The sequence below is a fragment of the Neoluteolibacter marinus genome (assembly GCF_014904755.1).
Lineage (GTDB): Bacteria > Verrucomicrobiota > Verrucomicrobiia > Verrucomicrobiales > Akkermansiaceae > Haloferula > Haloferula marina.
Window position 1 is genome coordinate 1 of sequence record NZ_JACZFQ010000123.1, and the last position, 54,695, is coordinate 54,695.

General features: G+C 66.0%; 64 protein-coding genes (1 of these 64 running past the window's edge). 24 read left to right on the forward strand and 40 right to left on the reverse strand.

From position 1 onward, the window contains the following. Both IG178_RS22840 and IG178_RS22845 read right to left on the reverse strand, forming a co-directional pair. Positions 1-1,038, reverse strand: a 1,038-nt coding sequence (locus tag IG178_RS22840; protein ID WP_193214910.1) for a sensor histidine kinase, incomplete at its 3' end; no start/stop codon positions are given. After that, positions 1,035-1,718 carry a response regulator transcription factor gene (locus IG178_RS22845; RefSeq protein WP_193214911.1) on the reverse strand — a complete coding sequence of 228 codons (684 nt, stop codon included), beginning with the start codon at positions 1,716-1,718 and terminating at the stop codon, positions 1,035-1,037. The genes IG178_RS22845 and IG178_RS22840, both read right to left, overlap by 4 nt. Positions 1,719-1,953: 235 nt before the next feature. On the opposite strand from IG178_RS22845, the gene IG178_RS22850 reads away from it, so the two are divergent. Next, positions 1,954-3,540, forward strand: coding sequence for a peptide chain release factor 3 (locus IG178_RS22850; protein ID WP_193214912.1), 1,587 nt, complete (start codon positions 1,954-1,956; stop codon positions 3,538-3,540). Positions 3,541-3,750: 210 nt separating this feature from the next. Here IG178_RS22850 and gmk read toward each other — a convergent pair whose 3' ends face one another. Both gmk and IG178_RS22860 read right to left on the reverse strand, forming a co-directional pair. Continuing rightward, entirely contained in the window at positions 3,751-4,347 is a 597-nt protein-coding gene (gmk, locus tag IG178_RS22855; RefSeq protein ID WP_193214913.1) for a guanylate kinase, read from the reverse strand. 17 nt (positions 4,348-4,364) lie between these two features. After that, complete coding sequence (locus tag IG178_RS22860; protein ID WP_193214914.1) at positions 4,365-6,482, reverse strand: M3 family metallopeptidase; 2,118 nt, start codon at positions 6,480-6,482, stop codon at positions 4,365-4,367. A gap of 151 nt (positions 6,483-6,633) precedes the next feature. On the opposite strand from IG178_RS22860, the gene IG178_RS22865 reads away from it, so the two are divergent. From IG178_RS22865 to IG178_RS22875, 3 genes are read left to right on the forward strand one after another with little or no spacing between them, the layout of a single operon-like run. After that, positions 6,634-7,239, forward strand: a complete 606-nt coding sequence (locus tag IG178_RS22865; protein WP_343226034.1) for an NUDIX hydrolase — start codon at positions 6,634-6,636, stop codon at positions 7,237-7,239. A 51-nt stretch (positions 7,240-7,290) separates the two neighbouring features. After that, positions 7,291-8,988: a single-stranded-DNA-specific exonuclease RecJ gene (gene recJ, locus IG178_RS22870; RefSeq protein ID WP_193214916.1), complete on the forward strand. Its 1,698-nt coding sequence runs from the start codon at positions 7,291-7,293 to the stop codon at positions 8,986-8,988. Between the two features lie 13 nt (positions 8,989-9,001). Then, positions 9,002-9,985, forward strand: coding sequence for a hypothetical protein (locus IG178_RS22875; RefSeq protein ID WP_193214917.1), 984 nt, complete (start codon positions 9,002-9,004; stop codon positions 9,983-9,985). Positions 9,986-9,987: 2 nt separating this feature from the next. Here IG178_RS22875 and IG178_RS22880 read toward each other — a convergent pair whose 3' ends face one another. The 5 genes from IG178_RS22880 to leuA form a co-directional block, all read right to left on the reverse strand. Then, positions 9,988-10,635 carry an NAD(P)H-dependent oxidoreductase gene (locus tag IG178_RS22880; RefSeq protein ID WP_193214918.1) on the reverse strand — a complete coding sequence of 216 codons (648 nt, stop codon included), beginning with the start codon at positions 10,633-10,635 and terminating at the stop codon, positions 9,988-9,990. Between the two features lie 155 nt (positions 10,636-10,790). Continuing rightward, complete coding sequence (locus IG178_RS22885; protein ID WP_193214919.1) at positions 10,791-11,252, reverse strand: aminoacyl-tRNA deacylase; 462 nt, start codon at positions 11,250-11,252, stop codon at positions 10,791-10,793. 573 nt (positions 11,253-11,825) lie between these two features. Beyond that, positions 11,826-13,553 (reverse strand): DUF885 family protein, encoded by a 1,728-nt coding sequence (locus IG178_RS22890; RefSeq protein WP_226895701.1) that lies wholly within the window; start codon positions 13,551-13,553, stop codon positions 11,826-11,828. A gap of 112 nt (positions 13,554-13,665) precedes the next feature. Continuing rightward, the gene (locus IG178_RS22895) at positions 13,666-14,223 is read right to left on the reverse strand and encodes a hypothetical protein (protein WP_193214920.1); all 558 of its coding nucleotides are present in this window, start codon (positions 14,221-14,223) and stop codon (positions 13,666-13,668) included. 59 nt (positions 14,224-14,282) lie between these two features. Then, positions 14,283-15,971, reverse strand: coding sequence for a 2-isopropylmalate synthase (leuA, locus tag IG178_RS22900; RefSeq protein WP_193214921.1), 1,689 nt, complete (start codon positions 15,969-15,971; stop codon positions 14,283-14,285). A 281-nt stretch (positions 15,972-16,252) separates the two neighbouring features. Between leuA and IG178_RS22905 the strand changes: the two genes are divergently transcribed. Further along, positions 16,253-19,261, forward strand: a complete 3,009-nt coding sequence (locus tag IG178_RS22905; protein ID WP_193214922.1) for a PVC-type heme-binding CxxCH protein — start codon at positions 16,253-16,255, stop codon at positions 19,259-19,261. Positions 19,262-19,306: 45 nt separating this feature from the next. After that, positions 19,307-21,097, forward strand: coding sequence for a hypothetical protein (locus tag IG178_RS22910; protein ID WP_193214923.1), 1,791 nt, complete (start codon positions 19,307-19,309; stop codon positions 21,095-21,097). A 147-nt stretch (positions 21,098-21,244) separates the two neighbouring features. Here the strand turns inward: IG178_RS22910 and IG178_RS22915 are convergent, their stop codons facing one another. The 30 genes from IG178_RS22915 to IG178_RS23060 all read right to left on the reverse strand — a co-directional run bounded on the left by IG178_RS22915 (position 21,245) and on the right by IG178_RS23060 (position 44,805). Further along, positions 21,245-23,188: a hypothetical protein gene (locus tag IG178_RS22915; RefSeq protein WP_193214924.1), complete on the reverse strand. Its 1,944-nt coding sequence runs from the start codon at positions 23,186-23,188 to the stop codon at positions 21,245-21,247. Between the two features lie 6 nt (positions 23,189-23,194). After that, positions 23,195-24,676: a coiled-coil domain-containing protein gene (locus tag IG178_RS22920; RefSeq protein WP_193214925.1), complete on the reverse strand. Its 1,482-nt coding sequence runs from the start codon at positions 24,674-24,676 to the stop codon at positions 23,195-23,197. Between the two features lie 84 nt (positions 24,677-24,760). Next, entirely contained in the window at positions 24,761-26,554 is a 1,794-nt protein-coding gene (locus IG178_RS22925; RefSeq protein WP_193214926.1) for a hypothetical protein, read from the reverse strand. 3 nt (positions 26,555-26,557) lie between these two features. Then, positions 26,558-27,970: a hypothetical protein gene (locus IG178_RS22930; RefSeq protein ID WP_193214927.1), complete on the reverse strand. Its 1,413-nt coding sequence runs from the start codon at positions 27,968-27,970 to the stop codon at positions 26,558-26,560. A 21-nt stretch (positions 27,971-27,991) separates the two neighbouring features. Then, complete coding sequence (locus IG178_RS22935; RefSeq protein ID WP_193214928.1) at positions 27,992-28,249, reverse strand: hypothetical protein; 258 nt, start codon at positions 28,247-28,249, stop codon at positions 27,992-27,994. After that, on the reverse strand, positions 28,246-28,572 hold the full coding sequence (locus IG178_RS22940; protein ID WP_193214929.1) for a hypothetical protein: 327 nt from the start codon (positions 28,570-28,572) through the stop codon (positions 28,246-28,248). The genes IG178_RS22935 and IG178_RS22940 overlap by 4 nt, the downstream gene beginning before the upstream one ends. Positions 28,573-28,579: 7 nt before the next feature. After that, on the reverse strand, positions 28,580-29,158 hold the full coding sequence (locus IG178_RS22945; protein ID WP_193214930.1) for a hypothetical protein: 579 nt from the start codon (positions 29,156-29,158) through the stop codon (positions 28,580-28,582). A gap of 41 nt (positions 29,159-29,199) precedes the next feature. Then, the gene (locus IG178_RS22950) at positions 29,200-29,733 is read right to left on the reverse strand and encodes a hypothetical protein (RefSeq protein WP_193214931.1); all 534 of its coding nucleotides are present in this window, start codon (positions 29,731-29,733) and stop codon (positions 29,200-29,202) included. A 31-nt stretch (positions 29,734-29,764) separates the two neighbouring features. After that, the gene (locus IG178_RS22955) at positions 29,765-29,980 is read right to left on the reverse strand and encodes a hypothetical protein (protein ID WP_193214932.1); all 216 of its coding nucleotides are present in this window, start codon (positions 29,978-29,980) and stop codon (positions 29,765-29,767) included. 26 nt (positions 29,981-30,006) lie between these two features. Then, the gene (locus IG178_RS22960; RefSeq protein WP_193214933.1) at positions 30,007-30,513 is read right to left on the reverse strand and encodes a hypothetical protein; all 507 of its coding nucleotides are present in this window, start codon (positions 30,511-30,513) and stop codon (positions 30,007-30,009) included. A gap of 29 nt (positions 30,514-30,542) precedes the next feature. Next, positions 30,543-31,151 (reverse strand): HK97 gp10 family phage protein, encoded by a 609-nt coding sequence (locus tag IG178_RS22965; protein ID WP_193214934.1) that lies wholly within the window; start codon positions 31,149-31,151, stop codon positions 30,543-30,545. A gap of 9 nt (positions 31,152-31,160) precedes the next feature. Continuing rightward, positions 31,161-31,772, reverse strand: a complete 612-nt coding sequence (locus tag IG178_RS22970; protein WP_193214935.1) for a hypothetical protein — start codon at positions 31,770-31,772, stop codon at positions 31,161-31,163. Positions 31,773-31,802: 30 nt separating this feature from the next. Further along, on the reverse strand, positions 31,803-32,006 hold the full coding sequence (locus tag IG178_RS22975) for a hypothetical protein (protein ID WP_193214936.1): 204 nt from the start codon (positions 32,004-32,006) through the stop codon (positions 31,803-31,805). A gap of 100 nt (positions 32,007-32,106) precedes the next feature. Further along, positions 32,107-33,513 (reverse strand): phage major capsid protein, encoded by a 1,407-nt coding sequence (locus IG178_RS22980; protein ID WP_193214937.1) that lies wholly within the window; start codon positions 33,511-33,513, stop codon positions 32,107-32,109. A 38-nt stretch (positions 33,514-33,551) separates the two neighbouring features. Then, positions 33,552-34,355: an HK97 family phage prohead protease gene (locus IG178_RS22985; protein ID WP_193214938.1), complete on the reverse strand. Its 804-nt coding sequence runs from the start codon at positions 34,353-34,355 to the stop codon at positions 33,552-33,554. Between the two features lie 47 nt (positions 34,356-34,402). Beyond that, positions 34,403-34,636, reverse strand: coding sequence for a hypothetical protein (locus IG178_RS22990; protein WP_193214939.1), 234 nt, complete (start codon positions 34,634-34,636; stop codon positions 34,403-34,405). A gap of 4 nt (positions 34,637-34,640) precedes the next feature. Beyond that, positions 34,641-35,183, reverse strand: coding sequence for a hypothetical protein (locus IG178_RS22995; protein WP_193214940.1), 543 nt, complete (start codon positions 35,181-35,183; stop codon positions 34,641-34,643). Continuing rightward, positions 35,180-36,265, reverse strand: a complete 1,086-nt coding sequence (locus IG178_RS23000) for a hypothetical protein (RefSeq protein WP_193214941.1) — start codon at positions 36,263-36,265, stop codon at positions 35,180-35,182. Before IG178_RS23000 ends, IG178_RS22995 begins: the two co-directional genes overlap by 4 nt. After that, complete coding sequence (locus tag IG178_RS23005; RefSeq protein ID WP_193214942.1) at positions 36,265-36,591, reverse strand: hypothetical protein; 327 nt, start codon at positions 36,589-36,591, stop codon at positions 36,265-36,267. Before IG178_RS23005 ends, IG178_RS23000 begins: the two co-directional genes overlap by 1 nt. A 2-nt stretch (positions 36,592-36,593) precedes the next feature. Further along, on the reverse strand, positions 36,594-38,747 hold the full coding sequence (locus IG178_RS23010) for a phage portal protein (protein ID WP_193214943.1): 2,154 nt from the start codon (positions 38,745-38,747) through the stop codon (positions 36,594-36,596). A 201-nt stretch (positions 38,748-38,948) separates the two neighbouring features. Next, complete coding sequence (locus IG178_RS23015) at positions 38,949-40,304, reverse strand: phage terminase large subunit family protein (RefSeq protein WP_193214944.1); 1,356 nt, start codon at positions 40,302-40,304, stop codon at positions 38,949-38,951. Positions 40,305-40,309: 5 nt separating this feature from the next. Then, positions 40,310-40,891, reverse strand: coding sequence for a hypothetical protein (locus IG178_RS23020; RefSeq protein WP_193214945.1), 582 nt, complete (start codon positions 40,889-40,891; stop codon positions 40,310-40,312). Beyond that, on the reverse strand, positions 40,892-41,164 hold the full coding sequence (locus IG178_RS23025) for a hypothetical protein (RefSeq protein WP_193214946.1): 273 nt from the start codon (positions 41,162-41,164) through the stop codon (positions 40,892-40,894). Then, entirely contained in the window at positions 41,157-41,666 is a 510-nt protein-coding gene (locus IG178_RS23030) for a hypothetical protein (protein WP_193214947.1), read from the reverse strand. Before IG178_RS23030 ends, IG178_RS23025 begins: the two co-directional genes overlap by 8 nt. A gap of 10 nt (positions 41,667-41,676) precedes the next feature. Further along, complete coding sequence (locus tag IG178_RS23035; protein ID WP_193214948.1) at positions 41,677-41,880, reverse strand: hypothetical protein; 204 nt, start codon at positions 41,878-41,880, stop codon at positions 41,677-41,679. Further along, entirely contained in the window at positions 41,877-42,503 is a 627-nt protein-coding gene (locus tag IG178_RS23040; protein WP_193214949.1) for a M15 family metallopeptidase, read from the reverse strand. Before IG178_RS23040 ends, IG178_RS23035 begins: the two co-directional genes overlap by 4 nt. A 183-nt stretch (positions 42,504-42,686) precedes the next feature. Continuing rightward, positions 42,687-43,349 carry a hypothetical protein gene (locus IG178_RS23045; RefSeq protein WP_193214950.1) on the reverse strand — a complete coding sequence of 221 codons (663 nt, stop codon included), beginning with the start codon at positions 43,347-43,349 and terminating at the stop codon, positions 42,687-42,689. Positions 43,350-43,492: 143 nt separating this feature from the next. Next, positions 43,493-43,801, reverse strand: a complete 309-nt coding sequence (locus IG178_RS23050; RefSeq protein WP_193214951.1) for a hypothetical protein — start codon at positions 43,799-43,801, stop codon at positions 43,493-43,495. A gap of 92 nt (positions 43,802-43,893) precedes the next feature. Next, positions 43,894-44,223: a hypothetical protein gene (locus tag IG178_RS23055; RefSeq protein ID WP_193214952.1), complete on the reverse strand. Its 330-nt coding sequence runs from the start codon at positions 44,221-44,223 to the stop codon at positions 43,894-43,896. A gap of 261 nt (positions 44,224-44,484) precedes the next feature. Next, positions 44,485-44,805: a hypothetical protein gene (locus tag IG178_RS23060; RefSeq protein ID WP_193214953.1), complete on the reverse strand. Its 321-nt coding sequence runs from the start codon at positions 44,803-44,805 to the stop codon at positions 44,485-44,487. A gap of 122 nt (positions 44,806-44,927) precedes the next feature. Between IG178_RS23060 and IG178_RS23065 the strand changes: the two genes are divergently transcribed. Both IG178_RS23065 and IG178_RS23070 read left to right on the forward strand, forming a co-directional pair. Continuing rightward, positions 44,928-45,119, forward strand: coding sequence for a ribbon-helix-helix protein, CopG family (locus IG178_RS23065; RefSeq protein WP_193214954.1), 192 nt, complete (start codon positions 44,928-44,930; stop codon positions 45,117-45,119). Positions 45,120-45,340: 221 nt separating this feature from the next. Further along, the gene (locus IG178_RS23070; protein WP_193214955.1) at positions 45,341-45,616 is read left to right on the forward strand and encodes a hypothetical protein; all 276 of its coding nucleotides are present in this window, start codon (positions 45,341-45,343) and stop codon (positions 45,614-45,616) included. 21 nt (positions 45,617-45,637) lie between these two features. Here the strand turns inward: IG178_RS23070 and IG178_RS23075 are convergent, their stop codons facing one another. Continuing rightward, positions 45,638-46,000 carry a hypothetical protein gene (locus tag IG178_RS23075; RefSeq protein WP_193214956.1) on the reverse strand — a complete coding sequence of 121 codons (363 nt, stop codon included), beginning with the start codon at positions 45,998-46,000 and terminating at the stop codon, positions 45,638-45,640. Positions 46,001-46,091: 91 nt separating this feature from the next. Between IG178_RS23075 and IG178_RS23080 the strand changes: the two genes are divergently transcribed. From IG178_RS23080 to IG178_RS23155, 16 genes are all read left to right on the forward strand, one after another. Then, the gene (locus tag IG178_RS23080; RefSeq protein ID WP_193214957.1) at positions 46,092-46,349 is read left to right on the forward strand and encodes a hypothetical protein; all 258 of its coding nucleotides are present in this window, start codon (positions 46,092-46,094) and stop codon (positions 46,347-46,349) included. 13 nt (positions 46,350-46,362) lie between these two features. Next, positions 46,363-47,169 (forward strand): hypothetical protein, encoded by an 807-nt coding sequence (locus IG178_RS23085; RefSeq protein WP_193214958.1) that lies wholly within the window; start codon positions 46,363-46,365, stop codon positions 47,167-47,169. Between the two features lie 37 nt (positions 47,170-47,206). Continuing rightward, positions 47,207-47,392, forward strand: coding sequence for a hypothetical protein (locus IG178_RS23090; protein WP_193214959.1), 186 nt, complete (start codon positions 47,207-47,209; stop codon positions 47,390-47,392). Positions 47,393-47,417: 25 nt separating this feature from the next. Beyond that, positions 47,418-47,738: a hypothetical protein gene (locus IG178_RS23095; protein ID WP_193214960.1), complete on the forward strand. Its 321-nt coding sequence runs from the start codon at positions 47,418-47,420 to the stop codon at positions 47,736-47,738. Positions 47,739-47,743: 5 nt separating this feature from the next. After that, positions 47,744-47,896 (forward strand): hypothetical protein, encoded by a 153-nt coding sequence (locus IG178_RS23100; RefSeq protein WP_193214961.1) that lies wholly within the window; start codon positions 47,744-47,746, stop codon positions 47,894-47,896. A gap of 22 nt (positions 47,897-47,918) precedes the next feature. Continuing rightward, the gene (locus IG178_RS23105; protein ID WP_193214962.1) at positions 47,919-50,099 is read left to right on the forward strand and encodes a helix-turn-helix domain-containing protein; all 2,181 of its coding nucleotides are present in this window, start codon (positions 47,919-47,921) and stop codon (positions 50,097-50,099) included. A gap of 56 nt (positions 50,100-50,155) precedes the next feature. Continuing rightward, complete coding sequence (locus IG178_RS23110; RefSeq protein ID WP_193214963.1) at positions 50,156-51,217, forward strand: AAA family ATPase; 1,062 nt, start codon at positions 50,156-50,158, stop codon at positions 51,215-51,217. Then, positions 51,214-51,453, forward strand: a complete 240-nt coding sequence (locus IG178_RS23115; RefSeq protein WP_193214964.1) for a hypothetical protein — start codon at positions 51,214-51,216, stop codon at positions 51,451-51,453. Before IG178_RS23110 ends, IG178_RS23115 begins: the two co-directional genes overlap by 4 nt. 12 nt (positions 51,454-51,465) lie before the next feature. Beyond that, on the forward strand, positions 51,466-51,750 hold the full coding sequence (locus tag IG178_RS23120) for a hypothetical protein (protein WP_193214965.1): 285 nt from the start codon (positions 51,466-51,468) through the stop codon (positions 51,748-51,750). 3 nt (positions 51,751-51,753) lie between these two features. Continuing rightward, positions 51,754-51,945: a hypothetical protein gene (locus tag IG178_RS23125; RefSeq protein ID WP_193214966.1), complete on the forward strand. Its 192-nt coding sequence runs from the start codon at positions 51,754-51,756 to the stop codon at positions 51,943-51,945. 27 nt (positions 51,946-51,972) lie between these two features. After that, positions 51,973-52,503 carry a host-nuclease inhibitor Gam family protein gene (locus IG178_RS23130; RefSeq protein WP_193214967.1) on the forward strand — a complete coding sequence of 177 codons (531 nt, stop codon included), beginning with the start codon at positions 51,973-51,975 and terminating at the stop codon, positions 52,501-52,503. A gap of 92 nt (positions 52,504-52,595) precedes the next feature. After that, entirely contained in the window at positions 52,596-52,829 is a 234-nt protein-coding gene (locus IG178_RS23135; protein ID WP_193214968.1) for a hypothetical protein, read from the forward strand. Positions 52,830-53,026: 197 nt separating this feature from the next. Further along, positions 53,027-53,497, forward strand: a complete 471-nt coding sequence (locus tag IG178_RS23140; protein ID WP_193214969.1) for a hypothetical protein — start codon at positions 53,027-53,029, stop codon at positions 53,495-53,497. A 76-nt stretch (positions 53,498-53,573) separates the two neighbouring features. Next, entirely contained in the window at positions 53,574-54,197 is a 624-nt protein-coding gene (locus tag IG178_RS23145) for a DNA cytosine methyltransferase (RefSeq protein ID WP_343226035.1), read from the forward strand. After that, on the forward strand, positions 54,184-54,558 hold the full coding sequence (locus IG178_RS23150; protein ID WP_193214970.1) for a hypothetical protein: 375 nt from the start codon (positions 54,184-54,186) through the stop codon (positions 54,556-54,558). The genes IG178_RS23145 and IG178_RS23150 overlap by 14 nt, the downstream gene beginning before the upstream one ends. A gap of 35 nt (positions 54,559-54,593) precedes the next feature. Further along, a protein-coding gene (locus tag IG178_RS23155; protein ID WP_193214971.1) for a hypothetical protein crosses the window boundary here: on the forward strand, positions 54,594-54,695 show its 5' portion. The gene runs 429 nt beyond the window's last position; only the first 102 of its 531 coding nucleotides appear in the window; its start codon is at positions 54,594-54,596; the stop codon falls past the right edge of the window.

The following is a 54,695-nucleotide window of genomic DNA, read 5'->3' on the forward strand; positions in this document are numbered from 1 at the left end:
CATCGAGACCGCGCCGCGGTCGGCGGTCACGGGCAGCCGGTCGGGGAGCGTCTCCACCACGCGGAGATCCTTGTCGACGGCGAGTGTTCCCAGATCATCCGCGGCGGCCGAAATCAGCGGCACCAGGTCGAGGGGGACCGGGTGCAGGGCGAGCCGGCCGGCATCTGCCTGCGACAGCATCAGCAGGTCGTCGGTCAAGGCGGTGAGCCGGCGGGTTTGCTGGAGCAGCACCGAGATCTCCTCCTGTTGGGCCGTCGTGATGCCGGGCTCGCGGGAAAGATGATCGAGCCCGGCGCGGAGCACGGCGATCGGGGTCTTGAGCTGGTGGGAGGCATCTGCGGAGAAGCGCGTCGCCGCCTGGTAAGACGCCTGCAGCCGGTCGAAGCTGCGGTTCAACACGCGGGCCAGGCGGCCGATCTCGTCGTCGTGCAGCGGCTGCGGCAGTCGCTCGCCGGGGGCATGGACGCTGATCCTTTCCGCCGCTTCGCCCAGTGCGGCCACCGGCGCGACGGCCTTTCGCGCCGTCAACAGCCCGCCGGTGAAGGCGATCAAGCCGGCCGCCGGCAGGGCGATGAGGAGGCCCTTGACGAGCACCTGCTGGTAATCGGTGACCGGGGCCAGATCCGTGCCCAGTTTCACGAAGTAGGGCCCTTGCTGCCAGGCGCCGACGCGGTAGGACTGGCCGTCGTGGTGGATGTCGCGCGTTTCCCCGGCGGCAAGGTCATCGGGGAGATGGAGCGAGCCGCCCGACCGGTAGACGATTTGGGAATCGGTACCCTGGACCTCGACCGACATGCGCTGCAGCGCCAGCGGGAGATTGCGCGGTTCCAGGTCGTGGCTGGGATCCACCGGGGCGTCGCGGAAATTGACCAGATCCCAGATCAACTCGTCCGCGCCGTCTTTCATCATCCGGTCGACCTGCAGCACCTGGTGATGGCGGACGCTGGGGATCAGGATCGCCGCCACCGCCACCAGGCAAACGATGGTCACCAGGCCGGAATAGAGGCCGACCCGGAGATGCAGCGAGTTCCACTTCATTCGGCGCGGTGCAGCACATAGCCGACCCCCCGCACCGTGCCAATCACCGACTCGGTGCCCGGCTGGTCGAGCTTCTTGCGCAGGCGCATGATGAAGATCTCCACGGTGCGGGTGTCGTACTCGTGCTCGCGCGCCCAGATCCGTTCGCAGATCTCATCGCGGGTGAAGGTCCGGCCGGGCTCCTGCATGAAAATCTGCAGGACCTCGAACTCGCGGGGCGAGAGCTCCACCTTGTCCTCGCCGAGGACCACCCGGCGTTTCGCGGCGTCCATGCACAGGCTGCCGTTCCTCAGCACCGACTCCCGCACCTCCGCCGCGCCCGCGGTCCGGCGGCCGAGCACCTCGACCCGCGCGAGCAGTTCCTCGAGCGCGAAAGGTTTGGTCAGGTAGTCGTCGGCGCCGGCCTTGAGCCCCGCGACCCGGTCGCCGATCTCGGAGCGGGCGGTGAGCATCATCACCCTCACCGGCAGACCCGCCTTGCGCACCCGGTCGAGCAGTTCAAACCCATCGAATCCCGGCAGATTCACGTCCAGCAGCAGCAGGTCGAAGTGATGCGCGGTGGCCGCGTCGAGGCCGGCGGGCCCGTCGGCCGCGGTGGTCACGACGTGGCCGGCCTTGGTCAGCGCCCGGCTGACCTGGTTGGCGAGCTGGGGTTCGTCTTCAACGAGCAGGATGTCCATGGATGCGTGTCGTCTACGTTCCGGGGGAGGCGGGGAATTGCCGTTTTTTGCAGGATCGCCGCCCACCGATGAGAAATGGATGAGAACGAACCGCTTCCTGCCCAAAAGCCCAGAATCCCTTGTTTCCGCAAGATCGCCTTCCGTAACCGTTTGGTAAGAAAGGACGGCGGCGAGGCCGGGCGACCGATGAATCCTTGGCTCCGCTCCCGCCGCGTGCTTCCCTCCGCCCGCCACCGTGTCCCATCCGTCTTCCATCCGCCGCACCCTCGCCATCATCTCCCACCCGGATGCCGGGAAAACCACGCTCACCGAGAAGTTCCTGCTCTACGGCGGCGCCATCGACCTGGCCGGCAGCGTGACCTCGCGCCGCGACCGCCGCGGCACGGCGTCGGACTGGATGGAACTGGAAAAGCAACGCGGGATCTCGATCTCCTCGACCGTCCTGCAGTTCAGCTACGGCGGCTTCAACGTCAACCTGCTCGACACCCCGGGCCACGAGGACTTCTCGGAAGACACCTACCGCGTGCTGACCGCGGTCGACGCCGTGATCATGGTCGTCGACGCCGGCAAGGGCGTCGAGGCGCGGACCCGCAAGCTCTTCGAGATCTGCCGCCTGCGCGGGATCCCGATTTTCACCTTCATCAACAAGCTCGACCGACCGACCCGGCCGCCGATCGAGCTGATCGACGAGATCGAGAGCGTGCTCGGCATCGCCTCGCACCCGATGAACTGGCCGCTGGGCGACGGACCGCGCTTCCGCGGGCTGATCCAGCGCCGCGACGGGCAGCTGAACCTGTTCGAGAAAACCAAGGCCGGTGCCTACCGCGCGCCGGTATCGGTGGTCGGCTTGACCGACCCGGCGGTGCGCGAGCACGTCGACGGCGATCTGGTTGACAAGGCGATCGAGGAAATGGAGCTGCTCGACATCGCCGGCGCGCCCTTCGACCAGGAGCGGGTGCTGGCGGGCGAGCTGACGCCGGTGTTCTTTGGTTCGGCGGCGAACAATTTCGGCATCCAGCTGCTGCTCGACGGCTTCCTGGCAATGGCTCCGCAGCCGGCTGGCCGCAAGTCGGGCGAGACCATGATCGAGCCCGAGGACAAGCGCTTCAGTGCCTTCGTCTTCAAGATCCAGGCCAACATGAACCCGAAGCACCGCGACCGCATGGCCTTCATCCGCGTGGTCTCCGGCAAGTTCGAGCGCGACATGCAGGTGTGGCACGGCTCGGCGGCGAAGCAGATCCGCCTGTCGAATTCGCAGCGCCTTTTCGCCCAGGAGCGGGAGATCGTCGAGGAAGCCTTCGCCGGCGACGTGGTCGGCCTGGTGGGCAACCAGCCTTTCGAGATCGGCGACACGCTGACCTCCGACAACTCGATCAAGTTCGACGAGATCCCGATCTTCCCGCCGGAGTGCTTTGCCACGATCCGCGGCCGCAGCACCGGCACCGCCAAGCGTTTCCGCGCCGGCCTCGACCAGCTGGTGCGCGAGGGCGTGACCCAGCTTTTCGAAACCGGGATGGGTGGCAGCGCGCTGCTGGGGGCGATCGGGCCGCTGCAGTTCGAGGTGCTCAAGCACCGGATGGAGAACGAATACGGTGCCGAAGTGGTGGTTGAATCCTGCCCGTGGTCGATCGTCCGCTGGCTGATGAAAGACGGCCAACCGGTCACCGGAGTGAACCCGCCGACCGACGACATGCCGGGTGGCAGTGCCTTGGCGCGCGACGCCGCCGGCCATTGGGTGGTGCTCGCCGAAGCGGAATGGGCCTTGCGCAGCTTCAAGCGCTACCACGAGGAGTGGGAGCTGGCGGAGCGGCTGGTGAAGTGACGGGCCAGTTCGGGCTGGCCGATGAGGGGCTTCGCCTTCTGTCCAAGCCGGATGAATCCGGCGCTCCCTTGAATGCTCGGCGGAGCGCCGACTTTAGTCGGCTTGGACGGGAGAGTGATATGTTCCACGGGAGTTCCACGGAATAAGGCTATCGGATGAGAAGCTGTTCCACGGGTGTTTCACAAACGGCCCGTATTTGAGGAGCCCGTCTTACCCAGCCACCAACCTCGCCACCCGCATCCGCTCGCCGAAGAGGAGGGACTTGAAGCGCGCGTAGTCATTCTCCGGCGCACCGGAAAGCAGGCGGTAGCGGTACTCCGGCCAGTGGCGCATTTCGTCGATGGCGTTGCGCAGGCGCAGTTCGATGACCTCGTCGCTGTCGGTGCCGCGGCCGCGCAGGCGGCGGGCTAGTTCGTCTTCATCCGGCGGCATGACGAAGAGGTCGACCAGCGCCTTGCGGATCGCCGGGTCGGCGCAGGCGCGGACCTGGGCGGCACCCTGGACGTCGATGTCCATCACCACATCGGTGCCTTCCTCCAGACGTTCGAGCACCTCGCTGCGCAGGGTGCCGTAGTGGTTGCCGTGGACCAGGGCGTGCTCGAGGAAATCCCCGGCGGCGACGCGCTGCTGGAATTCATCGACGGTGAGGAAGTAGTACTCCCGGCCGTGGGTCTCGCCGAAGCGCGGTTGGCGGGTGGTGCAGGAGATCGAGAACTCCGCCTCGCCTTCGGCGGCGAGGCGGCGGCAGAGCGTCGATTTCCCCGAGCCCGAGGGCCCCGAGACGAGGTAGAGGATGCCGGTGCGCATGTGGGGCCGGCAATGGATCACGCCAATGCCGGTTCGGCCAGCCCGGAGCGGATCAACAGGGGATCCAATGCGGCATCGCGGCCCATGAAGCGGCGGTAGAGCTCGTCGACCGGGGCCGAGTTGCCCTTCGACAGGATGTGCTCGCGGAAGGCGGCGCCGGTGGTCGGGTCGATCACACCATTCTCCTGGAATCGGGTGAAGGCGTCGGCATCGAGGACTTCGGCCCACTTGTAGGAGTAGTAGCCGGCGGCGTAGCCGGTGGCCGAGCTGAACAGGTGGCCGAAACGCCGCGCCATGCTCGGGGTCTCGGTTTTCAGCGGCACGCGGTAGGACTCGAGGATCTCGCGGTCGACGGCATCGAGGTCCTTGCCGAGGTAGCGGTCGAGGTGGATGTGGAGTTCCAGGTCGAGCTTGCCGAAGGCCAGCTGGCGCATGAAGGCGGTCGCGCTGAGATAGTTCTTCGCCGCGATCATGCGGTCGAAGAGCTCGTCGGGGATCGGCTCGCCGGTCTCGTGATGGCGGGCGAAGAGGTCGAGCGACTGGCGGTCCCAGCAGAAGTTCTCCATGATCTGCGAAGGCAGCTCGACGAAGTCCCACGGGACGTTGGTGCCGGCGAGCGAGCGCACGGCGACGTCACTCAGCAGCCCGTGGAGCAGGTGGCCGAACTCGTGGAAGATGGTCTCGACCTCGCCGTGGGTCAGCAGGGCGGGCTTGCCGTCGACCGGCGGCGTCATGTTGCCGGTGATCAGGCCGAGGTGGGGCTCGCGGGCCTTGCCGTCGCCGCCCGGGTGGCCGGTGAAGAGGCAGTTCATCCAGGCACCGCCGCGCTTCGACTCGCGCGGGTGCCAGTCGGCGTAGAACGACCCGAGGTGCGCGCCGGTGGCGCTGTCGCTGAGGTCGTAGAATTTCACCTCGGGGTGCCAGACCTCGATCGCATCGGCCGGCGCGTCGGCGGGCCGTTGGCCGCGCTCGTAGTAGACCGATTCCCGCTCCTTCAGGGTGATCCCGAACAGCTTCGAGCAGAGGTCGAACATGCCGCTCATCACGCGGTCGACCGGGAAATAGGGCCGCAGCACCTCGTCATCGAGATCGTATTCCTCCTGTCGCCGGCGTTCCGACCAGTAGGCGAACTCCCAGGGTTCGAGGCCGTCGACGGGGGCTTCGGTGACGCGGGCCTTGTAGTCGCAAAGCTCGCGGTACTCGGTGTTGAAGGCACCCTGGATGCGGTCGTGGAGGTCTTCGACGAAGCCGAGCGCATTCTCGCCGGAGCGGGCCATCCGCCGTTGCAGGGTGAGGTCGGCGAAATGGGCGTTGCCGAGCAGCCCGGCCTTTTCTTTCCGCAGCTCGAGGATCTTCCAGACCAGCGGGGTGTTGTCCTTGTCGCCGTTCGAGGCGACCTGGGTCGAGGCTTCCCAGACCTGGCGGCGGATGCCGTCGTCGTCGAGGTGCTGCATCACCGGGAACATCGACGGCATCTGCAGCGTGAAGCGCCACGCCGGCTTGTCGTCGGTGGCCAGCTCCTTGGCATTGGCGTTGGCCAGGGCGGCGGCCTTGGCCGAGGCCGGCAGGCCGGCGAGCTTGGCCTCGTCGGTGATGACCAGGTCCCAGGCGTTGGTCGAGTCGAGGACGTGCTCGGAGTAGAGCTTGGTGACCTTGGAAAGTTCGGCCTCGAGGGCGGCCACCCGGGACTTCTTGTCCGGCGGGAGGTCGGCACCGGACTGGACGAAGTCGAGCATCGTCTCCTCGATGAAGCGCTGCTGGACCGGCGGCAGATCCTTGACCGCGGCGGATTCCCCGAAGGCCTTCAGGACGGCCCACAGGCGGTCGTTGAGGGGGATCGACGCGTAGTGCTCGGACACTTCCGGCAGCATCGCGTTGAGGGCGGCGCGCTGGGCGGGCTCGTCGCAGACCGAGTCGAGGTGCTGCAGGCGGCCCCACCCGAGGGAGAGCAGGTCGTTGGCTTCCTCGAAGGCCGCGTAGGTGTTTTCGTAGGTCGCGGTGTCTGGCGTGACCTGGCAGACCGCCTCGATGCGCTCGCGGGCGATTTCCAGGGCGTGCCGGATGTCGGGCTCGACCGCCTCGGGGACGAGCGTGGACCAGCGGACGTGAAAGGTTTCATCGAGAAACGGGTGCATGCGGAGTTGGTAGGCGAAGGAAATTGTGCTGAAAATGAAGAAAGTGGTCTTTCGGGTGGTCCCCCGGCTGACCCGGCGGTCCGCGGCTCCGGATCCGGTCCATCGAAATGGCCATCGACAAGCCGTCCGGGTTCCCCCGCAATCGTACGCCGTGAACCGTGATCTGCTGGCGATCAGCCGCGAACTGAAGTCGATGGCCGAGGCCGGCCTGCGCTATTCGGAGGGTCCCTACGACCTGGAACGCTACCGGCGCTTGCACGAAATCGCGTCCGAACTCCTGACCGGCGAGGCACGGGAGTTCCGCTGGCCGGTCGAATTCGGCTATGCCACGCCGAAGGTGGACGTGCGGGCGGCGGTGATCGACGACGGCAAGATCCTGCTGGTCCGGGAGGCCGGCAGCGGCCAGTGGACGTTGCCGGGCGGCTGGGCGGACCTCAACGAGAGCCCGGCGGGAAATGCCGCCAAGGAAGTCCGGGAAGAGGCCGGCATCGAGGTCGAGGTGGTCAAACTGATCGCCTGCTGGGACAAGGACCGCCAGGGCCACCCGCGGCAGCCGGAACACGTCTACAAGCTGGTCTTCCTGTGCCGGCCGAACGGCACCGCGGACGTGGCCGGGGACGGTCACGAGACCGACGGGGCGGGATTTTTCGCGTCGGACGCGTTGCCGGAGCTTTGCCCCTTCCGGGCGGCCCCGCACTACGTGGAGCTGGCATTTGCCCACGTGGCGGACCCGGGCCTGCCAACCATGTTCGACTGACGTGGATGCGGGCTTGAGTGGCATGAACACCGCTCCTAGGGTGCGCGACCAATGCGAGCCCTCCCCGCCGACTGGATCCTCTGCGGCGACCCTTTCCATGCCAATGGAAGCGGGGACGGCCACCCGTTTCCCGCCATCCTGGAACATTTGATCCGCCAGCGCGGGCTGCCGGTGGGGGAGAACCTCGAGAACTTCCTGCGGCCGAAGTTGCGGGATCTGGGCGATCCGTTCGAGATCAACGAGATGCACGAGGCCGTGGAGCGCATTCTCGCCGCCGTGGAGCGGAGCGAGAATGTCTGCATCTACGGCGACTACGACGTCGACGGGGTCACCTCGATCACCGTGATGCGCAAGCTGCTGCACGCCTACGGCCTGGAACCGCGGCATTTCATCCCCCGCCGCAGCAGCGAGGGCTACGGCCTCAGCGCCGCGGCACTGAAGCGCTGCATGGCCGAGGGCTCCAAGCCGGATCTGTTGATCGCGGTCGATTGCGGCACGGTGTCGGTCGATGAAATCGCCTCGCTGCGGGCGGAGGGCGTCGATGTGATCGTCGTGGATCACCACGAGCCGGGGCCGCGCGGCCGGCCGGACGTGATCGCCTTGGTCAATCCGAAGTCCGGCGGTGGCCCGACCTATCTCTGCGCCGCCGGCGTCTGCTTCAAGCTGGCCCACGCGATGATGAAGACGCGGCCGGCGGACGGTTTCGATCTCAAGGAGCTGCTCGACCTGGTGGCGGTCGCGACGATTGCCGACATCGTGCCGATGATCGGCGAAAACCGGCTGCTGGTCCGCCATGGTCTCAAGCGCTTGCCGCTGACCCTCAACCCCGGCCTGCGGGCACTGCAGGAAGTGACCGGCATGAACGGCAAGGCGACGTCGATGGACGTCGGCTTCCGGATCGGGCCGCGCCTCAACGCCGCCGGCCGGATGGACGTCCCCGAGGATGCGCTGGCCACCCTCTTGACCGACTGCAAGCGCCTCGCCCGCGACCTGGCGGAGCGGCTCGACGACTACAACAAGCGCCGGCAGGCGCATGAAAACCAGATCCGCAAGGAGGCGATGGAGATGCTCCAGGCAACCTTCGATCCGGAGCGCGATCCGGTGATCGTGCTCGGTTCACGCAGCTGGCACCCGGGGGTCGTCGGCATCGTCGCCTCGCGGCTGATGCGGCAGTTCCACAAGCCGACCTTCATCATCGCCATCGACGAGGCCGGCATCGGCAAGGGCAGCGGGCGCAGCATCGAAGGCGTCTCGCTGGTGCAGGCGATCAATGCCTGCCGCCACCATCTCGTCGCCGGTGGCGGCCACGACATGGCGGCCGGCCTTTCCATCGCGGAGGACAAGATCGAGGTGTTTCGCAAGGAGTTCGCGGAATTCGTGCTCAGCAACACCGCGCCCGAGCAACGCCAGCCGAAGCTGCGGGTGGATGCCGAGATCACCTTCGACCAGCTGTCGCTCGAGTTCCTCTCGGATTACGAGCTGCTCCAGCCCTTCGGAAACGGCAACCCGCAGCCGATTTTCATGGCGCGCGGCGTTCATCTCAGCCGGCCGCCGGTGCACATGAAAAACCATCACCTGCGGCTCAACCTGCGCCAGGGCTACCACGAGCAGGATGCGGTCTATTTCGGCGGCGGGGAGGTCGTCCTGCCGGATCCACCGTGGGACATCGCTTTCACCATCGACCGCAACACCTTCCGGGGCCGGACCAGCCTGCAGATCATCATGCAGGACGTGAGAGCCGCGGAATGAACGCCGCAAACCCATGAAACCCAAGTCCCCGTCTTCCCGTTTTGCCCTCATCGGCGCCGTTGTCAGCCTCGCCGCGTCGGCGATCCCGGGCCGGGCCGAGGAGATGGTGCGATACGTCCTGCTCCAAGTCCCGGCGAAGGAGGGCGCCTTGATTCACTCCCGCCTTGAGAAGGCGAAGCCGGAGGCGATGGACGAGATCCTGCAGCGGCCGGGGATCGGCATGCTGGGCGATTTCATGGAGGTCAACCCCTGGCGGGGCGAGACGGTCGAGATGTCGATGCCGATGGATCCGATCGAATTCGGCGGCGAGGTGGCCAAGGAGCGGGGGGTCAAGCTGGAGGTGGAAGGTGCCCGGATCGCCGCGAAGGGGGTCGTTGCCCGGCTCGCGGCGGAGGTCGATCTGCCGGAGGACAGCAAGGGCTACCGGAGTTTTCACAGCCATGGTTCAATTCCGGTCCGCCCCGGAACCTGGCGGGAGGATGCCCGCTGGGGCGATGGCAAAGAGACGCTGATGCTATGGCGTCTCGCCACCACGACCGCACCGGAAGACGAGGCTGCGGCGGGCGACCCGGTCGGCAAGGTCGAGATGCTCTGGTTCAAATTGCCGGAGGCAGACTTGGGGACGCTGGCCAAGTCGAAGCCGGAGACCCGCGACAAGGCCTTCGAGTGGCTCACCGGGCGCGGCGAACTCTGGAAGGAGTCCTCTTTCTGGGTCCGTGGCGGTGAACGGTCGGCCTGGATGATGGCGGAGGGGAAGTTGTCCCTGGCGAAGGACCAGGCCGTCGCCGACGAGAGCCGCGCCGGATTCGACGTCGAGATCCGGGTCGACGGCGACACCGTGAAGTTCGCCTGGAACATCTTCGCCAAGGAGCAAGGGAGCGACGACGAAGCCAAGACCAAGTTTGTCGCCACCGCGACCCCCGGCGTCTGGGAGTTCAGTGAAATCAAGGGCATCGACGGCGCCAACGTCGTGGCGTGGCGCTGTGCGATGGAGTAGCACTAAACCCGGTTGATCACCTTTTCGGTGGCGAAGCGGACTTTCGGCAGCGACGCGTATTTGTCGTCTTCCGAGCGATACCCGACGGTCGCCACGGCCAGCGCGGTCAGGCCCTTTTCCCCGAGTCCGAGGATGCGGTTGTATTCGGCCGGGACGATGCCTTCCATCGGGCAGGCGTCGATCCCCATCAGCGCGGCGGCCGTCAGCAGCACGCCGAGGGCGAGATACGGCTGGCGGGCGAGCCACTGGGCGCGGGCCTCGGGCGACTGGCCGTTGACGCTGCCGCTGACCATCTCGCGGAACGGGGCGAGCGATTCCACCGGCACCCCGCGGACCTCGCTGATGCGCTGCATGTAGGTCTCGATGTCGGCCTCGGTGTAGTCGGTCCGGGCCGTGAAGACCACCAGGTGCGAGGCGTCGGTGACCTGCGCCTGGCCCCACGACACGGCCTTCAGTTCCTCGCGGACCGCCGGATCCTCCACCACCACGAATCCCCAGGCCTGGAGCCCGAGGCTGGATGGCGAAAGCACCAGCGCCTCTTCCAGCGCGGCCCATTGATCCGCCGGGATCTTGCGGTCGGGGTCGAATTGTTTCGTCGCGTAGCGCCAGTTCAGCTGGTCGATCAATTGGGATCCGTCGATTGTTTTCATCGCCGGCAGGCTAGCCGGAAAAGGGACCTGCCGACCAATGCCGTGTCGTCAGTCTGAGCATGCACGCGCAATCATTGCCGGCGAAGCGCGATCATCCGCGCCCGCCTTTCCGGCGGCGATCACCGGTTTGCGGCGGCCGCCGCCGCGGCGTGGGTTCACACCGTGAAGCTGGCGACCCGCGGTTTGACGAGTCGCTGGTAATCGGACCAGTTCATCCGGATGACCTCCGTGTGGGAGCCGGCATTGAAGGCGATCTCCCCTTCCGCGGCCAGCCGCGGCGAGATGAAGGTCGTCATGTCGTAGAGGTTGCCGAACGGGGGCATGGCGCCGGCCTCGCAGTCGGGGAAGTGGCGCTTGAACTCGTCCTCGTGAGCCAGCCGCACGTCATCGGTGGCGGTCAGGTCACGGATGTCGTCGAGCCGCACCCGCTGGTTGGCGGGAACGACCGCCATCTCCAGGTTTCCATCCACCTCGACCATCACGGTCTTCGCCATGATCGCGCCGGGAATGTGGGCTGCCTGGGCCACCTCGGCGGCGGTGTAGGCGGGGGAGTGGATGATGGTGATGTATTTGACCTTGTTGCGGTCGAGATAGTCTTTGAGTGATTTCGCAATCATGGGAATCTCCTCGCTTTCGGTTGTGCCGGAGATACCGGAAGCACTCCGGCGGGTTGACCCGTGGGGCCGGCGGAATCGCGGGCCCCGGATTCAGCGGCAGCCGCCGGAGGGCGGGGCTGGAGCTGTGGACAAGAGGGTATTCAAGGGTTCAAGGCCGGCCATGGGCACCTCCTTTCGACGGGGTTTCCGCTACCCTTGATAGATACGCCCGGGCATCGCCCCGGTCAAACGGGAGCGGGTCGATTCCGCGGGAAAAAGAGTCGAAACGCATGCCTCGGCCGGCAGAACGAAGAACGCCTGTCCGGGTTGTCGGACAGGCGTTCGGGAAAGAAGCGAGCCGGGCGAAATTTGGGTTCCAAGTCACCGCTATCCTCTTTAGGCGCTCGCGATTTTGTCGACTTGCTTCGTCCGGCTCTGTGACAATATCTCGCTTCGGAAAAGCCCGGTGCAACTGGTTTTTTCAAGCCCTGGCCTCCCGCCGGAACCAGGCCGGCACCTGCCTGGCGACCTGCTGCCAGACGGCGTTTCCGGCGAGTCCGGCGGCAAGGGTTCCGCTGCGCATCCGGGACATGTCTATGGTTCGTAGAAGCGCCAGTTGGTGGCGAAGTCCTTTTCCAGCTCCTGGCTGCTCAGGCTGGCCCGGATCATTTCGATGGGGATCGCGTTTTCCAGCAGGACCGCGTCATGGAAGGCCTTGTCGCTCATCTTCCCCGATCCAGCCAGGTCGCGGTGGAGCGCCCGGAGCTGCAGGCCGCCCAGCATGTAGGCCGCTTGGTAGAGCGGGCCGTAGGATCCCTCCAGCGTGCGGCGCACCTCGGCGGTGGCGTTGCGGCGCTCGTGGCCGACCCGTTCGACCAGGTAGTCGATCGCCTCCCGGGCCGTCATGTCGCCAAGGTGATACCTGAGGGAAAAAATGATCCGGGCGCAGCGGTGGGAGCGCCAAAAGAGCATGCCGACCCGGTCTTCGGCGGAGCGCTGGAAGTCCAGGTCCCAGAGAAGCATTTCCCAATGCAAGGCCCAGCCCTCGATCAGGAAGGGGGTGCGGAACAGGGAGCGGTGGGTGTTGTAACGGCGCGCCATGTAGAGCTGCAAATGGTGGCCCGGAATCAGCTCGTGATGCACTGCCGCACGGCTGAAGTGAATGTTGTTGCCGCGCATCCCCATCAGCTTGTCCTCGTGGCTCATCGTGCTCGTCGGGTAGGCCACCGAGATCACCTCGCCACCGGTGAAGAAGGGCGTCTGCTTCTGCAGCTCGGGCGTCATCATTTCCATCCGCCAGGTTTCCTTGGCCAGGTCCGGGACGGTGACCAGGTCATGCTCCTCGACGAAGGCGATCGATTCATCGGCCAGCTGCTTGATCAAGGCGGGCTGCTCGCCGGGCTCGACATGCTTGCCGCTGACGTGCTCGAGCGCCTTGCTCCAGTCGCCGTTGAATCCGAGGTCGTCCGCGGCCCGCTTCATCTCGGCCTCGCACCAGGCGAACTCGCGGCCGGCGATGTCCAGCAGCTCCTCCGGCGTGTAGGGGATCATCGCCGCCCGCAGGTGGTGGATCAGCGCCTCGCGGCCGATCGGATCGCCGATGACCGGCGGGTCCTCGCCTTTCTTGTAGCCGGCGAGTTTTTCACGCAGGAACCAGGCGTAGTCCTCCAGCGATTGGTCGGCCTTGGCGTAGGGATCCTGCAGCCACCAGGTGAAGGCCGGGTGGTAGTCGGAGTAAAAGCGGTTCCAGTTCCGCAGCGCGCCGCGCAGTTGGTCGACCGTGCGGGCGGCCCGTTGTCCGATGACGGCTCCCGGGGCCTTGCCGGCCTTGAGTTGTTTCTCAAGATCCTCGCGGATCGCGTCGATCTGTCCCGGGATGGCCGCGACCAGGCGGGCGCTTTCGCGCGGCTCCTGGTGGCGCAGCAGCCGGCGGTCTTCTTCCAGGCGGATGATGGTTTCCGCGAAAGGCAGCAGGCCGGTGATCTCGGCGGACTTCGCGGCGTCGGCTGCCAGCTGGTCCTGCTCGAAGAGCAGATGGTTCCGCAGCAGGATCCAATCGATGCGGCCGCTGCTTCCCAGCGACCCGAAGTCGATCGCTGCCAGTTCTTCGAGTGTTTGGTCGTGAAAATTTCGCAAGCGGTCGCGGCGGGCGGGAGACATCTCCACGGCATAGAGTCGCTCAAGGGCGCCGCGGTCCTGGCTGAAGCGCTCGATCATCCCGGGCATCCCGGCGGCAGGCGCGGAGTTTTCCTGGGCTCCGGCAGCCTGCAGGTTCAGGCAGAGGATGATGAAGGCTGCGGCGCGGACAGGGAGCGGTTTCATGAACGCAAGGGTCCTAACCGATCGGTGTCCCGGTTCCATTCAAAAGGACGTTCAGGGGGGAAATGGCGGCGCCACGACACCGGCCCGCGCCTCACCGCGCCGGTCCGTTTGCTCAGGGTGCAAACGGGTCGTCGTCGTCGTGTGCCTTCCGGGCCGGACGGGGTGACACCGGTTTCGATTCGGCGCCTTGGTGTTGTTCGAAGAGCCGGGTGAAGTCCACCTGCTCACCGGTGGGCATGCCGAGGGCATTCAGGAACGCTTCGATCGCCCGCCAGTCGAGCTCCTTCGCGGGATGCGCGGGCCGGGCCCGGAAGTCGGCGCAGGCAAAGCAGAGGTCGATCGATGCGACGGGCTTCCAGTCCTTGTCGTAGAAGACGAGGGCGTGGTGGGGGTCGTAGCACTCGACTTCCTCGTTAGGCATCTCCTCCTTCGGATTGAGCAACGTTTCCAGTTTGGCGTGCTTCGACTCGAGGAGATTGCGGGTGAAGGGAACGATGATGCCACGGTGGTGGCTGCCGTCCTTGAAGACAATCGTGCTGCCGCGGGGATCACGGCTGTAGTCGTAGCAGTAGGCGACGACGTGCGCGTACTCGACCGGAGGCCATGATTTCTTTTCGCCCGCGTTGAGATGAGATAACAGGGCGAGGCAGGTCACGATGAGGGATCTCATGCGTGACATGTTGTGGTGTCTTGCCGCCGCCGGGGCAAGCGGCAAGACACATTTATCCCTCAATCCTGCCTCAGCAGGTTCCACGCCGTGACCAGCGCCTTGAGGCCGGCCATCTCGATCGACGGGTCGATGCCGCAACCCCACAGGATGCGGCCGTCGTCGTGCTGGACCTGGACGTAGGCGGCGGCGCTGGCGTCGGAACCGCCGCGCACGGCGTGGGAGCGGTAGTCGGTGACCTTGAAGTCCTTGAGGCCGATGCCCTCCATGGCGTGGACGAAGGCATTGATCGGGCCGTTGCCCTTGCCGGTGATCTGCTTTTCCCCGCCGTCGAGTACGATGGTCGCCGTACACTCGACGGTGCCGCGCTCGGTGGTGTGGTGGATCAGTTCGTAGTCGGAGACGGCGAGGTGGGTCTCGACGTTGGCGAAGAGCTCGTAGAAGGCATCGCGGATTTCATCGACGGACAACTCGCGGCCGCGCTGGTCGGCGAGGTCGTAGATGGTCTTGCCGACCTGCGGGTGCATCGTTTTCGGCAGGTCGAGGCCGTGCTCGCGGTCGAGGATCCACGCGACGCCGCCCTTTCCGGACTGCGAGTTGATACGGATGATCGCCTCGTACGAGCGGCCGATGTCCTGCGGGTCGATGGTCAGATAGGGAACGCCCCAGGCGATGCCGGGATTGTCCTTGGTTTCCTTCTCGCGGCGGTCGAGGCCCTTCTTGATGGCATCCTGGTGGGAGCCGGAGAAGGCGGTGAAAACCAGCTCGCCGGCATAGGGATGGCGCTCGCCGACGGTCATGCGGGTGACGCGCTCGTAGACGGCGCGCAGGGCGGGCAGGTCGGAGAAGTCGAGGCCGGTCTCGATGCCGTGGCTGTTCATGTTCAGCGCCACGTTGACGATGTCGAGGTTGCCGGTGCGCTCGCCGTTGCCGAAGAGCGTGCCTTCAACGCGGTCGGCGCCGGCCATCAGGCCGAGTTCGGTGGCGGCGGTGCCGGTGCCGCGGTCGTTGTGGGTGTGCAGGGACACGATGACCGACTCGCGGTTCTTCAAGTGGCGGCCCATCCACTCGATCATGTCGGCGTGGATGTTCGGCGTGGTCCACTGGACGGTGTCGGGCAGGTTGATGATCATCTTCTTCTCCGGCGTCGGCTGCCAGACGTCGATCACGCTGTTGCAGCAGTCCAAGGCGAAATCCAGCTCGGTGTCGGAGAAGGATTCCGGCGAATACTGCAGCACGACCTCGGTGCGCGGGATGGTCGGGACCAGTTCCTTGACCAGCTTGGCGCCGTCGATGGCGAGCTGCCGGATGTCCTCGCGGGAAGCGTCGCCGAAGGTCACGCGGCGCTGCAGCGGGGAGGTCGAGTTGTAGATGTGGACGATCGCCCGCTTGGCACCGTCGATGGCCTCGAAGGAGCGCCGGATCAGGTGCTCGCGGGTCTGGACCAGGATCTGGATGGTGACGTCGTCGGGGATGCGGTTCTCCTCGATCAGGCGGCGGCAGAAGTTGAACTCGGTGTCAGCGGCGGAGGGGAAGCCGATCTCGATCTGCTTGAAGCCGACGCGGCACAACAGGTCGAAGAACTCGAGTTTTTCCTCGATCGACATCGGCTGCGGCAGGGCCTGGTTGCCGTCGCGGAGGTCGACCGAGCACCAGATCGGCGCGGTGGTGATGGTGCGGTCCGGCCAGGTGCGGTCGGGCAAGGAAACCGGCGGAAAGGGACGGTATTTGGCAATGGAAGACGGATTCATGGGAAAATGACGAATGACGGGTTTTCGAATGACGAAAAAGGGAGGGCCGCGAAAGGTGCGGCGGTCCGGGTGACGGCGGTAGGAAAAGACAAAGTTCAGCGGGAGGCCAGCCCTAGCAGGAGCGGCCGCAGCTCAAGAAGCCCGCGGAGATTCGTCGTCACGGCCGGCAAGCTGGCCCGCGGAACCCGGGGTGTCGAGGGGAAAGGTGATGCTTTCTGATGACTCGATGGATGGCGGGAAAATCGTCGGATTTGGCCGGTGGAACGCGTATGGAATCGTCCATGGCCTTGCTGCGACTGCTTCTTCCGCTTGTTTTCCTCGCTTCCCTCGTGTTCGCGGCGGGGGAAAAAACCGCGCCGGAAGCGGAGCCGATCGAGGTGCTGTTCTTCGGCGACGATCTCTATCACAAGCCGCTCGACCGCTACGCGATGTTCAAGGAGGCGAGCGGGAACCGGGGAATCCATCTGACCTACGAGAAGCGCATGGAGGCGCTGACGCCGGCAAATCTGGCGAAGTACGACGTGCTGCTGGTTTACGCGAATCACCAGGAGATCACACCGGCGCAACTGGCGGCGGTGAAGGGTTTCATCGACAATGGCGGCGGCTTCGTGCCGGTGCATTGCGGGTCGGCCTGCTTCAAGAAGACCGACGGCTACATCGACCTGGTCGGCGGCCAGATCGAGGGCCACGGCGAGGGGGTTTTCACCGCGCGGGTGGTCGAGCCGGAGCATCCGACGATGAAGGGCTACGAGCCCTTCGAAACGTGGGATGAGACCTATCGGCATCACAAGATGACCGACGACCTGACCATCCTGCAGCGCAACGGCGACGAGGCCTGGACCTGGGTCCGCGAGCAGGGCAAGGGCCGGGTGTTCTACACCGCGCACGGCCACGACGAGCGCTGCTGGAAGCAGGAAGGCTTCCATGAGCTCTTGGTGCGCGGGATCCGCTGGGCGGCGAAGCGCGAGGTCTCGGTCGGCGACCTGCCGGCGCTGGCATACGAGACTCCGCTGCTGCCCGATCGCTACCGGACCGACAAGCCGGTGCCGAAGATCCAGCAGCCGCTGTCGCCGGAAGCGTCGATGCAGCGGGCGCAGGTGCCGGCGGGATTCGAACTGTCGCTGTTTGCGGCGGAGCCGGACGTGGTGAACCCGATCGCGATCGCCTGGGATCATCGCGACCGGCTGTGGGTGGTCGAGGCGATGGACTACCCGAACGACGGCGGCGCGAAGCGGGACCGGGTGAAGATTTGCGAGGACAGCGACGGCGACGGCAAGGCGGACAAGTTCACCGTGTTCGCCGACGGCCTCAGCCTGGCGACCTCGGTGGTCTGTGTGAACGGCGGGGCGATCGTGACGGACGGGCCGCGGATGCTTTTCCTCGCGGACAAGGACGGTGACGACAAGGCGGACGAGCGGAAAGTGTTGTTCGAAGGTTTCAAGACCCACGACACCCATGCCGGGGTGTCGAACCTGCGCTATGGCTTCGACGGTTGGATCTATGCGACCATCGGCTACGCGGGCTTCGAGGGGACGGTCGGCGGCGTGCCGGTGAAGTTCGACACTGGGGTGTTCCGCTTCCTGCCGGACGGCTCGAAGCTCGAGTTCCTCGGCAAGACGACCAACAACACCTGGGGCCTGGGCTTCACGGAAAGCTTCGACGTGCTCGGCTCCACCGCCAACCGCCAGCCGAGCTGGCAGGTCATCGGCGACGGCGGCCCGGTGCACCGCGCCGATCGCGGGACGCGCGTTTTCCCGGTCACTCTGGATGTCCAGGGTTCCGACGGCTGGGACCCGCCTGTCGAGTTGTTAGGGGACGGCAAGGTGTGGGCGAGGGCCCGCCACTACACCGCCGGCGCGGGGCACGGGGTCTACACCGGGCGGCGCTTCCCGGAAGACTGGTGGTACAAAACGGCCTTCGTCTGCGAGCCGACCGGCCACCTGGTCGCGATGGCGCGGCTGCGGACGGAGAATGCCGACTTCATCGCCGAGTTCGAGGGCAACAACCTCTACGCCAGCTCCGACGCCTGGTCGGCCCCGGTGGCGGCGGAAACCGGTCCCGACGGTGCGGTGTGGATCGCGGATTGGTACAACATCATCGTCCAGCACAACCGCCCCGGCGCGCCCTTCGAGCAGACCAAGGTCGACCGCGGGCAAGGCGCGGCCTACGTGACACCGCTGCGGGACAAGCAACGGGGGCGGATCTACCGGGTGTTCCCGAAGAACAGCGAATCCGAGCCCCAACCCCCGCAGCACCTCATGGCAGCGCTTGCGGATCCCACGCTTGAGGTCCGTTTGCAGGCACAGCGCCAGATCATCCAGCGTGACACCAAGGATCTTATTCCTTCCCTGGTGCAAGCAGCCGAACAGGAGCATGGGATCCACGCCCTGCACGCTTTGAAGGGACTCGGCTATTTCGCGTCGGAGTCTGCCGATGGCACCGCGCTGCTAGTGGAAATGCTTGGCCATCCAGAAGCGGAGCAACGACGAACAGCCCTCTCGCTGTGGCCAGGGGAGCAACCGTGTCCTTTCGATCCCTTGAAGGAGTCCGACCCCTTCGTCGTCCGCGAGTGGCTGCTGCTCGCCGCGCGTCAACCCGCCGACGAGGCTCTCGGCCGCAAGCTCCGCGATTGGCACCGCAACCAGCAGCAACTGCGGCGCGGCGAGGTGCTCGACCGCTGCTTCGCCGCCGCCGCCGCGCGGCACTCGACCGGCTTCCTGCTGGCCTCGCTGGAAACGCCGCCGGATCCTTCGGTGCTGAAGGAACGCATCTATCCCGCCGCGATCCGCGCCTTCGCCGGCAACCGCTCGCCGCAGGTCCTGGCGGCTCTTGAGAACGATGACTCACCCTTGGCCAAGGCCTTGAAGGAGGCGGTCAACGAGAAGGTGATCGAGAAGAAACACAATCCTCCGGTGGCCAAGCTCGCCCGCGGCGAGGCGGTCTATGAGCGGACCTGTGCGGCCTGCCACCAGCGCAGCGGCGCGGGCGTCGATGGCGCCTTCCCGCCGCTCGACGGCGCGGCGTTGGTCGGCGGAGATCCCGACCCGTTGATCCGCGTTGTCCTCCACGGCCTGCAAGGACCGGTCGAGGTGCCCGGCAAGGCCACCGTGAACTCGCTGATGCCGCCGGTGGCGGGACTGAGCGACGCGGACATCGCCGACGTGCTGACCTTCGTCCGCCACGCCTGGTCGAACGATGCGCCCGGCGTTCAGCCGAAGCGGGTGGCCCGGGTCCGGGCGGCCACCGCGGACCGGCAGCAGCCGTGGACGATCGGCGAGTTGACACGATAAGATCCGCTTTACTCATCCGGCGGCCCGGTCAGTTTGGCGGGGATCGTGAAAGGTATCTCCTCCCGCTATCGCCCCGTCTTCGCCGGCTTGGCCGGGCTGCTGCTCGGCTGGGGCGGCCGGGAGTGGATGCGGCACGAGCCGGGGGATTCCGCCGGGAGTGAGTGGGGAAACTTCGCCGGCTCCGCGCGACGGGGTCCGCCGGAAAAGCGATCCGCGCCCCTGCCGACGGGGCCGATGACGCAGCTGCTGAAGGACCTCTCCACGGCCACCGCGGCCGAGTGCGAGGAGCGTGTGCGCGCGCTGAAGGCGGGCAACGCATCCCATCCCGAGATGGAGCTGGAGGCGATCCTGCGGCGCTGGATGGAGTTCGAGGCGCCGGAAGCGATTTATCGGAAGATGGTCGCGATGGAAGGGCGCTGGCTGATGGAAGGGCGCGGCGCCTTCTTCGCCGCGTGGTTTGCCCATGACGAGGCGGAGGCGATGAATCGGGAGATCTTGCCCATTTTCGACGGAGTGCGGGCTCTGTTCGCGATGGACCACGGCGATCCGCATTTCATAGACTACCTGACCGAGGGCCGGCAGGGATTCTTGCGCTTCGAGGAGGACTTCGAGAAGTCGCTGGTCGCGTTGGCCTCCAGCCATCCGGACGTGGCGCAGTTGATTACCGCGAAGAAGGTGAGGGTGACCGAAGCCCTGAGAAAGAAGGCAGTGAGCGCGGTGGCACGGGGCTGGGCGATGCGTGACCCCGGCGCGGCGCTGGCGTGGGTGCGGTCGCTGGGTTTGAGCCGCGAAGATTTCTTGGCATCATGCGGAGCGGTGTTGTCGGAGTGGGTGAAAACCGATCCGACCTCTGCCGCTGTGGCCCTCAAGGAAGCAGGACTTGAGGGAAAGACCGGCTTTCGCTTGGGCGACAATGGCATCGGCAACCAAGCCATCATGCTTTTGGATAAACCGCGGGATGGCAGTGCCCGGATGATGCTTGCCCTGCACCGGGATCCCTTCCTGACGGTCGAGGGCCTCTTCCAGCAATTGTCGGAGGCGGACATCGATTGGGAAAAATCCCGGCCGATGCAGCCGGCGATCGATCACGACGGCTGGTATCTTGCGGATTCCCGGGCCGCGGCCTTGGATGCGGAGGAATTGCCGCCGGGAAAGGCGCGGGATTATATCCTCGAGAACCTTTGCCGCAACCTGGCGGCGGAAGACCTCGACGCGGCGGTCGAGATCGCCGCCCGCAACGGGATCACGTCGAGCTACCTCGAGTCCCTGCAAAGCGAGCCCGGCGAAGATGAAATTCGGGCGGCCTTTGCGGCTCCGGAAGAAAGCTTCGCGAGCTTGTTCGAGCCCGGGGAGGGGACGGATCCAGACCGGACCTACAAGTTGGCGATGAAGTGGGCCGAGGTGCAGCCCGAAGCCGCTGCCGGGTGGTTGATTCTGCAGCCGCTGCCGGAAGGAGACGGGCCGGGGCGGGACCAGTTGTTGTTCTCGAACACCCTGGGCTACCACTGGGCGCGCAACGATGCGCTCGGGGCCGTCGGCTGGATGGAATCGCTGCCGGACGGCCCGACCCGCGCGCGGGCCTGGCGGGCGATGCAGGACCGGGTGAGCGAGTACAGCCCGGACCTCGCCTTCGAGCTTTCCGTTGCTCAATTGGAAGGAGAATCGCGGCTGCCCCTGATGAAATCACAGCTCCAGGAGGTCGCGAAATCGATCGGTTATCCGGCCGCGTTCGAGCTGCTGAATTCGCCGGACGTTTCCGCTCGTAACGCGCCAAACGATCTGACAATTTCCCGCAGGGAAATGGTAAATTTGCGGGATCGGGCGGCAGGACTTTAGGGCCCTTCAAGGGCGGTTGAAAGCCCGTTTCCAGGGGGCAAAATAGGGGTGTTTTGCGGGGGTTTTTGCTTGAGAAATCGACCCTTTTCCGGCAGGATGGCGACGCCGAATTCAGGCCGTGGCGCGTCACTTTTCCGACCGCCGCGATCACGCCAGATTGCTCTGCGGAGACTGGCGGAACCGCTGGGCGAGCGTCCCGAAATCATGCCGAGACGGCGGGCCCAGTTCGATGGTCGTGGTCTTCGCCCGGAAGTCGTAGGTGATCGACTTGGCCAGCGCTCCCATCGTCTGCAGGCCGGACCGGACGCCGCTGAGGTTGAACTTGCGGTCCAGGCCGGCCAGCCCGTCGCAGCTGGCTCCCTTGCGGTCGATCCGGCCGGCGTAGGGCGTCCAGGACTGCATGGCCAGCAGCGCCGACGCCAGCCCGGCCGGCGGGACGATGTAGCTGTAGCTCCCCTCGGTGGTCGAGAAGTAGCCGTTGATCTCGTAGGTCTGGCCGTTTGCCGGCGCGTGCTCGGTCTGCTGGCTGGTCGAAAGGGTCGCCGTGCGGGTCGATCCGACGTAGGCGGTCACATAGGCCCCGTAGCGGATGCCGTCCTTGGTCCAGAAGATCGGCGACCCGACGTAGGTGCCATCGACGGCGCTGGCCGTGGTCGCCAGCTGGATGGCGCTGGCCGTGGTCCCGCTGCGGGCGGTGCCGCTGTGGACGGTGGCCGGGACGCTGCCGGAGTCCATGAGCCAGACCGGCAGGTCCAGCTCCGCGCCCTGGTAGGCTTGCCGGACGAGGAAGGCGTAGGTGAAGGCCCCGGCACCGCTTGGCGGGTTCGTGGACGAGTAGAAGATCAGCGTGGGGCGCAGCGCGTCGAAGATCGCCTGCCGCCGGTTGAAGTCGAAGACCGGCGTCGAGCTGCCGCTGTTCCCGTCCGCGATGTAGCAGTCCTTGATGGTCCACTTCTGCAGGCCGTAGTTGGCGACCAGCCAGTCCGGCGGGGTCGCGTTCCCGTCCAGGCCGAACATCACGACCGTCTTGCCGCCGGGGATGGCGGTTGCACCCGAGGAAAAGTTCCCCGTGCCGTTGTTCCAGGTATCGTACTCCGTCCGGCCGCTGAGGATCTTGGCCTTGTTCCCGGCCACGGTGTAGGGGTCGGTGATTGAGTTGACCCCGACCGACAGCGTGCCGCTGTAGTCCTGGAGCAGCTTCTGCAGGCCGCGGATGCCGAATTTCAGCGCCGTCGCCGGCGTCGTGGTCGAGATGAAGACCGGCAGCCGGTCGGTGAAATCGGTGGGCAGCACCTCGGTGCGTTCCGGGCCCGAGATGGCCACCACTTGGGTCTTCCCCGCGGCGGCCGTGCCGGCGGCCTGGACGGCGGCGACCGCATCGGAGCCGCTGCCCGTCATGTAGGTCAGCTCCACTCGGGAGGCGACCAGCTCCGACATCGGCGCGACCTCGAAGTCCGTGACCTCGCCGGCCGCGTTCCCCTTCGCCAGCGTCGTCTCGTCCATGTCGTCCCGCCGGGTCAGGTTGAAGGACGGGTAGCCGGTCCCGCTGTAGTCCCACCACGCGACCCCGTCGGTGATCCACTTGCACTGGTCCGCCACGGCATCGGCGAAGGACATCTCCGACAGCTGCTGCGGCGGGATGGTCACCGCGGCGTCGATCGTGCCGATCTTGATCGGCAGGCCCTTCGCGATCGCCCGGTTGAGGATGGTGGTGAGGTTCGCCGCGACCGTCGCTTCCGGCAGGTCGATCGTCGGCCGTTCGGACCCTGAGACCGTCGAGGTCAGCTGCGTCCGGCGCAGCCACCACCACGGGCCCAGGACCGTCACGCGGGCCCCGTAGGGCATGTCGCGCGGATCGGAGACGTGCCCGTGGAAGACCCGCACCGCATCCTGGTAGAGGGAGACCGTCTGTTCCAGGTCCGGCAGGATCGTCTCGCCGCCCAGCAGGTCTTCCGTCCTCGCCGTCCAGGACAGCGAATCATCGGCCAGCGCCTCCTTGCGCAGCACCATGTCGCGGATCTTCAGCAGGGCCGGCGCGCGCGAAGCGCTGTCGAGGGCCATGCCGGCTTGGCCTTTCAGGGTGAGTGCCATGGTTTTTTACTTCGTTGTCGCCCTGATCCCACCGACCAGTTGCTCCAGCTTCCGGAGGCGGGGTTCGTGATTCCTGAGCAGCCCGGCGGTTTCTTCGCTGATGGCCAGGAACCGGGTGATGTTCCCCCCGAGTGTTCCCTGCAGCACCTGGAGGGAGGTCAAGACGCGCACGGATTCGTCAGCCGTGACTTTACCGTCACTCACCACCTCCTTGAGCGTCTCCAACGATCCCGTCTGCACGGTGCCCAGCTCCTTGCCAGTGGATTCCGCGGCGGTGATGCTTTCCTTGATCTTATCGACGATCGCCTTCTGGGATTCCATCGCGATGGCGGCCGTGTCGGCCATCGCCTTCGCCTCACCCTCGCTGAGGATCGTGTTAATCTGCTGTCCAACCGAATCAATGATGTCCTGGAGCTTCTGGTCACCTTCGACGACGGCTTGGTAGAGTTGCCCGACCTTCCTTTCCAGACTGTCGCGACGTGTCTCCAGGTCCGCGATCGCCTTCTCGATCTTCGTGATCTCGTCCGACCGGAATGAGTCGGTTCCGAAGCGCTTTTGAATGTCCGCTTCAGCCTTGTTTACATAATAGCCGGGCGTGTCATACGGGCTCGCCATTTCCGCCTTTTTGGCTGCCTCGCGGATCTTTTCAGCCTCGATTCCCTGTTGCTTGAGGACCTCAAGCTTCTCGTACTGCTGGTTCAGCTCAAGCTGGTTGAGATTCACCGCATCCTGCGCCCCGGCGAGCCGCTTCTCCCGGTTCGATTGCTCGACCTTCGCATCGGCCTCCTTGCGCTTCTCCAGCTCGATCGCGTGCTGCGTCTCCTCTTCACGCTGCCGGGCCCGTTCCGCCTCGGCGGCGGCGAGCGCTTCCTGGGCGACTACCTGCCGGCCCATCAGCTCGTTGAGGATGCGGGTCGCTTCCAGTAGGGCCGCGATGTTATCCTGCCGCGCGTCGAATGCCTTGTCCTCCGCCGCCCGGCCTTCGGTGTTCGGTCGGTTCAGCATTTCCTCCAGCTGCAGCCGCGCCTCGGCGGCAGTGGTGGCGGCTTCCAGCTGATTGGTGATGCCCTTCGCGAAAGCGTCGGCCAGCTCCTCGGCGGAGACTTTCCAATCCTCGGTCTCTTTGTTGGCACGGGACATTGCCCCGACCAGCGCCTCGACGATCGGAATCGCGATCGCGATGCCGGAGACAGCCAAGCCGAACTTCGCCGCTGCGGCTCCGCTCTTGCCGAAAGCCAGGGCAAGGCCGGGAAGGTTATTCCCAATGCCCCGAATTCCATACTGAGCGTCGTCGGCGAAATAGGCCAGCTGCATCAGCTGATCGTTCGTCATCTTGAACGACCTCGCCGCTTTGGCAGAGGTGTTCGTGGTCCGGGTGACCGCCGCGTCCAGGTCGTAGAAGGCCGCCTTGGTGACGCCCACTTTCTCCGGCGTCTGCAGCTGCTCCAGCCGCGCCATCTCGCGGGCGAGGTCGCGCACGTCGGTCATCGTCTTCCTCGCCCCGTCGCCCTCGGCGCGGGTTTTGAAGGTGACCGTGTATTGGAGCTTTTCGTCTGCCATCGTGCCGGCGTGTTAGAAGATGCGGGAGGCCGCCACGACCGAGGCGACCAGATCCGCGTGGTCGAAGGGCCCGGTGGAGACCTCGCGGATCAGGACGTGCTGCAGCTGCGCCGCCGCCGGGTTCGCGCCGCCTTGGCCGGCCATGAAGCGGGTCTCGCTGCTGTCCGTCGCGCTGGTCGTGCCGGCGCTGGTCAGGGAGCCGGCGGCGACGGCCGCGCCGTCCTTGTAGAGGATGGCGGTGCCGGCCGTGTAGTCGATGGATGCGGACAGCGTGCCCTGGAAGAAGGCCGCCACCGCGCCGGCCGCGGTGATGGTCGCGGTGGCCTCGCCGTCCAGCCGGCGGACCAGCAGCTTCAGGTCGCCGCCGTCCACCCGCAGGCAGATGCGCGGGTCGGTGGAGTTGGTGCCGCAGAAAACCAGGTCATTCGTCCCGCTCACCCGGTTGATCATCCCGTACCAGATGACCGTCGCCCCGGAGACGGCATTCAGTGCCACCGGCGTGTCCATGGTGAAGGAATCGTCGGTCCCGTCGAAGCGCGGCGTGGGCCCGTCCAGGATGTAGCAGGGCGCGGTGCCGCTGCGGGCGATGGTGATCCCCGACGGGAAGACCGAGCCACTGCCGGACGGCACGTCGAAGAGCAGCCGCAGGACCGTGGAGTCCTGGAACCAGGAGGTCGTGGTCCACAGCTGCGCGCGGGCGGTGATGCCACTGAGCAGGTCGGCCGTGCCCGCATCCGTGCTGCCGATGTAGAAGCCGGACGCGACGTTCGCCGGTGTCAGGTTGGAGACCGTCTGCGCCGGCGAGAACTCCACCGCATCGTCATAGCCCGTGGTGGGGTAGATGTAGAAGCGCAGCGAGGTCCCTTCCTTCGTCACCTGGATCCCGGCCGCCTGGTTGGCCGCCAGCCCGGTCGGCAGGGCGGAGGTCCACTCGGTCACGGTGCCGGCGGTGCCATCGGTCGAGACCGCCAGCGTGATGGTGCCGGCCGCGTTCACGTAGAGCGCATAGGACCGCAGGTCGCCGGTCGTGTTCCACTTGGACAGCAGGCAGACCCGCGCGCCGGGGTAGTAGCTGGGCAGGGAGCCGTCCCAGCGCAGCGAAAAGTTGGCACCCGGCGACAGCGTCGCATGATGCGCGAGGCTGTAGGAGTTCCCCGCGGAGCCGGGTGTGTAGAGGCCGGATCCGGTCAAGGTCGTCGGCCGTTCCCCCGCGGTCGCTTGGCTGGCATCGTCGCCGGTGCCGGAGTTCAGCCAGCTCGCCGCCGCTTCCAGGTGATCCGGTGCCGCGCTGCCGGCATCCAGCAGGCCGGTCTCGCGGGCGAAGTTCGCCGCGGCATCGTCCAGCCCCACGGGTGTCGGCCCGGCCGGTGCGCCCAGCGCCAGCGCGCCGCACTTCAGCTCGTAGGTCGTGGCCGTCTGGTGCACGCCGATCCGGCGGGGCACCGTCCGCCACGATTGGAAGACCGAGTTCGCCAGCGTGTAGGTCGCCCCGCCGGTGATCTCGATGGTCAGGGTGGCGCGGAGGTTGACCGGGACCGCGAGGTCGGACGACAGCACATACTCCCGCGCGGCGGCGGCCGAGACATGCTCACGGTAGACCGTGATGCTGAGGTTGCGCTTGGTCTTCCCGTAGCCCAGCGGCTCCGAGTCATCGGCATCCACATAGTCGCCGTCCTCGGTCACCTGCTGCGCGCCCAGGCCGGCCAGCTCGTCCTCCAGCAACAGGTCCGGCTCGACCAGCACCAGCTCATTGGCCCCGCCCTTGTCGAAGGTCACGGTCCAGATGCTCTTGACGGGCTTGGCCATGGCTTACCAGGTCGTGACGGTCCTCCAGGCCCCTTCGAGGTAGATTTTGAAGGTGTTGTCGAACGTGTTGATGACCTGCATTCCTTCGTAGAAGCCGGTCGGATTTCCGGTCGTGGTTTTCGTCACCAGTCCGGGCAGCGTGAACCTCGAATAACTACTCCCGTCGTAGCCCTTCAGCTCGATCCGGTCGGCCTGCGTCCCGGTCCCGCCAAGGTATTGCATCAGCCCCCGGTTCCCGGCCGATGCGGTCGAGCCCGAATCGTAGCGGACAGCGTCCTGGATTCCCCACGCCGGCAGGTCGAACTGCCCCGCGTTGTCGAGCGCTGGAATCGTCAGACTCTGCCGGTTCGACGCAAGCCCGCCGTCGCCGACCACCATGCCGGTGACCGAGGCGCTCGCCTTGCGCAGCTTCCCGCCGCCGGCTCCGAAGTCCGACACGGTGACCGAGTCGAGGAAGTAGGTGCCGCCCACATAGATCGCCGGCAGGGTCGAGCTGTTCCCCAGCATCTTCGTGCGCGTCATGATCAGGGATCCTGCGGTGGTCTCGATGTGACCGTTTGGCGTCCCCGTGATCGCCTCGAAATTACCCTCGCGGATGGTCAGTCGGTTTCCCGCACTGAGGACATGCTGGCTTCCCCCTCCGGTGTCGCATTGGTCCAGCACCACGGACGAACCCGCGGCCAGCTGCCACGACACGCCCACGCTGTTCGAGTTGACGCACTTGTGGAAGGTCACGGTCTGCGTGAAGACCCCGCAGTAGGCTCCGATCCCGTTCGAGTTGAATTCGCAGGTGTCGAATTCCGAGTTGTCAAAGCGGTTGATGTAGACCCCGCGGGCGAACCCGGTGATGTAGCAATCCCGCACCGACAGGAAGGCGTGGCTCGGAGTGCTGGCCTTGTCGGCGTTGATGCCGTAGCCCGTCGCGCTGCCGGCTCCGACGCCCTCGATCCGCAGCCGGGAGACGACCCCTGACTTCGTCACGGTCGTCGCTTCGGGAGAAGTGATGAACGTGATTCCGTGTCCCGATGAGTTCGTCTGGGCGATGATCGACTTGTTGGACCCTTCCCCGAACATCAGACCTTGCTGCAGGTCCCACTGGATGCCGCTGCCATTGATCTCCCACCGACCAGCGGGAATGAACACGGGCCGGTTGGTTGCCATCGCCGCGTGAAGCGCCGCAAGGTTGCCTGTCCTCACCGAATCCGAAACGCCGGTTCCGGCGGTCGCCAGATACGGGGCGTGCATGATGCTCACGAAGTTCAGCTCCGCGAACGACGGAACGTCGATGGCCTCGCGAAAGGCGGCTTGCTCCTCCGACGTGTCGATCCCGCCGCCTTGGCTGTTGACGTGGTCGGGTTCCTGCGCGGTGACGACGGCCGCCATCAGCAGCCAGAGGAGCTTGAAGAGGTGTTTCATGATCGGTGAAAGGCGGGTGATTCAGGCGGTGGCGGTCTTCGGCTTGCCCCCGTCGCTGGTGTCGAAGAAGACATCGCCGTTGTTGATGGCTGCGTTAGCCGCTGCGAGGTCGGCGTAGGTCGGGAAGCCCAGGGCGGTGCGCAGCGCCAGCAGCTGCGCGGCATCCATCGCCTGGATCGCGGCCAGCACGTTGGCCGCGGTCACCGGTGCCGGTGTTCCTGCCGGGCCGCTCGGTCCCTGTTGCCCGGTGCTGATGATCTTGTCGATGGTCTCGCTCATGGCTCGGTGATGCTGCCGGTCTTGGTGATGGTTCCCTCTTCCAGGTTGTGCGGCTCGCCCAGGGCGTCGGTGAAGACCAGGTCATGGCGGAAGACTCCGTCGGGAATGGCGTCCACCGCGGCCACGGCCAGCACCTGGTCGAAGAGGCCGATGGTGATGTCCACCCACTCGAAGGTGAAGGTCGCCAGCAGCGTGCCGCCCGGCTCCGGCCGCACCTCAGCGGCGAGGATGCCGCCGGTGCAGTCGATGCCCGTGACACCGTCGCTCTCCAGATACTGGCGGCGGCGGCGGAAGACCCGGCCATGTTTCAGGGTGAAGTTCACGGGGTGCCTAGTAGATCGTTTCCGGGACCAGGGTGTGCGGCGCGGCCGGCGGCGAGTAAGTGGACAGCACCGGCGTGCCGGTCTCGCCGCCGTCGTAGGGCGACCACGTCGCGACCTCGAAGGGATGGCCGGCATTCTGGCCGCCGCTGAAGCCGAAGACGCCGCCGATGTTGGTGATCAGCTGGTACTCCAGCGACTCGTCCCAGGTCAGGCAGTAGTTGCCGCCGCCCTCGCCGTCCCAGTGCCCGCCGGTATTCGTCCAGTGCGGGCGGCCGTTCCGCAGGCCGGCCGGGAGCAAGGTGGGGAAGACCAGCGCCGTGGCTCCGTCCTTGGTCAAGGCACCGGACACGGCGATCGACGGCAGGCGGAACTCCGCCGTCTCCTGTCCGGGAGCAGTGGGCGACAGGTCGCCGCCACCCACCGCGCCCAGGACGAAGGGAGCCGCCGGGGACAGATCCGCGCCGCCCTCGCCGGCGACATGGCCGGGCGACGTCGGTGACAGGTCCCCGCCGCCGGCCGCGCCCAGGACGTGGGGCGCATCCGGTGCGAGGTCGCTTCCTCCTTCGGCGGTGATCTGGTGTCCCATCTTCTTTCAGCGTTTCAGGTTTCAGCGTTTCAGCTTTTCCCTCACGACGGGAAGTTGACGGTCTGCAGCGTCGAGTAGATCGGCCACAGCTCGAACATCGGCTCCTGCGTCTTCTTCTCGGACGGCGGCGGATCCATGGCGCGGATCTCGCAGAAGATGGCCAGCGTGTTGCGGTCCTCGCCGTCGTGCTTTCGCTCCTGCAGGTTGACCCAGCCGCGCAGCTTGCGATCGCTCTTCACGAAGGGCGTCTGCGGCGTGTCCTGGACGATGGCCCCGGCGAGGCCGTAGCGCATGCGGTCGAAGAGTTCGGTCGTGTAGCGCGTCTTGATCTCGAAGGGATCGGCGACGGTGTATTCATCGACGCCCTGTCGCCAGCCGAGGTTCGCGTCCACTTCGTCGAATTCCTCGCGGACCTTGACGGGCTTGTGGACGGCGGAGTTCACGCCGGCCAGTTCCAGCCACAGCGCCGAGCCGGAGACCGGGCGGGTGGCCAGGTCGGACGTGCCGGACGCTTCCAGCGCGATGTAGATGATCTTCCCGGCGAAGAGCTTTTCGGAGAGTGCGAGTAGTGCCATGATCGTGGTGCCTTTCTATGGGTGCGGTGTTTCAGGCGACGCCGTCGATGGTGCCCAGCCCCTGCTTCACCGCTTCTTCGGCGGTGGCCTTCGCAAGCTTCATCCGCTTGCCCTTCGCGTGATGCGCTTCGCCGATGATGGCGGCATGCTGCGTCACGGTGAACCAGACCTGAACGGGCGCTTCAACACCCTTTCCGGCCTCCGATGCGGGGGTTTCACCCGCTGCCTTTTCTGTTGTTTTGCCCATGTTGTTAGGTCGGTTGGTTGGATTGGTCAGAAGGACTGCTCGCGCTCGAACTGCAGCGAATAGGCCGTGAAGTCGTCGTCGGGGATGGGGTCGAAGGACAGCGCCCGGATCTCCTCATACCAGGCCAGCCCGGTCGGCCGGATCTGCGCGTCGTGCAGGCCGCGCATCAGCGCCACCACCAGCTCCAGCGCGCTGCGGCTGCCCTTTTGCCGCAGCCGCGGGTGGACGTAGAGCTGCAGCTCCATCTCCACCGTCATCTGCGGGCCCGGCGCCAGCGGGTCGGGGTTCTTCCCGCCGCCGGCGATGACCAGCAGCGACAGCCCCTTGTGCTTGCCGATGGCATGCTGGACCGCCTGCTCGATCTCCTTGTTCGTCGCTTCCGGCGGGATCACCGTGACATTGGCCGCGGTGAAGTCGGTAAGGTCCGCACCATTCTGCAGGACCTTCGCCTCGGCGATGAAGTCGGCCACGGCCTCAAGCATCGGGTCGAGTTCGCGGGTCGCGTTGATCTCGGTGGTCAGTTGGTAGCCCATCGGAAAGAGAGTCTATCAGTGGCGCTCGGTCATTTCCCGCGCAGCAGCGGTTCCAGTGCATTGCGGAAGGCGCGGAGGAAGGCCGCCCGCGTGCTGATGTCCTTCAGCTGGGTGCCCAGCGGTGCGCGGGCCGGCAGGTTGAGCTTGCGGTTGTGGGCGCGCACGGTGGTGGCGACCTTTTGCCTGGATCCGTCGAAATGGCGGCCGGCCAGCTTCTTCTTCAGCCGCCGCTGGTAGTCCTTCGTCAGCTTGCCGCGGTTGTTGAACTTTTGCGCGATGGTACGGCGGGTGTGCGACTTCACCGGGACCTGTCCCTTGAAGCCGAACTCGTGGATCGCGAAGTAGACCACGTTCGACCCGAAGGCGACGCTGATCTCTCCGGTGCGCAGGTTCAGCTGCGCCTTGGTCGAGCGGATCGACTTGCGCAGCCTCCCGCTGCGCACGCCCAGCTTGCCCTGTGCCACGGGGAATGGACCTTGGCCCGTGAAGCGCCGCTCCACCGCCATGCCGACGATCTCCTTGGCCGCGACATTCACCGCCCTGACCAGCCGGATGAGCGAGCGTTCCTGCAGGCGCGATGCCGTTTCCAGCAGCGTCCGCAACCGCTCGTCTTCGCTTGTGTCGATTCTGACTTCCATGGTCGTGTCTCATTCGCCGCTGAATCGGCGGTAGGAGCGCAGCACGTAGGCCACGTCGTCCAGCAGGCCCAGGCCGGTGGTCCGCGGGCCGTCGTCGGACTGGCTGCGGAAGCTGACGGCGGAGAACAGCCCGCGGCTTTCCGCTTCGTGCTGGCACTGCGCGACCCACGCTTCCAGGACATCGTCCGGCAGCGCGTTCGCCTCGGCCGGCATGGCGGTGCCGTCGCGTGGATCCAGCCAGTAGCCGCCGGTGTAGGTGATGCGCAGCTTCTGCCGCAGGGAGCCGGCCAGCGTGTCGCTTTCCAGCAGGCCGCTGCTTTCGTCCAGCTGCCATTCGTCGATCACCTGCTCGGTGGCGGTGCCGTCCGGGTCGATGACTTCGACCGTGTCCAGGGACTCGACGGGATAGCGGCGCAGGACCCATGCGGAGGCCCGCGCCTTGAAAGTGTCCACCGCGGCCGTGCTTCGTGCGAAGTCGCGGTTGCAGTGACGGTCGAACTTGCCCGCCACGCTCTTCCCCAGGGCGGCGACCTCGTCATCCCATTCGGCCTCCCCTGCAGCCGCATCGGGCAGCAAGCGGGACTTCAGATAGACGATGGTGGCGAATCCTGCGGTGAGCATGGCGGGCGTCGTGGTTCGGGGTGGGAGGGATCAGTCCTCGACGATCTCGACGTAGGCACCCAGTGCCGCGGCGCGTTCCGCCGTGGTCTGGAAGGTCTCGCCCTTCGCGTAGTGGGCACCGTCTTCGCCGACCGGCTGTCCGGTCACCCGCACCGTCACGGTGGGAGCGCCGGATTCATCCGGCTTGGACAGACCGGCTGCACCGGGATCTTGATCTGTTGCTTTTTTGGCCATTTCAGTGATCTGGAAATCGGGTTTGGAGATTGGGGGCGGCGGCCGGAAAAACCCAAGAAACCGTCCGTCGCCCTGTGGGGGATGCGCTCCCCGCAATCGCTTACGACGCCGCGGTGGTCAGCACGGCGAAGGAGGTCGCGCGGCGGATCTTGCAGCCGAAGCGCGCGATCCCGCGGAAGACCCGCTCGTAGGTGGTCCAGCCGGCGTGGTCGCTGCCGTCGAACTCGAAGTCGGAGCGGACACCGACCGCCAGGCCGTTCGGATCACCGAAGACCGCCACCTTGCTGCCCGCGGTGTTCGCGGTGGGCGCGGCGAAGGCCGGCATCACCGGGTAGCCGAGGATATTGCCCAGGCCGCCGGCGGTCGGGGCCTCGGTCGCCGTCAGGAAGATCGGGCGGCCGTTGAGGTCCTTGACGTGCAGGCAGCGCACCAGGATCTGCGGGTGCATCCACCAGCGGGCCATGCGGTTGAGCACGATGGGATCCACGGTCAGCAGCGCACGGGTGAAGTCCTCGAAGTCGAGGGTCTCCATCGTGGTATTGCCGCTGGCGGCGGTGGCGGCGGTGCCGCCGGCGAAGATGCCGGTCATCCCGCCATCGGTCGCATCCGCGGTGCCATCGGCCTGCAGGCAGCTCCAGTCCATGACGTAGGCCACGGACTCGGCGAAGTCGCTGAGCACGTCGGCGGTCACGTCGAACTCGCTGTCGTCCAGCAACTGCTTCGACACGCCCAGCAGGGCGGCGATGACTTCCACCTCGAGCGTGACCGAGGTGCCCGCCTTCGCGGTGTCCTCGGAGATGGTGCCGCCCTCGGTGAGCACGTAGCCGGCCGCAGCCCGCGCGGTCTTCACCGGGAACTTGGTCTGCTTGGTGCCCAGGCGCCGGACGCCGAAGCTGTTCCACACGCCGTAGGTGGCGAGGGTGTCGTAGATGTCGGACGCCAGCGCGTCGTCGATCAGCGTGGAGCCCGGCGAGCTATCCTCGCCCAGGCCGGTCTTCATCTCCGGCGTGAGCGGGATGCTCAGGGCATGGCGGACGGAGGCATTCAGGCGCACGCGCTTTTCCTCGTCCTCCATGATCCGGCGGATCGGGTCGCCGTTCGCCATCTTCAGCTCACGGGACAGCTGCAGGTTCAGCTTCTGGATCGCCTTGAGGAACTCGGCGTCGGACACGTAGTTCGCGTTCTTGATCTTGGTCAGATCCTCGAAGGCTTTCTTCGTCTCCTTGTCCAGGTTGTCGTACTTCGCGACCAGCGAGTCGGTGGTCTCCTGCTGCTTCTTCAGGCTGCCCAGGACCTTGCCCTGGAACTCGCCCTCGGACATGACAGCGGCACCGCCTCCAGCGGACTCCGGCTCGCTGTCCATGAGCAGACCCAGGGTGAAGGGGAAGACGGCAAGGGCGGCACCGCCACCCAGGGCGGACATTTCATTGCCGAAGGCAAAGGCCAGGCCGGCAAGGACGAGGGTGCAGACCCAGAGGGCGCACGTGGTGTTTCGGTTTCGGTTCATTTGATGTTTTCGGTCGATGTTGGTTGGTGGCGTGCTCTTCACACGCCCAGCTTCCGCAGGAACTCCCTCCGTCCGGCCGCGCGCCGCTCTGCTTCCTCACCGCCGGCGCGCGTGCCTGGTGATTCGCTGTTGCCGTCCTTCCGTGGTCCCTCGAAATCTTTCTTCCCGGCGATCCGGCGCAGCTCGCGGCGCAGCAGCCCGCGGGTCAGCTCGTCGGTCTCTTCCTTCGCCAGCGCGTCGGCGGCGATGTGTAGGAACTTCATGTCGTCGTCATCCATGCCGATCCCGGCGAGGTCCGCGTCCTTCACGCAGCCCTCCGTGTGCGCCTTGGCCAGCGCGTCCGGGTTCGCGCCGATGATGCAGGCGCTCAACTCGATCTGCTCCTGCTCCAGATAGATATACCGGATCTTGTCGCCGGCCTCCGCGGTGAGACCCAGATCCCGCAGCGCGGCACCCCAGCCCTCGCCGCCGTTGCGCACGTAGCGCACCGGGTAGAAGCCGACGCTCACCGCCTTGAGGAAGCCACCCTCGGTCATCTTCCAGCCGAGCTGGGCGAGCTTGTTCTCCTCCACGTCCTTCGCCCACTGGACCCGCTCGATCAGGTTGCGGCCTTCCACCTTCGCAGAGACCACCTTGCCCAGCAGTTTGTCGATCGACCAGTAGTTGTGGGAATCGACGAAGGGCGCATTCTTCGCGAACCGCGTGAAGCGCCAGCCGGCCGCGGCGATCACCTCCTGGTAGCAGTCGAGCGTTTCGTTCGACGCGATGTAGTCCACGATGCCCTTGGCGGCGTCGATGATCTTGACCTCGGGGTTCAGCGTTCGCGTGAGTTGCTTGGACATGGGAAAGACGATTTGTGTTCAGGGTAGCAAGGGCGCTCGGTGGATTTTCACGACGGCTGCGGCTGCGGGATCACCGGGCGGGGCCGGGTGATCTCGAAGGGCGGCGCGCAGCGGTAGTCCTTCGCCGCCAGCTCGCCGGCGATCGCGTCGAACTCGGTGACCGTCGGCTCCCGCCGGTGGCACGGCTCCAGCGGCACGGGCAGCCCTTCCTCGATCACCTGGACGGTGACCTCGGCGCAGACGCCGGGACGAAGGGAGACGTAGATGCGGGTGGCGGTCATTGGATCAGTCGGAAATCATCGCCAGCATCCCCGCCTTTGCCTCCTCCAGCTCCGGCGGGACCGCGATGGCCGCCAGATGCTTCCGGGCGAGGTCGTCCTTTCCGGCCTGGAGCAGGACACGGATGGTCGCGAAGTCGTTGGTGAAAAGGTGCTGCTGGTCTTCCGGGACCGCGGCCTTGAAGGCGGCGTTCAGCCCGGCGAGCTTCGCGCCGATGTCCGGCTTCGGCTGCCCGAGCGCGGCGGCGATGGCCTCGGCGTGGCTGGCCTCCAGCTTCGCGACCGCCTCGGCATGCGCGGCGTCCTTCGCCTCCAGCTCGGTCGCGTGGCTGGCCTTGATCGTCTCCAGCTCCGCCAATGCGGCCGTAGCGATCTCCCCGAGCACGTCGGCAGGGATCGGCAGCGGCACTTCCACGGCGGGCGCGGTGGTCTCCGAAATGACGTTGCCATCGTCGTCCCGAAGGACGGTCTTGTTCTCCCGCTGGACGGCGGCGATTTTTCCGTCCTTCCAGATGAAAAACAGGGTGTAGGGCTCGACTGTGGTGATCATGTTGTGATTGCGGAATCGTCCTTGATGAGCAGCCAGCCGCCACGGTAGTAGGCAGGCTTGCCGCCTCCGGACTGGTTGGAGACGTAGATGATGGAGCCCTCCAAGGGCGTGCTGAGAGCGTTTGCGGCGGCGACGGTGTAGGAGCCCGGCCGGATCGCCCCGCCGGCAACAACGCGCCCACCCACCCCGAGCCCGCCGGACGTGCCGTTGCCGACGACCACCGCCCCGGTGCTCGGGCTGGTGCTGGCGGTGGTCGCAGTAAAAAACGTGTCGCCTCCGCTGGTTTCGATGGTGAGGTTATTGCCGTTGGTCCAAATGCTTTTGCAGTAGACTCTGTTCCACCGTTTTGTGCTGGAGCCCAGCTGGCAGGCGGAGTTCGTGGTTTCCGCCACCGGCTCGATTCGACAATCCGAATGGATGTAGTTTGCTGATAGCGCGAGTGTGGTGCCACTCGTCACCGCTGTGCATGCGACGAGGCTCGTGATGTCCGTATTCGCGCCGGATGCCGCCGCTCCCAGCGCCGCCCGGTGAGCCGCCGCCGCGCTGCCGTCATAGGTCCACGACGCGCCACTCTCGTAGAAGCTCCCGTTGACCAGCGTCAGGTTGTCGAGCGTGACCCCGCCGCCCGAGTTGTATTTCATCGGCGCGTCGCCGTTGTCCGTGCCGACCGATTGGAGGTCCGCCGTCAGCACTCGCGCCGCCAGCGCCGCCTCCAGCCCCACCACCGTGCTCTGCGCCTGAGTGCCCGTGTGGTTGGTCCGCTGGACTGCTGTCGCCTGTGCCGCTGCCGCGCTTCCTGCCGGGTCGTAGACTCCGGTGTGGTTGTGACCAACCGCCGAGTAGAGCGCGTCGAAGTACGTTTTCAGCGTCGCATTGAGGTTCGCCCAGCTCAGCTTCTTCAGCACATTGGCCGCGGCGGAATCGACCAGCGGCACCAGGTCAGCATCCACAGGCGTCGTCTTCGCGTCGGCGGCCGTGGTCTGCGTGGCGACGTCGCTGCCACCGCCGCCCGGCCCGCCTTCGTCCAGCGTCAGGGCGACTTCTTCGACCGCTTCGGTCACGTTGACGGTGATGCTGTCCATCAGACAATTCGCAGGGTGCCCTGCAGGTAGGTTTTCGGTTTGCCATCGGCGCGGATCACGCGCAGGCGGAGGTACCATTCGCCCGGCGGCAGCGGCAGCACCTGGGCCGGGATGGTCATGTCCCAGGTGGCGGCATTGGCGATGGTCGCGGGCAGGCTCAGCCGCGGCCGGCCGGTCGGGCTCTTCTCCTGGTAGAACTCCAGCTCCGCGCTGGCCGCGGCGCTGTCCGGCGCGCTGTCATTGACCGTCACGCTGGACATGCGCAGCCCGTTCCAGCTGTCGCGCCACATCACGGGATCGGGGGAGTATCGCTGTGCCTCGGCCATGATCAGTAGGGGATGTCGTCGTTGTCGTTGCCCTCGATGTCGGACGTGTCCGGCCCGGCCACCGCCACCCGCACGCAGCGGCAGTTGATGACCTCTTCCGGCGGGCCCTCGGGATCACCGGGGAACTGCAGCTTCGCATCGCCCACGTCGAAGGGCTCGCCCGCCTCGCGGATCTGCCCGTGCGCCGCACGGTGGCTGTCACGCTCCCGCCCGTCGCCGGCCGCCAGCCACTTCGTCCACTCCACCCCCGCGGCGCGGAAGGTCATGTCGCGGGCGACCTCGTAGGAAACGGTGATCTCGGTGTTCGCGATGGTGCGGGCGCGCACCTCGTCGATGCCCTGGAAGGTGCTCTTGATCGTCGCCGCCAGCTGCTCGTTGGTCTGGCCTTCGTCGATCGCGGTTTCCACCGCGGTCTTGACGTCCCGCCACACCCGTTCCCCGGCGTTCTTTAGACGGTTCTCCCGGCGGGCGATCGCCAGCGCCACCTCATCGGCCGGCATCGTCAGAGGATCGTCCTTGCCCAGCTCATCGGTCCACAGCTCGGCACCGGCGGCTTCCATCGCATTGCGGTCGATCTGGGAAAGCCCCTGGATCCACTTCTCCAGCCACGGCGCGAGATCGAAGAGGACGTCCAGGGCATCGCGGGTCTCCACCGACTTGCCGGCGGCGGCGGCTCCCAGCTTCCGCAGCGTCTCGGCGCGGGCGTCCATCAGGTAGCGGGAGACCTTGCTCTTCATCCGCTTCTCCCACGGCTCGCGGCTGCGGTGGATCTGCTGCCACTGCTCGTTCGCCTTCGCCGTTTCAGCGGCTTTCAATGTCGCTTTGCGCCCCGCTTCACGGACCTTGAAAGCCTTCTCCAAATCGCCGACGGGATCGGGCTCTTCCTCCGCGTTCCCCTCTGCGACCTCCGCGTCTCCGCGGTTCGTTTCGATCTCGACCGGCACCAGGTTGAAGGGCACGCGGCCGATGTCATCACCGGGGAAGGGCGGTAGCTTCAGCCGCAGATACTCCGATGCCTCGCGCCACGGCACGCCGCGGTCCACCATCTTCGTGGCGCTCTCCAGCCGCTCCGCGCGCACCTGCTGCATGACCGAGTGCTCGTCGAAGTCGAAGGCCGCGAACCGCTGCTGCCCGCTGCGCAGGAACTCCACCTGCTCCAGCGCGTCGCAGATCATCGCCGCCAGCGGCATGCAGGTCTCCTCGATCAGCTTGAAGCGATCCGATGCCGACCCGACCGAGTAACTGGCCGTGATGGTGGTGAAGGACGGCGGCACGCCGAAGGCCAGGAAGACCTCCGCGGCATTGTTCATCCGCTGGGCGACGTACGACGCATCCACGCTCTGCAGGCCAGGCTCCTTCACCTCGATGTCGCCGGTCAGGAAGACCGCGCGGAAGTCGCCGCGCTGTGCCAGCTCCCGCTTCTGCCGCAGCATCGCGGTGATCTGCTTTTGCTGCTCGTCGCTCGCCGTGCCGTCCTTGCCGATGACGTAGGGCCCGCGGTCGCCATTGTTCGACATCAGGTTCCGGGCGAAGACGCCGGCCGCGTAGTCGGATCCGGCCGCCAGCTGCGCCGCCTTCCAGTCCGCGAGTCCACGATATTCATTGTAGGGATTCCACTGCTTCTGGTGGACCACCTGGGCCGGGATCAGCGTTTCCCGCTTGCCGCGGCGGTCGGTGTAGAACCAGCCCAGCAGGTCGCCGTCGCTGCCCAGGATCTCCCGCATCTGGTCCGGCCGCGCCACGATCAGCGGGCTCTTCTTCTCCCGCCGGGACAGCCAGGTGTCATCCAGCACCAGGAAGAACTCGCCCTCCAGCAGCGACCAGCCGACCAGGGAGCGGATGAAGTCCGCCTTCGCCAGCGTGCCGCCGCGGGTCACCGCCGGCTTTTCCCAAAAGGCCCGGCAGTCGTCATCCTCCACCGGCACGTCACCGCTGCGGCTGTCCTGCGACCACTCGATCGGCACCATCTCCAGCGGGCCGGAGACATAGCGCACCGCACGATGCACCCAGGGCGAAAGCGCGTAGGGCTTGGTCAGCTTCGCGCCGCCGCCCATGCCGCCGTCCAGCACGCGGGCGAACATGCTCCGCCAGTCGCCCGACTTCGCCACCGGCTCGCCTGCGAGCTTCCCGGCCAGCCAGCTGCGGATCTTACCCACGGGCACCTCCTTTTTTGCCGCTAGATTCGGATTTGCGAACCTTCCCGTCTGGTTGACTGCTGGAAGCCGTTGAAAACCCGTTTAAACGGCCCGTAGAGCGCCCGAAGGCGAAAATGCGGGCAACTACGCCCGGAAGCCGGGGCGTCCGGTTGGCGGCGAAAACTGCGCGGTGGCGTTCGGAGGGCAGCATGAACGTGGATTTTAGCAGAGGTGCGCGGTGTAGTTGGCCCCCGGCTTGCGGGCGGCATGGGTCGCCAGGGCGAGGCCCCAAAAGCGGTCGGCGTGGCCGTTCTTCCCGCGGTCGGCGGCGAAGCGGATGTTCCCTGCCGGGGTGGTCTCCTTGCGGATGGCGCGGATGTCGCTCTTCAGCGCATCATCGGTGAAGGGCAGGCGGTAGGCGTGGTCCTCGAAGGTACTGCGCACCGGATAGGCCAGCTCCTCTTTCATCGGCCCGGTGAAGGTGATGCCCTCCACCTTGTACTTCCCGAAGCGCTGCGCCGCCCGCTCCGCGAACTGCCGGCCGATCCCGGTCTGGTCGATGCAGGTGCGCTTGCAGACCGCGAGCCACGGGTAGAGCCGCGCCTCCTGTTCGGAGAAGGGCAGACCCTTCAGGTCGATCCGCTTGCGCACCAGGTAGCGCCCGCCGGAAAGCTCCAGCATGGTAAAGCTGGTCAGGTCGTGGTCGCGGCCGATGTCCAGGCCGCCGAAGAGTTCCCGGCCCGGCGTCTCGTCCATCCGCAGATCCCACGATTCGCCCTTCCTGTAGCAGCAGGCGTCGATCAGCGCCCACTCGATGAAGGCGCTGGCATCGTCGGCCGGGACGCACATGTATTCCTGCTGGAACATCTCCTCGTCGGCCGCGCCCTTGCGGATGAAGTCGAAGTAGGCGGCCTCGTCCATGTCCTGCCGCTCGTCGTCCTTCGGCAGCTTCGACTGCAGCTTGTAGAGGAAGCCCTGGTCCAGGGCGTCCTGCAGCGTAACGCGGTGGAGGGAGAAGCCCTTCGGGTTCTTCTTCTCCCGGATCTCGCGGATCAGCGTGTTGAAGAAGTTCCCGCTGCCGCGGTGCGTGCTGAAGATCTCCAGCTGGCCGCCCCAGGTGATGCCGGGGTAGGCGATCGAGTAGAGCTTCCGCGGATCCGGGTGCAGGGCGAACTCGTCCAGCACGCGGTCGCCTCGCTTGCCGGCCTGGGCGTCCGGGTTGGACGACATGGAGTGCAGCCGCAGCGTGTTCGCCAGCGCCAGCGTGTAGGCGGTGTTGCCCTTGTCATCCACGACGGTCTCGCCCAGGTCCCGCGCCGCCAGCTCCAGCATCTTGGAGAATCCCTTGCAGTCCTCCAGGAAGAGCCGCGCCTGGATGTCATCGCGGGAAGAGATCCACGCATCCAGCGCGGCCGACTGCAGCGACTTGCGGGACACCAGCCCGTAGGCCGTCGCCCAGGTCCAGCCGATCTGCCGGGACTTCTCCGCCAGCTTCAGCCGCGAGCGGTCCTTCACCCACGCCGCCTGATAGGGCAGCAGGAGTGTCTTCCTCGCGGGGATGATCGTGGCGCGTCCCATGTCCGTTAGAGCAAGCCGGCGGCCTCCTCGATCTCCGCCAGCGTTTCGGCGGTAAGCCCGCCTTTCGACTTCGCCTTCTGGGTGATGGCGGCGAGCTTCGCCTTCGCCTCGGCTGCAGCAGCCTCCAGCAAGACCAGCTTCCGCCGGTCCAGCTCCAGCGCCATCCGCCGCGACCTCTCCCGCACCAGCGCGGTGAAGGTCTTGGCGTCGCCGTGCTCGATGCTCTCCGCGGTGAAGATCATCTGCCCGTACTTCTCCAGGTCGTCCGGCGTCGCGTCGGGGTGATCCTGGGCAAACTCCAGCGTCGCCTGCTGGGCGCGCGAGGCGGCCTTCTCCATCCGCTTCTTGAGCGAATACCAGGAGTGCCACTCCGAGAACGTGGAAAGCGCGCACTCCACGCCGAACTCTTCCTGGAGATGCACCATGGCGGCCTCCAGCGTGCAGGGCGGCGTCTCCTTGTCGGTCGGATGCAGCAGCAGCCAGAGCGTCTCCTGGTCCGCCTCCGGCAGGTTCTTGACCTTCGCGTTCGCGTGGGTCTTGCGCGGCGCGGCGTCCCAGTCGGGCTTGGCTTTCTTTCGCTTGGCCATTCACTTCAGGGATTGCTTGGCGAGGCCGTGGTGGGTGATCCGCCACTCGCGCTCGTCGGTGTCTTCATTCTCCGCCGTCGAGACGAAGTCCTTGCCCAGGTTCCACTCGGCGGCGGTCAGGATCGCACTGTCGTCGGCGGAGTTCACCGGCAGCAGCTCGCGCACGGCACGGCACAGCATCTCGTCGGTCAGGCCGTATCCGGGTGCCATTGCCAGGACTTCGCGCACCAGGGCTCGCAGGGTGCCGTCTTTTGCTTTGGGTTTCTCAGCCACGGGTGTTCGGTTTCTTGAAAGCTTCAGTTGCCACGCGCTCGAAGCGCCCGGCGATGTCCACGCCGGCCTCGACCTTGGCGATCCGCTCGCCTTGTTCCTTGAAGGTGTTGGCGGCGTCGTCCTTGTCCTCGCGCAGCTGGTTCCACAGCGCGACTCGCCCATCCACCCCGGTCTTGGCCGCCCGCTCGATCGTGGCGAGCAGCTCCATATGCTTCCGCTCGACCCGTTCATTCTGGGTGGAGATCAGCCCTTCAAGCTTGGCGAAGTCCACCCGCACCTCGGCGCGCAGCGCGTCGAACTCCCGCCGGCTGACGAAGTGATCCTGCATCTGGACCTGCAGCGGCTGCGGGTCGATGGTCACCTTCTTCGAGTCGATGATCTTCTTGCCCAGGAAGGCACCGCCACCGCCCATGACGGTGACCACGGCGATCAAGAGATAGGCGACGACATCGGCCGGGATCGAAGGGGCCGGAGTGTTGGCGAGCAGCGCGAGCAGATACATGGGGGTCGGTTCAGGCGGTGGGTGTGTGGTCTTTGAGGAATCGTTCGGCGGCCTCCAGCTCCGCGAGGCCCAGGATGAAGCCGCGGACACCGCGACCGCTGCCTTCGCGCAGCCAGACGACCAGCGCGCGCAGCTCCGAATGCGTGAGCCGGCCGATGAACTCGGCGGGCTTCTCACGGTCGCAGGCCGTGCGGAACAGGGCCTCGGGGTTCATAGAATGGATCCCTCCGCCTGATAGAGTTTCCGCTTTGTCGCCATGGTCAGGCCGGTGGCAACTTCATAGTGGGGAAGGTCGGTCAGGGACTTCCAGGAGCCGCCCCACTCAAGACCGCAGGTCGCGGCATGTTCACTGCAGGCCCGGTGGACCTTGGCGGCGAGCTGCTGCTGGCTCTTGTTCCCGCCGTCGAGGTAGGCACCGGCAAGGAACACGCCCGCGTCCGCGGCGATCCCGAAGTTGTGGTTGCTCTGGCCGCCCTTCGCATTGGTCACCTTCGCGCCCGGCTTGGTGCGGCCCTGGGCGTAGAGCGCGTCTTGTTCCTTCCAGGTGCGGTTCCCACCGATCAGGACATAGTCACAACCCAGCGTCGCCGCGGTGGCTTTCGCCAGCCGCATGAAGCGGCCGAACATCGGCACCGCCTTCGGATCCATGGTGGCGAGGATGCCCAGGGTTCGCGTATCCAGATCGTCCGCCCCGTTCATGAGCGGGTGAGGAGCCTTGGCGTCTTCCCCGCGCAGCTCGCGCAGGACGGCAGCGGCCGTCGCCGGCCCGAAGATCCCGTCCACCTCTGCGCCGACGTGGCGCTGGATGTCCTTGATGCTGGATCGCAGGTCTTTCATGGATTTTTCCGGTGCCCGCCATGGCCCGGCCGTCGCAGGCCATGGCGGGACTTGTCGCGTGTTCTTCGGACGGCTGCCTCGGGTCTCGGTGTGGTATTTGTTAGAGGGAGGGGGAGTGCTCGGGCATCCTGGTCGTGCAGGTCCGCGGCAGATTCATCGCGCGCCATCACTCCCCCGAAAGCTTCACTTCGCGGGCTCGACCGGCAGCGCCGGCTCCGGCTCCAGGGCGACCGCCACCTCGGTGGGGATGGCCCCCAGGCTGATGCCCATGCCTTCCGTCCAGCGGTACCAGAAGCCGCTGTCCAGGTCGCGGAACTCCACCAGGATGGGCCGGTCGTCGCGGTAGATGGTGCCGCGCAGCGGGCGGCCGGTCTCATTGGTCCAGAACAGCTGGACGCGGTCGATCTTCCCCTCGGCGTCCAGGCAGGTCTTGACGCGGTAGGTCACGCCGTCCCGCTCCTGGGTGGTCTGGATGCAGCCGTCGCCGGTGAGCATGAGATTGGAACACGCCGGCAGCGCCAGCAACGCAGCGCACGCCGCCACCAGCCATGGAGACGCGGACGTGCGCTGCGCGACGCTGTCGTCATGAGCGGCAGCGGTATCCCGCCCGCTGCCTTCCCCGGCGGACACACCCGCGCCGCCGGAAGAGTCGTCGTCGAAAAGGGTCACCCGCCCGGTCGTCGCGAAGCGGACCAGCAAGTTCAGCGCGCCTAGTACTTCCAGCGCGCTCACCGGATTCTTCTCCAGCCACTCCGCCACCGGCGGGATGAAGGTGGACACCAGGACCAGGGCATTCAGCCACACGGTCTTCGATTGATAGAACGGTTTCGGCGGGGTCGGATTCATGGGCGGTGCTTCGTGACAGCCGCACCTTGCCACGCCGCCGCCCGCTTGCTCGGACACCCGCCGTCACCCACCCACAGGCACCCTCAGAATTCTCCGCCCCCCTGCCTTTCCACTAGGCACTTTCCACTCGCCACTCGGCACTATCACGCGCATCCACGCCGCGCCGCGTCTTGCCTGCGCGTCTTATAGCTCATCGCACTCTCCCAATCAATCCGCCACTTGGCGTTGCCGCGGGCGCTGGGGTTCTTGTAAGCCTTCAGACCGCCGCCCGCTTCGCCCAGCTCGCAGAGCCGGCGCACCGTGTCGGCATGGTAGCCCAGGATCCGCGACGCCCGCTTCACGTCGATCTCCTTGACCACCGCGACCCGCTGCGGGCGCACCGTGAAAGACCCGTCCGCATTCGCCGTCTGCACGGCCTCGAAGAGCATCATCTGCGACGGTTGGCTGGCCATGCGCCCAGCATACCCGCACCGCTCGTTTGCTCACGCTGGCCGGCCGCTACAGGGTGAGGGGGGGCATTGTTACCTCCCGGCGGCAAGGAGTGTTACTCACCCTTCAGCTCCCGGAGGATCGCCTCGGACTGCTCAAGCAGCCGGCGCGTTTCAGCGCGACGGGCGTCGCGGCTTGCATCCGACTCCTCAGCCAAGCGCTTCAGTTCGTCCATGCGTTGGCGGGATTCCTCCGTGGCTATCTGGTCTTTCAGATCAGCAAGCTTCTGCTCCAAACGTTCAACGTCCCGACGCAGGCGGGTATTCTCATATCGCAACTGTGCCGACTGCTGCGCCGCCCAGTCGCCGGACTGGTCCTCATCTTTACAGGAGACAAGGAGCAAGGCGGTGGCGAACAGAGCCATTGATTTCGAAGGGAGTTTCATGACGAAAAATCTGCAACGAGGACGCACCGGCAATACTCGCTTTCACAGCCACAATGCCACGGGACTGTCACTTTATCCAGATGCAGGACCGTCCCGTGTGCTGCCAAGCAAACCGCGCACTCATTCCCATCTCCAGCAGCGAGCCACCTGACCTTTTCGACGCCTGAGTCGCGCAATCGTTCCAGGCCTTCCAAGGCTAGGGCTTCCATCTCCTCTTTGAGCGTCTTCATGGGGGGATTTCACAGTCGATTCACCGGCGTTTCACCGGCCCTTCTTCTTCGGGTATTTCACCTTCTTACGTTCACTAACAGAAGGGGACCCGTCATGCTCTTCCGCCACCTTCTGCGTCGGCGGCATCTCGACCACCTTCTTCGGCTTCGGCCCGCCCTTGCCGGAGCGGTCGGGAGCGAAGGCAGCTTCATCGGGTATCTCGATACCCTCGCGCTGCAGCTTCTCCAGGATGGCGTCTCGTATCCACTGACTCCGCGGCGAGCCACGCCTGCACTTCTCCGCCGCCTCGAACAGTCGCCCGTCTACGTGGAGGGTGATGAGCTTCTGGGTGTTGGTGCGCTCCGCGGCCATCTGCGGCCCACGGTATTACACCCGATCGCGGCGCATTCAAGCCGCGCCTCTTCAAAATATTACAAGAATCTCATTGCCAGACTCAATATTACTCAATATTACAAACGCCAACCTAACCACCGATGCCCAAACACGCTTCCACCAAGTCCCGCGGCGCTGTCACCAAGGACGAATCCCACCTCGTCACTGTCTGGGTTCCCATCCCCGTAGTCGCAGGAATCGACGCCGCCGTTAAGCGCCGGGACACCGACCGCTCCAAATGGATCCGCGAGGCGATCCGCGAGAAAGCCGAGCGTGAAGGTCAACCGATCTAAAACCACCGATCCATCAACGGACCGAAAAACCAGCAGCAAAGCCCTTTCTGCGCCTAGCCCCGCGAATGTCCGATTCTGGGAACACTTGGCCGATTTCCACCCCACAGGAACCCCTTCCCATGAGCCTCACCACCGCCGCCGTCCTCTGCTTCGTCGTCCACGTCGGCTGCTTCCTGGTCGCCTTCCTCACCCACCGCCTCAAGCCCAGCCACTGACCTCCCATGCTCACCCCGGACACCGCCGACCGAATCGACCTGGGCTTGCTCCGTCTCCGCGAGCTGCAAGCCGCCGGCGCAGCGCCGCCGCCCGGTCAAGTCAGTCTCCGCACGCTCGCCGCGGAGTGCGGCTGTTCCCAGGACACCATCATCCAGATCGAGCGCCTCGCGAAGGCCAAGCTCGCCCGCGGCCTCCTGGAGATCGAGGCCGACCTCCCGCCCCGTCTCGCCCGCCTCCTGCGCAGCCAGCTGGAGGACCCCGCCCAGCCCGAACTCTTCTGAACCATGAAACCGGCCAGCATCCTAGATTCCATCCAGCCTTGTGGGTGCGTGACGCACGCAGATTTCCAGAAATACCTGCCAGAAATCTCCCCGGCCACACTCGGGAAGCTCATCGAAAAGGCGGCGGAGAAAGGCCGAGACCTCGGCCGCGGCAATCGGCTCCAGCCCCCACCGCTGGCCACTGAAAGTCCCGTCCAGCACGGAATCACGAAGCAGGAGGGCCCGACCGGGAATCTCCAGATCCTGGGCCACGAAGATCAGCTGCAGGAAGCTGGCCTTGGCTCCGGCCTCATCGGTCCAGGAGACATGCCACTGACCGCCTCCCAGCCGCGCAAAGCGGCGAATCCAACCAGCGCGCAGCAGGCATTCGAGGACGGCTTCCATCGCAGCGATCCCACCTGAACCCCGCACCCCCGCCCAGCCCGAACTCTTCTGATTTCAGCTTTCAACTTTCCGCTTTTCAGCTTTTCCCACCATGAACCCCCACCTCGTCACCATCTCCGCGCTGTCCGTCCCACGCGACGGCTTCACCCACAAGGTCGTCACCCCCGCCGCACGCCAGGGCATCCGGGTCGGCTCCATCGCCGATGCCCGCAAGGTCGCCGCCGCCTACCGCCCCCACGACGGCCGCCCCGTCGAGATCCACGACAAGACCCGCGCCGCCGGGCCCCTCTCCACCCCGGCGAAACAAGCCGCCCGCGCCGTCGCCCTGGGCCTCCGCCTCACCCGCTGAACCACCTTTCACCATGGCCAAGAAATCCACACCCACCCGCCAGTCAAAGCTCGCCCTGCAGGGCGAATCCACCGGCCCGAATTGGGACCGGGCCCGCCACATCCTCGCCGGCATCAAGACCTGCATCCGCCTGGGCCTCGCCGGCCAAGTCCTCCTCGGGCAGGAGCTGCTCGCCCTGAAAATCGACCTGGGTTTCACCCGCGGCGGCGACCGGCGATCAAACCCGCACGATGCGGGTTTGAAATCCCTCAACCGCACCTGGGAGGACTGGTGCAAGTCGGAGCTAGGCATCAGCGACGACACAGCTGCCCGCTTCATCGCCTGCCACGAGGCCGCCAAGCTCCGGGTCAAGAAACTCGGCGGCCAGCCTCGCCTGCTGATCCTCCTGGAGACCCCGCCCGGCCAGCTCAGCGAAGAGAACCACACCATCCTCGCCGGCATGGTGGACAAGCTGGTCGATGGCGAAAGCCAGAAGGACCTGCTGGAGGAACTCAAGATCGCCAAGCAGCACAAGGCCCTCACCGGCGGCGCGAATCCCGCGCCCGCCAAGCCGACCGAGAATCAGGCCGCCGAGCAGCTCGCCTTCGCCTTCTTCTCCAAGGTCCCCGACACCGTCGCCAAGATCCAGAAGGGCGTCACCGGCCTGATGACCGCGCCGGACTACAAAGCCTATCTCTACCGCCTGCCGGTCAGTGGCGACGGCGGCCTCGAATCCCTCGCCGCCTCCCTGGAAGAGGCCATCGCCGGGGACCTTTCCCGGATGCTCGCCGACGTCAAGGAAGCGATCGCGTCCAAGCTCCAGTCCATCGCCGCCGCCTGAACTACGGCGCACCTAGTAACCCGCAACCACCAATGCCATGGAAACCACCGACTGCATCATCACCGCCGGCGTCTTCGCCGGGGGCATCATCGGCTACCTCGCCGCCATCCTCATGACCGCCGGCAAGATCAAGGACGCCGAGCGCAAGACATGGAGACAGGCCGAAAACCTCCACCGCGCCCGCGCCATCCAGGACCTCCGCGACACCACCCGCCTCTTCTGACCAATCCCCAATTCCCACGCCAGCCATGAACATGCTCCAAGAAGCCGCTCACCAGGAGCGCCGCGCCAACCGCGAGGCCACCGGGCCCCGCAAGCGTGACAACTTCGGCAAGGCCGACTGCCCGCTGCCCTTCGACATCCAGCCCTCCACCCACGGCCGACTCGAAGAACTCGGCCCCGCCGCCCTGCGCGCCAAGCTCCGCAACGCCGAGGAACAGCTCACCTATTGGCGGGGAGCCCGCTTCCGCGCCTGGACCCGGCAGGACAAGCAGGCCGCCGGTGCCCGCGTCCTCCTCTGGGAGATGGAACTCGCCGCCATCAAACGCCGCTTCACCCCCACCATCTGAAAGCCATGTCTGACGCGACTCTCCGAAACAAGGCCATCGCTTACGACCGGATCCGCGAGCTTCTCCGCCTCCCCCCCATGGCCGCCCCCGCCGACGTCGTGCGCGCCGCCAAGGCACTCGTCGAGCGATCCAAGACGCCATCCACCACTGATCACTGATCACTTTCCACTGATCACTTCCATGCACCACCTCGCCGAACCTTCCACCTCCATCGCCAGCCTTCGTCATATCGACGACCACGCCGCATTCGCCCGCTTGCCGCAGTCCGTCCAGTCCGACGTCCTGGTCAAGCTCGGCTGGATGATCCGGCTGGAGAATGCCGGCCACGGGGCGAAGGGGGGAATCGTCGAGGCCGCCGCCGATGCCCTGGACGTCTCGGCCACCGCCATCAACCGCTACCTCCGCCGCTTCCGCAAGCGCGGCTGGAAAGGACTCATCGACAAGCGCTCGCGCGGCGTCGGTGCCAAGGGCCTGCCCGTCCGCTTCCAGGAACACGTCCGCGGCCTCTACGACACCCACAGCCGCACCGATGACGGCGCGGAGGTCCACAAGACCCTGGTGGCGGACTGGCACCTCTGGCGTGCCACCCAGGACCCGCAGCACGCCATCCCCGGCTACGCGGTGCCGCCGAAGCCCGATCCCAAGACCCGCCTCCCGCACGGCTGGAGCCTGGAGAACATCCGCCGCCTCTGCCCGCCGGAATACCAGAGGTCCCGTGGCAAGCAGGGCAACAAGGCCGCCAGCAAGCACCTGCCCTCCGTCCTCACCACCCGCATCGGCTCCGCCTTCCTCGCCCGCATCTGCTTTGACGACCAGCAGTACGACAACATGCTGGCGGACGGTGTCCTCGCCCTCTCCGGCATCACCGAAGCCAGCCGGCCGGTCGGCTTCAATGCCATCGACTTCGCCACCGCCTTCCACTTCCCGCATCACCTCCGCCTGCTCTACAAGGACACCGAGGAAGACCGGAAGAAGACGCTCACCTCCGAGGAGTTCACCTGGGTCGTGGTCAACCTGCTGCTCACCGAGGGCTACCGCACCGATGACCTGGGCACCGAGCTGATCTTCGAGTGGAAGACCGCCAACGCCTGGGCGAACAAGCAATTCTCCACCCTGAACGGCTTCTCTCGCTTCGAGGACGCCGTCAAGGCGGTCACCCAGGGCAAGTGCTGGGTCAGTCGCTCCGGGAAGTTCGACAAGCCCATGTTCGCCGACATGTACTTCCGGCCGCAGGTCTCCGGCAACTTCAAGTTCAAGACCTGGATCGAGTCCGCCTTCCGCCTCGTCCGCACCATGATGCAGGCGCTGCCCGGACCCACCGGCCGCCACTTCGAGCTGGCCCCCGAGGAACTCCACGGCATCCAGAAGCGCGAGCGCCAGCTGCTGACCGCCATCGCCGACCACCTTTCGCCGCGTCACGCGGCCATGATCCGGCACCAGCTACTATCCTTTCAGGAGTTCGCCGAACTCGTCTCCGCGGTCTACCGCGCCATCAATGCCCGCACCGACCACCACCTGGAAGGCTGGCCGCAGCTCGGCTACACCCGCCAGATCTGGCGCTCCCGGCCGGAGTCCGATCTATGGTTCGAGCGCCATGAGCTGCCGGAAGACGAGATCGAGCGGTCCATGATCCTCCGCCGGCTGAATGCCAACCCGGACGAACTCACCCGCGAACTCTACCTTTCCCCCGAGCAGGCCGCCGCCATGGGCCGCCGGGATCCCGCCATCCGCAAGTTCCAGCACGAATGGATCCCCTTGGTCATCCCGCGCGAATGGTCGAAGACCGTGACCGTGGGCAAGGACCACTGCGTCACGCTGCCGAATCCGCTCTGGCCCACGACCAAGGAGCAGTACGTCGCCCGCCTCAAGACCCGCACCGGCCATGAGACCCTGCAGGCCGGCACCAAGCTCGTCTGCTACCCCAACCCCATCAACCCCGACGAGCTGGCCGTCTGCCACCCGGACGGCGGCTTCCTCGGCGTCCTGCACCGCGTGGTCCGCGCCGCCGCCCACGACACCGCGGCAAAGCTCGCCCAGCTCGAAGTCCGGGCCCAGGTCGAGCGCGACCTCTCCACACCGCTCCACCTCCGCCTCGGCGGCATCGCCGAGCAACGCACCGAGCGCGAGCGCCATAATCAGCGCATCCTGGATGGCAAGCCGGTCCTACCCGAGGAGATCGCCCAGGCCCGCCATGAAGCCGGCGTGAAAGGCCGGAAAACCGCCGCTGAAAACCGCAACAAACAACGCGGCGAGACCCGCGACTGGGACGCCTGGACCCCGCCCACCTCCGATGACTTCGCCGACGCCGACGACCTGCTCGGCAGCCTCCCCGACGAAACCCCGCTGCCCGACTCTCTCTAACGGAGCGCCGGATTCATCCGGCCCCACAGACTCCGCACCCATCTCCATCACGAGCCATGACCACCGAAAACCAAGACACCCCGCAGACCGGCCTGCGATCCGTTCACGCCGGCCTCAACTACCGGACATCCGCCGACAACTTCGAACGCACCATCGCCGAGCTGCCCGAAGACCAGCAGGAGACGCTCCGCTGGTGGTATTTCCACGGCAAGGAGAACAACCTCTCGCTGGCCAAGCTCGCCGGCCTCGCCGGCATCTCCAGCTCCACCTTCTCCCTCATCTTCGCGGGCAAGTACAACGCCGGCCTGGACAAGATGTGCGATTCCCTCGCCAAGGCGCGCATGACCCTCTCCGAGCGGGTCGAGAATCCCGACTTCATCATGACCGCCCTGGCGAAGCGGATGTTCGCCGTCTTCGACCGCGCCCGCGCCCTCCAGACCGTCTCCATCCTCTGGGGAGTCATGGGCGTCGGCAAGACCGTCGTCGCGAAGGAATACCGCCGCCGGAACAACCACGGCCGCACCATCTACATCCGCTGCGGTGCCGGCATGGCCTTCGGTCAATTCGTCAACCACCTCGCCAAGGCCATGGGCGTGACCTCGAAGAACCGCGGCCAGCATGAGATCCGCGACAAGATCATCTCCCTGCTCCGCGCCGGCCAGCGCCTGCTCATCGTGGACGAGCTGCACCAGATCTTCCTCACCACCCGCACCGACACCGCCGTCAAGATCGCCGAGTTCCTCCGCGAGTGCCACGACGAGTCCGACTGCGGGCTGGTCCTCATCGGCACCGAGGTCGTGAAGCGCGAGCTGTTCACCGGAGCCCACAAGGAAGCCCTGGAGCAACTGGTGGACCGCGGCACCCTCCAGATCCCGCTGCCGCCGAAGCCGACCAAGCAGGACATCCGCGCCTTCTTCTCCCACTTCAACCTGCAGGAGCCCGGCGAGAACCACGCCGACGCCCGCCGCATCGTCAGCGACATCCTCACCACCTCCGGCCTGCGCAAGCTCACCCTGCACCTGAAGGACGGCAAGGCCGCCGCCACCAAGGCCGGCGAGACCTACCACTGGGGACACTTCGTCCAGGCATTCGAAGACCTCCAAAGCCTCTCCAAGTGAGCGACCCCGTTCCATCCCGCCCGGCTCCCGTCTGCCCCGTCCACGACAAGGCCAAGGATTCTCCCATGGTCTTCATCAACACCTGGGACGGCCGCGACTGGTACGAGTGCCCGCACCCGGAATGCTCCTGCGCCATCGACTATCCCACCGCCCATGACCCCGCCCGTGACCCTCATCGCTCTCCAGCTCGCCAGCATCCTGGCGAAGACGCCGAATACCACGACCCCGAAATCTAACACCCCGCAACCATGCCAGCCGAACTCATCGACGAACAAGACGCCGCCCGTCTCATCGACCACCAGCAGGAGATCCTCGACAAGGTCCATCCCGAAGACCTCGCCGCGCGGATCCACGCCGACGCCATCGCCATGGCCGCCGAGACCGAGTCCTACCTCCGCGAGTGCCACGGCCACCTCACCGACACCCGCGCCGAGTCCGGCCGCCACGGCAAGCAGCTCCTCAAGATGATCGACTTCCAGACCCAGCTGCGCGCCCACCACCTCGACCAGCTCGAACGCCTCCAGCTCGCCTGAACCATGAAGCTCCGGCAACGCATCCCCGCGGCACTCCTCGTCACCCTGGCGCTCCTCATCCTTGAGGGTAGCGCCGCCATGTCGATCACCCGCAGCGTCCCGGACCTCGCGGCCTCTCCATTCTTCTGGATCGCCATGGTGTATCTCCACGGCCTCGGCATCCGCGCCTGGGAATGCACCGCGCCCAAGAAGTGACCACCCACCACCAACCGACCCCACATCATGCCACCGAAAGAAACCACCGACACCACGTCCTACAAGAACCTCGTCGATCTCATGGCCATCCATGCCGATGCCACCGGCCGGCTTGCCGCCATGGAGATCGAGCTGCAGGAGGAATTCCTGAAGCTCGTTGACGAGCGCCGCAAGGAGTTCGCCCGGCTCCAGGGCATCCTCGGCGAAAGCCAGACCAGCATCGAGACCCTTGCCACGATCAACCCGCAATGGTTCGAGAAAAAGAAGACGCTCAAGACGCCGTACGGCTCCGTTTCCTTCCGCAAGACCTCCAAGCTGAACGTGAAGAACGAGGAAGTCACCATCGTCCTCATCGAGCAGCGCGGGGACCAGGACAAGGCCGCCTACCTGCGCGAGAAGAAGGAGCTGAACCTCGAAGCCCTGGAGAAGCTCGACGACGCCGAGTTGAAGGCGCTGCGCATCGTCCGCGAGACCACCGAAAGCTGCAAGGTCACGGCCGCCAAGATCGACCTGGGCAAAGCCGTCGCCAAATCCACCGAGGACGGCAAAGCCGCCTGAACCCCTTGCCGGCGGGCGGATCTCCAGCCCGCGAGTGCGGAATCTGGTTACCCGTTCATCGTTCCGCCCGCCGGCCCATCCCGTCACCAGCCATGACCACCACCGCCACGCCCTGCGGCTGCCGCATCAACTGCAGATGCGGCCACAGCGCCGACTTCATGGAGTTCCGCACCGCCCCCGTCACCGGCGAGCTGCCGCGGAACCACTACCAATGCCCGGCTTGCCGCCGCGCCTGGAAGATTGTCACCGGCCCGCCCGCCATCGGCTGGAGCGGCATGGCCCTGCCCGGAAAGACCAGCACGGTCGAGATCCCGGCCTATCTCTAACCGCCGAGCCCCATGGACCCGAAGATCTGGAACGCCGATGGTGATGCGCGGCGCGAGACGCATCCGAATCCCACTGACGGCTGATCGCCGTCGCATCCACCTACTTGTTAGCGATTATGCCAGGACCACGAACAAAGACGGAACCATTGCGCCGCGTCACTGATGCCCGAGCAACTCGGAACGCCCAGCAAGGAAAGATGTGGACTCTCTCCCTGGAATGCGGACACACCAAAGAGATCCGCCGAAAGCCGGTGAGCGGCAAGGAGCGACCGCCAACGCGCAGTCACTGCGAATGCTGCGAGCCGCTCTCAGGCAACGAGCTTCTCACTGAGCACCGAGAAGCTCAGGCAGGAAGGAATGGCCAGTGGCGAAAAAAGAATTCAGCGAGAGCCCGAAAAATTGAGCGCAAATCGAAGTCTCGACTACGGGAAGAGTTCTTCCGGATCTACGGCTACAAATGCGCCCGATGTGGCTTCGATGATCGTCGGGCCCTGTCCCTAGATCATGTGATGAACAATGGGGCCGAAGAGCGCCGGAACGTGTCGAGCGGGTGGCAGATTCTCAAGCGAGCCGTGGAGAATGGACGACTGCCCGACTACCAAGTGCTGTGCATGAATTGCCAGTTCATCAAGCGGCACGAATCCAAGGATATTATCGCTAACGACTGACATGAGGAGTGCCGCAACAGACTTTGAACTCAGCATGGAGGCCTCGCCGGCATCTCCTCCATGCTCTTGTTCGCCTTTGCGGGTCCTGGTGGCCTGCGAGTATTCGGGGGCTGTCCGCGATGCCTTCCTGGCTCTTGGTCATGAGGCGATGTCGTGCGACCTACTGCCGACCGATGCGCCCGGCCCGCACTACCAAGGCGATGTCCGTGACGTGCTCGACTTCCCATGGGATCTGATGATCGCGCACCCGCCCTGCACTCATCTGAGCGTGAGCGGTGCGCGACACTTCGCGGCAAAGCGGATGGACGGCAGGCAGCAAAGCGCGGTCGCGTTCTTCATGGCGCTGGCCCGAGCACTAATCCCGGCCATCGCGATCGAGAACCCGGTCTGCATCATGTCGAGCCTGTGGCGGAAGCCGGACCAGGTAATCCAGCCGTGGCAGTTCGGCCATGGCGAGACAAAGGCAACGTGCCTCTGGCTGAAGAATCTCCCGAAGCTCCGTCCGACAGCCACCGTGGAAGGCCGCGAGCAACGAATCCACCGCATGCCGCCGAGCGCGGACAGGTGGAAGGAACGATCCAAGACCTTCGCGGGAATCGCCGCCGCGATGGCGAACCAATGGGGCGGCCCCGTCCGTCTGGCGAACGCCAGGCATGTCCCGGCCACCACCCCAAACCAATCCAACGATGAACTACCCTGACAATTCCGAATCCGACTCAACTCCGGCCGACAAGGGCGCTGGTGGTGGTCGGGACCATGCCCTTGTTCTGCCTGTCTTTCGCGTGATTCTATCGCGGCTCGAAGGGAAGCAAGAGAAATGGAGCGTCGTGGTTAATCCACGATGGGACCACTTCTCGCGGGCTGAAAGCGCCATCCTCGACAACGAGGCCAACGACTACGCCGAGCACGCCAACTGCGGCGTCGTCTATCGCATGATCCGAGCCAAGGACTGGCTCCGATACGGCGACGGCGAACTCGCTCCGGCATGGACGCTCGATCCTCGGCAGAACGCCGATGGTGATGCGCGGCGCGAGACGCATCCGAACCAACAAGACGGCTGATCGCCGTCGCATCCACCAACTTGTTCATCCTTGCTATGACCACCAGACAGTTCCGCAGAATGCAGGTTTTCGCGCTGCGAATGGCCCGCTACGCCACCCCCTATCGCTACCGCCGGCGCTGCACTCATTGGGTCGGT

Coding starts and splice junctions, on each gene's coding strand:
- IG178_RS22845 (WP_193214911.1), bottom strand. CDS start 1,718: ATGGACATCCTGCTCGTTGAAGACGAACCCCAGCTCGCCAACCAGGTC.
- gmk (WP_193214913.1), bottom strand. CDS start 4,347: ATGCGCACCGGCATCCTCTACCTCGTCTCGGGGCCCTCGGGCTCGGGG.
- IG178_RS22860 (WP_193214914.1), bottom strand. CDS start 6,482: ATGCACCCGTTTCTCGATGAAACCTTTCACGTCCGCTGGTCCACGCTC.
- recJ (WP_193214916.1), top strand. CDS start 7,291: ATGCGAGCCCTCCCCGCCGACTGGATCCTCTGCGGCGACCCTTTCCAT.
- IG178_RS22875 (WP_193214917.1), top strand. CDS start 9,002: ATGAAACCCAAGTCCCCGTCTTCCCGTTTTGCCCTCATCGGCGCCGTT.
- IG178_RS22880 (WP_193214918.1), bottom strand. CDS start 10,635: ATGAAAACAATCGACGGATCCCAATTGATCGACCAGCTGAACTGGCGC.
- IG178_RS22885 (WP_193214919.1), bottom strand. CDS start 11,252: ATGATTGCGAAATCACTCAAAGACTATCTCGACCGCAACAAGGTCAAA.
- IG178_RS22890 (WP_226895701.1), bottom strand. CDS start 13,553: ATGAAACCGCTCCCTGTCCGCGCCGCAGCCTTCATCATCCTCTGCCTG.
- IG178_RS22895 (WP_193214920.1), bottom strand. CDS start 14,223: ATGAGATCCCTCATCGTGACCTGCCTCGCCCTGTTATCTCATCTCAAC.
- leuA (WP_193214921.1), bottom strand. CDS start 15,971: ATGAATCCGTCTTCCATTGCCAAATACCGTCCCTTTCCGCCGGTTTCC.
- IG178_RS22905 (WP_193214922.1), top strand. CDS start 16,253: ATGGCCTTGCTGCGACTGCTTCTTCCGCTTGTTTTCCTCGCTTCCCTC.
- IG178_RS22915 (WP_193214924.1), bottom strand. CDS start 23,188: ATGGCACTCACCCTGAAAGGCCAAGCCGGCATGGCCCTCGACAGCGCT.
- IG178_RS22920 (WP_193214925.1), bottom strand. CDS start 24,676: ATGACCGACGTGCGCGACCTCGCCCGCGAGATGGCGCGGCTGGAGCAG.
- IG178_RS22925 (WP_193214926.1), bottom strand. CDS start 26,554: ATGGCCAAGCCCGTCAAGAGCATCTGGACCGTGACCTTCGACAAGGGC.
- IG178_RS22930 (WP_193214927.1), bottom strand. CDS start 27,970: ATGAAACACCTCTTCAAGCTCCTCTGGCTGCTGATGGCGGCCGTCGTC.
- IG178_RS22935 (WP_193214928.1), bottom strand. CDS start 28,249: ATGAGCGAGACCATCGACAAGATCATCAGCACCGGGCAACAGGGACCG.
- IG178_RS22945 (WP_193214930.1), bottom strand. CDS start 29,158: ATGGGACACCAGATCACCGCCGAAGGAGGAAGCGACCTCGCACCGGAT.
- IG178_RS22950 (WP_193214931.1), bottom strand. CDS start 29,733: ATGGCACTACTCGCACTCTCCGAAAAGCTCTTCGCCGGGAAGATCATC.
- IG178_RS22955 (WP_193214932.1), bottom strand. CDS start 29,980: ATGGGCAAAACAACAGAAAAGGCAGCGGGTGAAACCCCCGCATCGGAG.
- IG178_RS22960 (WP_193214933.1), bottom strand. CDS start 30,513: ATGGGCTACCAACTGACCACCGAGATCAACGCGACCCGCGAACTCGAC.
- IG178_RS22965 (WP_193214934.1), bottom strand. CDS start 31,151: ATGGAAGTCAGAATCGACACAAGCGAAGACGAGCGGTTGCGGACGCTG.
- IG178_RS22970 (WP_193214935.1), bottom strand. CDS start 31,772: ATGCTCACCGCAGGATTCGCCACCATCGTCTATCTGAAGTCCCGCTTG.
- IG178_RS22975 (WP_193214936.1), bottom strand. CDS start 32,006: ATGGCCAAAAAAGCAACAGATCAAGATCCCGGTGCAGCCGGTCTGTCC.
- IG178_RS22980 (WP_193214937.1), bottom strand. CDS start 33,513: ATGAACCGAAACCGAAACACCACGTGCGCCCTCTGGGTCTGCACCCTC.
- IG178_RS22985 (WP_193214938.1), bottom strand. CDS start 34,355: ATGTCCAAGCAACTCACGCGAACGCTGAACCCCGAGGTCAAGATCATC.
- IG178_RS22990 (WP_193214939.1), bottom strand. CDS start 34,636: ATGACCGCCACCCGCATCTACGTCTCCCTTCGTCCCGGCGTCTGCGCC.
- IG178_RS22995 (WP_193214940.1), bottom strand. CDS start 35,183: ATGATCACCACAGTCGAGCCCTACACCCTGTTTTTCATCTGGAAGGAC.
- IG178_RS23000 (WP_193214941.1), bottom strand. CDS start 36,265: ATGGACAGCATCACCGTCAACGTGACCGAAGCGGTCGAAGAAGTCGCC.
- IG178_RS23005 (WP_193214942.1), bottom strand. CDS start 36,591: ATGGCCGAGGCACAGCGATACTCCCCCGATCCCGTGATGTGGCGCGAC.
- IG178_RS23015 (WP_193214944.1), bottom strand. CDS start 40,304: ATGGGACGCGCCACGATCATCCCCGCGAGGAAGACACTCCTGCTGCCC.
- IG178_RS23020 (WP_193214945.1), bottom strand. CDS start 40,891: ATGGCCAAGCGAAAGAAAGCCAAGCCCGACTGGGACGCCGCGCCGCGC.
- IG178_RS23030 (WP_193214947.1), bottom strand. CDS start 41,666: ATGTATCTGCTCGCGCTGCTCGCCAACACTCCGGCCCCTTCGATCCCG.
- IG178_RS23035 (WP_193214948.1), bottom strand. CDS start 41,880: ATGAACCCCGAGGCCCTGTTCCGCACGGCCTGCGACCGTGAGAAGCCC.
- IG178_RS23040 (WP_193214949.1), bottom strand. CDS start 42,503: ATGAAAGACCTGCGATCCAGCATCAAGGACATCCAGCGCCACGTCGGC.
- IG178_RS23045 (WP_193214950.1), bottom strand. CDS start 43,349: ATGAATCCGACCCCGCCGAAACCGTTCTATCAATCGAAGACCGTGTGG.
- IG178_RS23050 (WP_193214951.1), bottom strand. CDS start 43,801: ATGGCCAGCCAACCGTCGCAGATGATGCTCTTCGAGGCCGTGCAGACG.
- IG178_RS23055 (WP_193214952.1), bottom strand. CDS start 44,223: ATGAAACTCCCTTCGAAATCAATGGCTCTGTTCGCCACCGCCTTGCTC.
- IG178_RS23060 (WP_193214953.1), bottom strand. CDS start 44,805: ATGGCCGCGGAGCGCACCAACACCCAGAAGCTCATCACCCTCCACGTA.
- IG178_RS23065 (WP_193214954.1), top strand. CDS start 44,928: ATGCCCAAACACGCTTCCACCAAGTCCCGCGGCGCTGTCACCAAGGAC.
- IG178_RS23070 (WP_193214955.1), top strand. CDS start 45,341: ATGCTCACCCCGGACACCGCCGACCGAATCGACCTGGGCTTGCTCCGT.
- IG178_RS23075 (WP_193214956.1), bottom strand. CDS start 46,000: ATGGAAGCCGTCCTCGAATGCCTGCTGCGCGCTGGTTGGATTCGCCGC.
- IG178_RS23080 (WP_193214957.1), top strand. CDS start 46,092: ATGAACCCCCACCTCGTCACCATCTCCGCGCTGTCCGTCCCACGCGAC.
- IG178_RS23085 (WP_193214958.1), top strand. CDS start 46,363: ATGGCCAAGAAATCCACACCCACCCGCCAGTCAAAGCTCGCCCTGCAG.
- IG178_RS23090 (WP_193214959.1), top strand. CDS start 47,207: ATGGAAACCACCGACTGCATCATCACCGCCGGCGTCTTCGCCGGGGGC.
- IG178_RS23095 (WP_193214960.1), top strand. CDS start 47,418: ATGAACATGCTCCAAGAAGCCGCTCACCAGGAGCGCCGCGCCAACCGC.
- IG178_RS23100 (WP_193214961.1), top strand. CDS start 47,744: ATGTCTGACGCGACTCTCCGAAACAAGGCCATCGCTTACGACCGGATC.
- IG178_RS23105 (WP_193214962.1), top strand. CDS start 47,919: ATGCACCACCTCGCCGAACCTTCCACCTCCATCGCCAGCCTTCGTCAT.
- IG178_RS23110 (WP_193214963.1), top strand. CDS start 50,156: ATGACCACCGAAAACCAAGACACCCCGCAGACCGGCCTGCGATCCGTT.
- IG178_RS23120 (WP_193214965.1), top strand. CDS start 51,466: ATGCCAGCCGAACTCATCGACGAACAAGACGCCGCCCGTCTCATCGAC.
- IG178_RS23125 (WP_193214966.1), top strand. CDS start 51,754: ATGAAGCTCCGGCAACGCATCCCCGCGGCACTCCTCGTCACCCTGGCG.
- IG178_RS23130 (WP_193214967.1), top strand. CDS start 51,973: ATGCCACCGAAAGAAACCACCGACACCACGTCCTACAAGAACCTCGTC.
- IG178_RS23135 (WP_193214968.1), top strand. CDS start 52,596: ATGACCACCACCGCCACGCCCTGCGGCTGCCGCATCAACTGCAGATGC.
- IG178_RS23140 (WP_193214969.1), top strand. CDS start 53,027: ATGTGGACTCTCTCCCTGGAATGCGGACACACCAAAGAGATCCGCCGA.
- IG178_RS23150 (WP_193214970.1), top strand. CDS start 54,184: ATGAACTACCCTGACAATTCCGAATCCGACTCAACTCCGGCCGACAAG.